At 39.2% G+C, this 57671-nt stretch carries 51 protein-coding genes (1 of these 51 running past the window's edge); 23 read left to right on the top strand and 28 right to left on the bottom strand.

Annotated elements, in window-relative coordinates; all coding sequences use genetic code 11:
* The 15 genes from IRT38_RS11015 to IRT38_RS10945 all read right to left on the bottom strand — a co-directional run.
* Nucleotides 1-268, bottom strand: the 5' portion of a protein-coding gene (locus IRT38_RS11015; protein ID WP_194597709.1) for an iron-containing alcohol dehydrogenase. It extends 905 nt beyond the left edge of the window; the window shows 268 of its 1173 coding nt (coding positions 1-268); its start codon is at nucleotides 266-268; its stop codon lies off the left edge, out of view.
* Nucleotides 269-443: 175 nt separating this feature from the next.
* The gene (locus tag IRT38_RS11010) at nucleotides 444-1697 is read right to left on the bottom strand and encodes an OprD family outer membrane porin (RefSeq protein WP_194597708.1); all 1254 of its coding nucleotides are present in this window, start codon (nucleotides 1695-1697) and stop codon (nucleotides 444-446) included.
* Nucleotides 1698-1749: 52 nt separating this feature from the next.
* On the bottom strand, nucleotides 1750-3114 hold the full coding sequence (locus IRT38_RS11005; RefSeq protein WP_099948643.1) for an aromatic acid/H+ symport family MFS transporter: 1365 nt from the start codon (nucleotides 3112-3114) through the stop codon (nucleotides 1750-1752).
* Nucleotides 3115-3303: 189 nt separating this feature from the next.
* Complete coding sequence (gene pcaD, locus IRT38_RS11000) at nucleotides 3304-4077, bottom strand: 3-oxoadipate enol-lactonase (RefSeq protein ID WP_194597707.1); 774 nt, start codon at nucleotides 4075-4077, stop codon at nucleotides 3304-3306.
* Entirely contained in the window at nucleotides 4077-5303 is a 1227-nt protein-coding gene (gene pcaF, locus IRT38_RS10995) for a 3-oxoadipyl-CoA thiolase (RefSeq protein WP_194597706.1), read from the bottom strand. The genes pcaD and pcaF overlap by 1 nt, the downstream gene beginning before the upstream one ends.
* Nucleotides 5304-5714: 411 nt before the next feature.
* Complete coding sequence (locus IRT38_RS10990; protein WP_194597705.1) at nucleotides 5715-6368, bottom strand: 3-oxoacid CoA-transferase subunit B; 654 nt, start codon at nucleotides 6366-6368, stop codon at nucleotides 5715-5717.
* An 11-nt stretch (nucleotides 6369-6379) separates the two neighbouring features.
* Nucleotides 6380-7066, bottom strand: coding sequence for a 3-oxoacid CoA-transferase subunit A (locus IRT38_RS10985; protein ID WP_194597704.1), 687 nt, complete (start codon nucleotides 7064-7066; stop codon nucleotides 6380-6382).
* Between the two features lie 18 nt (nucleotides 7067-7084).
* A complete protein-coding gene (gene benE, locus IRT38_RS10980) occupies nucleotides 7085-8317 on the bottom strand; it encodes a benzoate/H(+) symporter BenE (RefSeq protein ID WP_194597703.1) in 1233 nt (410 codons plus the stop codon).
* A gap of 39 nt (nucleotides 8318-8356) precedes the next feature.
* Nucleotides 8357-9142 (bottom strand): 1,6-dihydroxycyclohexa-2,4-diene-1-carboxylate dehydrogenase, encoded by a 786-nt coding sequence (locus tag IRT38_RS10975; RefSeq protein ID WP_194597702.1) that lies wholly within the window; start codon nucleotides 9140-9142, stop codon nucleotides 8357-8359.
* Between the two features lie 17 nt (nucleotides 9143-9159).
* Nucleotides 9160-10176, bottom strand: a complete 1017-nt coding sequence (gene benC / locus IRT38_RS10970) for a benzoate 1,2-dioxygenase electron transfer component BenC (protein ID WP_151690827.1) — start codon at nucleotides 10174-10176, stop codon at nucleotides 9160-9162.
* A 70-nt stretch (nucleotides 10177-10246) separates the two neighbouring features.
* Nucleotides 10247-10747, bottom strand: a complete 501-nt coding sequence (gene benB, locus IRT38_RS10965; protein WP_099948650.1) for a benzoate 1,2-dioxygenase small subunit — start codon at nucleotides 10745-10747, stop codon at nucleotides 10247-10249.
* An 11-nt stretch (nucleotides 10748-10758) separates the two neighbouring features.
* The gene (gene benA / locus IRT38_RS10960; protein WP_004911181.1) at nucleotides 10759-12135 is read right to left on the bottom strand and encodes a benzoate 1,2-dioxygenase large subunit; all 1377 of its coding nucleotides are present in this window, start codon (nucleotides 12133-12135) and stop codon (nucleotides 10759-10761) included.
* Nucleotides 12136-12217: 82 nt separating this feature from the next.
* Entirely contained in the window at nucleotides 12218-13138 is a 921-nt protein-coding gene (catA, locus tag IRT38_RS10955) for a catechol 1,2-dioxygenase (protein WP_194597701.1), read from the bottom strand.
* A 143-nt stretch (nucleotides 13139-13281) separates the two neighbouring features.
* Nucleotides 13282-13572: a muconolactone Delta-isomerase gene (gene catC, locus IRT38_RS10950; protein WP_004911173.1), complete on the bottom strand. Its 291-nt coding sequence runs from the start codon at nucleotides 13570-13572 to the stop codon at nucleotides 13282-13284.
* Between the two features lie 12 nt (nucleotides 13573-13584).
* A complete protein-coding gene (locus IRT38_RS10945) occupies nucleotides 13585-14700 on the bottom strand; it encodes a muconate/chloromuconate family cycloisomerase (RefSeq protein WP_194597700.1) in 1116 nt (371 codons plus the stop codon).
* A gap of 111 nt (nucleotides 14701-14811) precedes the next feature.
* On the opposite strand from IRT38_RS10945, the gene IRT38_RS10940 reads away from it, so the two are divergent.
* The 4 genes from IRT38_RS10940 (at nucleotide 14812) to IRT38_RS10925 (ending at nucleotide 20139) form a co-directional block, all read left to right on the top strand.
* Entirely contained in the window at nucleotides 14812-15744 is a 933-nt protein-coding gene (locus IRT38_RS10940; RefSeq protein ID WP_004954319.1) for a LysR family transcriptional regulator, read from the top strand.
* A gap of 195 nt (nucleotides 15745-15939) precedes the next feature.
* Nucleotides 15940-17013 carry an amidohydrolase family protein gene (locus tag IRT38_RS10935; RefSeq protein WP_194597699.1) on the top strand — a complete coding sequence of 358 codons (1074 nt, stop codon included), beginning with the start codon at nucleotides 15940-15942 and terminating at the stop codon, nucleotides 17011-17013.
* 261 nt (nucleotides 17014-17274) lie between these two features.
* Nucleotides 17275-19470 (top strand): OsmC domain/YcaO domain-containing protein, encoded by a 2196-nt coding sequence (locus IRT38_RS10930; protein ID WP_194597698.1) that lies wholly within the window; start codon nucleotides 17275-17277, stop codon nucleotides 19468-19470.
* Between the two features lie 222 nt (nucleotides 19471-19692).
* Nucleotides 19693-20139, top strand: coding sequence for a DUF6670 family protein (locus IRT38_RS10925; RefSeq protein ID WP_227592163.1), 447 nt, complete (start codon nucleotides 19693-19695; stop codon nucleotides 20137-20139).
* A 112-nt stretch (nucleotides 20140-20251) separates the two neighbouring features.
* Here the strand turns inward: IRT38_RS10925 and IRT38_RS10920 are convergent, their stop codons facing one another.
* The gene (locus IRT38_RS10920; RefSeq protein ID WP_194597697.1) at nucleotides 20252-23725 is read right to left on the bottom strand and encodes an indolepyruvate ferredoxin oxidoreductase family protein; all 3474 of its coding nucleotides are present in this window, start codon (nucleotides 23723-23725) and stop codon (nucleotides 20252-20254) included.
* Nucleotides 23726-23924: 199 nt separating this feature from the next.
* Here IRT38_RS10920 and IRT38_RS10915 point away from each other — a divergent pair, with 199 nt between their 5' ends.
* Nucleotides 23925-24881, top strand: a complete 957-nt coding sequence (locus tag IRT38_RS10915; RefSeq protein ID WP_194597715.1) for a LysR family transcriptional regulator — start codon at nucleotides 23925-23927, stop codon at nucleotides 24879-24881.
* A gap of 99 nt (nucleotides 24882-24980) precedes the next feature.
* On the opposite strand, the gene IRT38_RS10910 is transcribed toward IRT38_RS10915, so the two are convergent.
* The 5 genes from IRT38_RS10910 to IRT38_RS10890 are packed head-to-tail and all read right to left on the bottom strand — an operon-like array spanning nucleotide 24981 to nucleotide 31494.
* On the bottom strand, nucleotides 24981-25883 hold the full coding sequence (locus tag IRT38_RS10910) for a hydroxymethylglutaryl-CoA lyase (protein WP_194597696.1): 903 nt from the start codon (nucleotides 25881-25883) through the stop codon (nucleotides 24981-24983).
* Nucleotides 25880-27871: an acetyl/propionyl/methylcrotonyl-CoA carboxylase subunit alpha gene (locus IRT38_RS10905; protein ID WP_194597695.1), complete on the bottom strand. Its 1992-nt coding sequence runs from the start codon at nucleotides 27869-27871 to the stop codon at nucleotides 25880-25882. The genes IRT38_RS10910 and IRT38_RS10905 overlap by 4 nt, the downstream gene beginning before the upstream one ends.
* An 11-nt stretch (nucleotides 27872-27882) precedes the next feature.
* Nucleotides 27883-28686 carry an enoyl-CoA hydratase/isomerase family protein gene (locus IRT38_RS10900; RefSeq protein ID WP_194597694.1) on the bottom strand — a complete coding sequence of 268 codons (804 nt, stop codon included), beginning with the start codon at nucleotides 28684-28686 and terminating at the stop codon, nucleotides 27883-27885.
* Between the two features lie 9 nt (nucleotides 28687-28695).
* The gene (locus IRT38_RS10895; RefSeq protein WP_194597693.1) at nucleotides 28696-30297 is read right to left on the bottom strand and encodes a carboxyl transferase domain-containing protein; all 1602 of its coding nucleotides are present in this window, start codon (nucleotides 30295-30297) and stop codon (nucleotides 28696-28698) included.
* 24 nt (nucleotides 30298-30321) lie between these two features.
* Complete coding sequence (locus IRT38_RS10890; protein ID WP_087540099.1) at nucleotides 30322-31494, bottom strand: isovaleryl-CoA dehydrogenase; 1173 nt, start codon at nucleotides 31492-31494, stop codon at nucleotides 30322-30324.
* Between the two features lie 145 nt (nucleotides 31495-31639).
* On the opposite strand from IRT38_RS10890, the gene IRT38_RS10885 reads away from it, so the two are divergent.
* The 9 genes from IRT38_RS10885 (at nucleotide 31640) to IRT38_RS10845 (ending at nucleotide 42353) form a co-directional block, all read left to right on the top strand.
* Nucleotides 31640-32257, top strand: coding sequence for a TetR/AcrR family transcriptional regulator (locus tag IRT38_RS10885; RefSeq protein ID WP_004911136.1), 618 nt, complete (start codon nucleotides 31640-31642; stop codon nucleotides 32255-32257).
* A 108-nt stretch (nucleotides 32258-32365) separates the two neighbouring features.
* A complete protein-coding gene (locus IRT38_RS10880) occupies nucleotides 32366-34060 on the top strand; it encodes an AMP-binding protein (RefSeq protein WP_194597692.1) in 1695 nt (564 codons plus the stop codon).
* A gap of 64 nt (nucleotides 34061-34124) precedes the next feature.
* Entirely contained in the window at nucleotides 34125-34826 is a 702-nt protein-coding gene (locus IRT38_RS10875) for a class I SAM-dependent methyltransferase (protein WP_194597691.1), read from the top strand.
* 283 nt (nucleotides 34827-35109) lie between these two features.
* Nucleotides 35110-36396, top strand: a complete 1287-nt coding sequence (locus IRT38_RS10870) for a DcaP family trimeric outer membrane transporter (RefSeq protein WP_194597690.1) — start codon at nucleotides 35110-35112, stop codon at nucleotides 36394-36396.
* Between the two features lie 95 nt (nucleotides 36397-36491).
* Nucleotides 36492-37847 carry an MFS transporter gene (locus IRT38_RS10865; RefSeq protein WP_194597689.1) on the top strand — a complete coding sequence of 452 codons (1356 nt, stop codon included), beginning with the start codon at nucleotides 36492-36494 and terminating at the stop codon, nucleotides 37845-37847.
* A 432-nt stretch (nucleotides 37848-38279) separates the two neighbouring features.
* On the top strand, nucleotides 38280-39044 hold the full coding sequence (locus tag IRT38_RS10860; protein WP_150025927.1) for an SDR family oxidoreductase: 765 nt from the start codon (nucleotides 38280-38282) through the stop codon (nucleotides 39042-39044).
* Between the two features lie 91 nt (nucleotides 39045-39135).
* On the top strand, nucleotides 39136-40047 hold the full coding sequence (locus tag IRT38_RS10855; RefSeq protein WP_194597688.1) for an SDR family NAD(P)-dependent oxidoreductase: 912 nt from the start codon (nucleotides 39136-39138) through the stop codon (nucleotides 40045-40047).
* Between the two features lie 2 nt (nucleotides 40048-40049).
* On the top strand, nucleotides 40050-40520 hold the full coding sequence (locus IRT38_RS10850; RefSeq protein WP_227592162.1) for a MaoC family dehydratase: 471 nt from the start codon (nucleotides 40050-40052) through the stop codon (nucleotides 40518-40520).
* Nucleotides 40521-40529: 9 nt separating this feature from the next.
* Nucleotides 40530-42353 (top strand): acyl-CoA dehydrogenase, encoded by a 1824-nt coding sequence (locus IRT38_RS10845; RefSeq protein WP_194597687.1) that lies wholly within the window; start codon nucleotides 40530-40532, stop codon nucleotides 42351-42353.
* 86 nt (nucleotides 42354-42439) lie between these two features.
* Here IRT38_RS10845 and IRT38_RS10840 read toward each other — a convergent pair whose 3' ends face one another.
* From IRT38_RS10840 to IRT38_RS10820, 5 genes are all read right to left on the bottom strand, one after another.
* On the bottom strand, nucleotides 42440-43612 hold the full coding sequence (locus tag IRT38_RS10840) for a thiolase family protein (RefSeq protein WP_194597686.1): 1173 nt from the start codon (nucleotides 43610-43612) through the stop codon (nucleotides 42440-42442).
* 76 nt (nucleotides 43613-43688) lie between these two features.
* Nucleotides 43689-44336: a CoA transferase subunit B gene (locus IRT38_RS10835; RefSeq protein WP_194597685.1), complete on the bottom strand. Its 648-nt coding sequence runs from the start codon at nucleotides 44334-44336 to the stop codon at nucleotides 43689-43691.
* 1 nt (nucleotide 44337) lies between these two features.
* Nucleotides 44338-45042: a CoA transferase subunit A gene (locus tag IRT38_RS10830; protein ID WP_039048228.1), complete on the bottom strand. Its 705-nt coding sequence runs from the start codon at nucleotides 45040-45042 to the stop codon at nucleotides 44338-44340.
* A 230-nt stretch (nucleotides 45043-45272) separates the two neighbouring features.
* Entirely contained in the window at nucleotides 45273-46154 is an 882-nt protein-coding gene (locus tag IRT38_RS10825; RefSeq protein ID WP_194597684.1) for a LysR family transcriptional regulator, read from the bottom strand.
* A 175-nt stretch (nucleotides 46155-46329) separates the two neighbouring features.
* The gene (locus tag IRT38_RS10820; protein ID WP_004911109.1) at nucleotides 46330-46761 is read right to left on the bottom strand and encodes an SRPBCC family protein; all 432 of its coding nucleotides are present in this window, start codon (nucleotides 46759-46761) and stop codon (nucleotides 46330-46332) included.
* A 218-nt stretch (nucleotides 46762-46979) separates the two neighbouring features.
* Between IRT38_RS10820 and IRT38_RS10815 the strand changes: the two genes are divergently transcribed.
* The 5 genes from IRT38_RS10815 (at nucleotide 46980) to IRT38_RS10795 (ending at nucleotide 53105) form a co-directional block, all read left to right on the top strand.
* Nucleotides 46980-49184 carry a TonB-dependent siderophore receptor gene (locus IRT38_RS10815; protein ID WP_194597683.1) on the top strand — a complete coding sequence of 735 codons (2205 nt, stop codon included), beginning with the start codon at nucleotides 46980-46982 and terminating at the stop codon, nucleotides 49182-49184.
* Nucleotides 49185-49572: 388 nt separating this feature from the next.
* On the top strand, nucleotides 49573-50568 hold the full coding sequence (locus IRT38_RS10810) for a DUF1852 domain-containing protein (RefSeq protein ID WP_194597682.1): 996 nt from the start codon (nucleotides 49573-49575) through the stop codon (nucleotides 50566-50568).
* Nucleotides 50569-50591: 23 nt separating this feature from the next.
* A complete protein-coding gene (locus IRT38_RS10805; RefSeq protein ID WP_194597681.1) occupies nucleotides 50592-51620 on the top strand; it encodes a methionine synthase in 1029 nt (342 codons plus the stop codon).
* A gap of 151 nt (nucleotides 51621-51771) precedes the next feature.
* Nucleotides 51772-52266, top strand: a complete 495-nt coding sequence (locus IRT38_RS10800; protein WP_194597713.1) for a flavin reductase — start codon at nucleotides 51772-51774, stop codon at nucleotides 52264-52266.
* Between the two features lie 41 nt (nucleotides 52267-52307).
* Nucleotides 52308-53105 (top strand): sulfite exporter TauE/SafE family protein, encoded by a 798-nt coding sequence (locus tag IRT38_RS10795; RefSeq protein ID WP_194597680.1) that lies wholly within the window; start codon nucleotides 52308-52310, stop codon nucleotides 53103-53105.
* 59 nt (nucleotides 53106-53164) lie between these two features.
* Here the strand turns inward: IRT38_RS10795 and IRT38_RS10790 are convergent, their stop codons facing one another.
* The gene (locus IRT38_RS10790; protein WP_194597679.1) at nucleotides 53165-53863 is read right to left on the bottom strand and encodes a DUF1826 domain-containing protein; all 699 of its coding nucleotides are present in this window, start codon (nucleotides 53861-53863) and stop codon (nucleotides 53165-53167) included.
* 276 nt (nucleotides 53864-54139) lie between these two features.
* Here IRT38_RS10790 and IRT38_RS10785 point away from each other — a divergent pair, with 276 nt between their 5' ends.
* Complete coding sequence (locus tag IRT38_RS10785; protein ID WP_194597678.1) at nucleotides 54140-55471, top strand: type II toxin-antitoxin system HipA family toxin; 1332 nt, start codon at nucleotides 54140-54142, stop codon at nucleotides 55469-55471.
* On the top strand, nucleotides 55468-55776 hold the full coding sequence (locus IRT38_RS10780; protein ID WP_004954417.1) for a helix-turn-helix domain-containing protein: 309 nt from the start codon (nucleotides 55468-55470) through the stop codon (nucleotides 55774-55776). The genes IRT38_RS10785 and IRT38_RS10780 overlap by 4 nt, the downstream gene beginning before the upstream one ends.
* A gap of 78 nt (nucleotides 55777-55854) precedes the next feature.
* Here the strand turns inward: IRT38_RS10780 and IRT38_RS10775 are convergent, their stop codons facing one another.
* Entirely contained in the window at nucleotides 55855-56097 is a 243-nt protein-coding gene (locus IRT38_RS10775) for a VF530 family DNA-binding protein (protein WP_020899562.1), read from the bottom strand.
* Between the two features lie 422 nt (nucleotides 56098-56519).
* On the opposite strand from IRT38_RS10775, the gene IRT38_RS10770 reads away from it, so the two are divergent.
* Together IRT38_RS10770 and IRT38_RS10765 are read left to right on the top strand one after the other, a co-directional pair.
* Complete coding sequence (locus IRT38_RS10770) at nucleotides 56520-56777, top strand: hypothetical protein (protein ID WP_194597677.1); 258 nt, start codon at nucleotides 56520-56522, stop codon at nucleotides 56775-56777.
* 72 nt (nucleotides 56778-56849) lie between these two features.
* Nucleotides 56850-57575 (top strand): hypothetical protein, encoded by a 726-nt coding sequence (locus IRT38_RS10765; RefSeq protein ID WP_194597676.1) that lies wholly within the window; start codon nucleotides 56850-56852, stop codon nucleotides 57573-57575.
* Nucleotides 57576-57671: the final 96 nt, after the last annotated feature.

Here is a 57671-nt window from a genome sequence, read left to right as displayed (position 1 = left end):
CTTTAACACCGTTGTGAACATTAATATCTGTTGGGTTAGGCTCTGCACCTGGAAAGATGTGGCTATCTACACCAGCTTCTTTCAAATATCCTGAAATAGTATCTGCTACACCAAATTTAAATAGACCTTCGTCTGTAACGATTAATGCTTTTTTTGCACCGAGATTTTGTGCTTTCGTTCCAATCTCTTTTGCACAGCCTGGACCAAAGAGAGAAACGCAAGGGATATAAAAACCGTTTGTTTTATCTGCAATATTTTTAAAAGCCATGGAGTGATTCCTTCTTCCATTTTCCATTGTTTGTTATTCAGGTGAGTTACACCTTGAACTTAGTATGGAGTGCTTAAAAAAATTTCCTACCTACCAAATACCTACCAAAATATTGTTTAAAAATAAAAGGGATACGCTACATAAAGTTGAGTATCCCTATACAAAGTTTAAGTCTTTAGAATTTATGAGTGTAGTTTACAAACATGCGATCCTCACCAAAATCATTTCCATGCTTCACATCATAATCAATTCGAATATATTGCAATGCCAAACCTTTGAGATAGGGCTGTTGAAAAGCATAGTTCAAGATAATATTAGACTCACTTTCATGATTTTTTTTACCATCAGCCGTTTCGAAATCCTCACCATAAACATATTTTACGGCTGCATTAAAACCAGGGATATAATCTTTAAAATTATAACCATAGATAAAATGATATGATTTTTCATCTTTTTTAAAGAAACCTGTAGCATTCCAATTAATAAAATATGTTTCAGGAAGAAAACCATCTGGTAATGGGTAGGCAGATTCACCAATAATTTGCTGATAGCCTAAACCAAAAGTATGATTATTTATTTTCAATGTTTCTAATAAACCAATATTTTGTGCATCAATATTAAAATTATTTCCATCTTCTTGAGCATTAAAATATTTAAATTTAGAATTAAGCACATAATTTTTACCTTTCAAATTATGCTCTAAACCCAAATAATGTTTATTGTATAAATCCTCCATGTTGCCATAATAATATTCTCCCTTTAAATCAGGGGAGAACTGATAGCGTAAATCAATATAATTTAAGCCATCCGAGTATTCTGTCTTTCCATTTGAAGTAAAAGAGAATTTACGAAAATCTTCTTCATTACGAGGGGATACTTTTTCAACATGACCTATTTCTGCGTAAAGTTGATCAGTTAATTGTGACTTAAGGTTTGCACCCCAATAAGATGTTAAGAGCTGACGACTGGTATCTATGGCAGTAACAGGTAAGTCTAACCAAAGCTCACCAACACTCAACAAGGTTCGGTTATAACCCAATTTTAATGTGGCGCCGTGTTTTAAATAATCGGAAGCTTGTGATTGAGTCACTTTATCAAATGGTAATACTGTATCAGCCACATGTTTATCTGAACTTAATCTAACAGCATATTGAACGGAAGCATCGACACCGATTGTCAAAGGTTTTTCGGCAATACTTAATGGTGTCTCAAGCATTCGTGAGTTATAAAACAAAGAGGCAGCTTGAGACCAACTTCCAGTATCCTTCAGTGCTTCATTCTCAAAATTACGATTGATGTAGGCATTTTTTAAGGTAAATTTCCATTCTTCTTTAGCGCTTACATTATCAGCCCAAAGTGAAGTTGAAACTAATCCACCTATGAGTGAAATTGAGGACAAAATAAGCTTATCACATTTAAATGTATGCATTTTTTAATTTCCATTTTGAGTTGAGTTGCGCCAATCCTCGGCGCAACATTACTTATTGCTGGTTGACTGAAGCTTGTGTTTGAAGAGTTGATTTTGAACTTTCAGGTACATTGACCGCGACTTTTAGATTGACGAGGAAGATCGCAAATGCAGCAATCACACCTGGAATTGCAATTGCTAAGAAGTTCATTTGATGAGGTAGTTCAAAAGTGAGCAATGCACCTGTAAGTACAGGTCCGATAATTGCACCTATACGACCGATACCTGATGCCCAGCCCATACCTGTTGAGCGAACAGTAGTTGGATAAAATTGTGCGACGAAAGTATATAGAAGAATTTGTGAACCAATCGTTGCTGCACCTGCTAGAGCAATTAAGCTATAGAGAACAATTTGAGGACTGTTGAATCCCAATAGTATTAAGGCAGCAGCTCCGATTACAAACATTGAGGTAATGACTGGTTTTAAATGGAATCGATCTGCTAAAGCACCGCCTCCAATTGCACCAACCATACCGCCAATGTTCAATGCAAATAAGAACAGCATACTTGCGCCTAAAGAATATCCTGCTTGCAACATCAATTTAGGTAACCAACTTCCCAATGCGTACACCATTAATAGGCACATAAAGAAAGCGATCCAAAACATGAATGTACTAAATGCACGACCATCTTGGAAAAGGGCTTTTACTGGTGCTTCATGATGAATATTTTCATTGAAAACCAATTGAGTATTTTGATGAATGTCTCGTGTAGGTAGCAGCTTATTGATGATCTGTTTAGCTTGTTCTTCCTTTCCAGATTTGATCAGAAATGCCAATGACTCAGGTAGGAATTTCCAAATGATAGGCAACATTAACAATGGAATCCCTGCAATCAGGAACATGATTTGCCATCCCATATCTTTGACTAACCAAGCACCTAATAATGCTGAAGTCATACCACCAATAGCATAGCCACTAAACATAATTGCGACTAAAGTACTTCGAATTTTTTTAGGTGCATATTCCGTCATTAATGCAACAACGTTTGGCATTACACCGCCTATACCTAATCCTGCTATGAATCTTAAAATTGCAAATTCAACGGGATTGGTTGCAAAAGCCCCTAGAAATGTAAAACCACTAAACAAGGTGACACAGATCATGATGGTTTTCTTTCTTCCTAAACGATCTGATAATGTGCCGAATATCATTGCACCAAACATCATTCCAAATAGGGCAGCACTTGCTAATAATCCTGCTTGAACAGCAGTTAATGACCATTGCTGCATTAATAATGGTAATGCGACACCGTAAATAACTAGATCATAGCCGTCGAAAATAATAATTAGTAAGCACCAAACTAAAACCTTCCAATGAAATAAACTAAATTTGGCATTATCAATTGTTTCATTGATATTTACTTTTTCCATATACATCCTTCACCTCCAATTTGTGAAGCTTTGTTTTATTAGTGTTTAAACTATTTTGTTATGGAGATTCAGTCAAAAACCAAATTGATATATCTTTATGTCTTTAAGGTATTGAATTTATTATTTTCTATCTAAATTCTAGAAGACAAAAAGCAGAGTATTTTTATACTCTGCTTTTTTATAACAATAGGTATATTAAATAAATTGATTTATATGCTGATTAAACTCAACAGGTGCTTCAACGTTTGAAATATGTGAAGCATTAATTTCAACCAACTGAGCCTTTGGTATGTGCTGCAACATCCATTCAGCATCTGTAACTGTGGTCACAGGATCATGAATTCCTGCAATAATTAAAACAGGTATCGTGATTTGTTTTAGTTCATCACGAAGATCCGCTTTAGCCAAAGCCTCACAACAATTGGCATAGCCCAGTACACTGCCAGCACTTAAGTCGTTACATAGGTGGTTGACAACTGAAGGATGACTTTGGATAAAGGGATCGGTAAACCAACGAGATGCTGCGGTTGCAGCAATTGGTTCTAAACCTTGCTTTCGTACCAGTTCGGCACGATCTTGCCATGCTTGTTCCTGTCCAATCTTCGCTGCGGTATTGGCAATAATCACATGACTAAAACGCGATGGATAATGAATCGCTAACCATTGTCCAGTTAGACCGCCCATTGAAATTCCACAAAAGGCGGCTTTTTCAATCTTCAAATGATCAAGTAAAGCAATCACATCTTCACCTAACTGTTGCAAAGTGTAAGGACCAGTTGGAGTAGAAGATGAACCATGACCACGAGTGTCATAACAAATCACAAAAAAACGATCTTTAAAAAAATTAAACTGCTGTTGCCACATCCCAAAATTCGTACCTAGGGAGTTGGAGAACACCAGAGCAGGGGCATTTGCATCACCAAAGGTCTGATAATGAATCATGACATCTGCGGATTGGAACATCGGCATTACTGTTCTCCTGTATCTAGATCAACACGCTGAATAATCAAAGCAATACCTTGACCCACACCGATACACATCGAACACAAAGCATATTGTCCCTTGATCTGTTCAAGTTGGTTCAGCGCGGTGGTCACTAATCTCGCACCCGATGCACCCAGTGGATGACCTAAAGCGATCGCACCACCATTTGGATTGATACGCGCATCATCATCTGCCAAACCTAAATCACGAGTCACCGCTAGAGCTTGAGCTGCAAAGGCTTCGTTTAACTCAATCACATCCATTTGTTCTAATGTCAGATTGGCTTGTTTCAGTAACTTTTTGATTGCAGGCGCAGGGGCAAAGCCCATAATGCGGGGTTCAACACCCACCGTAGTGGCTGCAATGATTTTGGCACGAGGCTTAAGTTGGTATTGAGCAACCGCATCATCTGAGGCAATCAATAGTGCTGCTGCACCATCGTTAATACCTGAAGCGTTACCCGCAGTCACTGTGCCATCTGCTTTCACCACACCTTTGAGTTTCGTCAATGCTTCAATGGTGGTGGATGCACGTGGGTGTTCATCGGTATCAATCACGACCGCATCACCTTTACGTTGTGGGATCGTGACTGGAACGATTTCTTGTTTAAAAAAGCCTTTGGCTTGCGCTGCTGCAGTCCGTTGTTGGCTGTTTAGGGCAAACTGGTCTTGATCGATCCGATTAATCTTAAATTGTTCTGCGACGTTTTCCGCAGTTTGTGGCATGGTGTCTACACCATACATTTCTTTCAGTTTTGGATTGATAAAACGCCAACCCATTGTGGTGTCTTCAATCTTTTGACTACGACCAAAAGCACTGTCCGATTTACCCATCACATAGGGTGCACGGCTCATGCTCTCGACACCACCTGCAATAATGAGATTTGCTTCACCTGCTTTAATCGCACGTGCAGCCATGGCAATCGCATCTAAAGATGAACCACATAAACGGTTCACTGTGGTTGCAGGGACTTGATAAGGCAAGCCAGCCAATAATGCGGACATACGCCCCACATTACGGTTATCTTCACCTGCTTGATTGGCACAGCCATAGATCACATCATCCACCTGTTGCCAATCGACCGTTGGATTACGTTGCATTAAGGCTTGAATCGGAACTGCACCAAGGTCATCAGCACGTACAGGGGCTAAACCACCTGCATAACGTCCAAAGGGGGTACGAATGGCATCAATGATGTATGCATTTTTCATAGTCTTATACTTCCATATTTCAATCTGTTGGGACCACTGCCACAAATTACGGGTTCAGTCATACTTCCTTTGCGTAGGCGATGCCTCACTTTTGACAGGGCAAAAGTGACAAAACCCATTGTTGAACAGAGGAGACTTCCTTGCCTCCCTGTCCAACGGGCGACATCCATGTCGCCTGTCACGATAGTTAACTACGGGAAAAAATCTAAATATAAGTGAGTAAAAAACTGCATTTAAATCATTCCAATCAGTATTTCGCGGTGGCGACATGGATGTCGCCTCGTTACTAAGCACAACACGGATGTTGTGTCTGAGTAACAAAGGATTTTTGTTACTTTTTATCCTTAAAAAGTAAGATGCCGCCTATACAAAAAGCTTTTGCTTTAACCCGTAATTAGTTGCTGGTAAACATTAACCCTGTGTCGCATCAATCAACTGAGCACCCGTCAACACCTGTAGTTCCTCAAAACTCAGACCATCCACTTTCTCAATCACTTTTAAACCTTCTGTGGTCACATCAATCACACACAGATCGGTATAGATACGATCAACACATTTCAGACCCGTTGCAGGATAAGAAAGCTCCTCAACAATCTTCGGTTCACCTTGCTTGGTGACATGATCGGTAGTGATAAACACTTTCTTTGCACCTACAGCCAAATCCATTGCACCACCCACAGCAGGAATCGCATCGGCTGCACCTGTATGCCAATTGGCAAGATCACCGTTGGCTGCGACTTGAAATGCACCCAGTACCGCGATATCTAAATGACCCCCACGCATCATGGCAAAGGAATCACCATGATGGAAAAAGCATCCCCCTGTGAGCATGGTCACATATTCTTTGCCTGCATTAATCAGCTCAGGATCTTCTTCACCTTTGGCTGGTGGTGGGCCAAATGCCAATAAACCATTTTCAGAATGCAGAAAAACATCTTTATCCGCAGGTAAGTAATTTGAAATCTTAGTGGGTAAGCCAATACCTAAATTGACATAGGCACCATCAGGAATATCTTGTGCAACACGTTCTGCAATTTGGTCACGGCTGAGTTTTTGATAGCTCATTGTTATTCTCCTTATTGCGCAGCGACAGGTGATATTGCTTTAACAGCAACCACATGCTGGACAAAAATCCCTGGGGTAATAATGTGTTCAGGATCAAGCTGACCGAGTTCTACTACTTCAGAAACTTGAGCGATGGTGACATCTGCAGCCATGGCCATGATCGGTCCAAAGTTACGTGCCGATTTATTAAAAACTAAATTGCCCCAACGATCACCTTTGTGAGCTTTGATTAAGGCAAAGTCAGCTTTAATGGGATATTCAAGAACGTAGTTTTTGCCATCGATATGACGAGTTTCTTTGCCTTCTGCCAATATTGTTCCGAAGCCAGTCGGTGTAAATACCGCCCCTAAACCCATCCCAGCAGCTTGGATACGGCAAGCGAGATTGCCTTGTGGGACGAGTTCTAATTCGATTTTGCCTGCATGGTAGAGTTCATCGAACACCCATGAATCAGACTGACGAGGGAAGGAACAGATGATTTTACGGACTGCACCTGTTTTTAGGAGTTTGGCAAGACCATAATCGCCATTGCCTGCATTGTTATTGACGATGACAAGGTCTTTAACCCCGAGTTCAATCAGAGCATCGATGAGTTCAGCAGGTTGTCCTGCGGTTCCAAAACCACCAATCATGATGGTTGAGCCATCTTGGATTTGGGAGAGTGCTTCAACCAGTGAAGCTTGTGATTTGTCGATCATAATAAATTCATCCTACAATCAAGTCTTGCTGATCTGTTTTTCAGAAGATGACTGGGTCATCACAGTATTTGGGTGGGTGTGAGGATTTAAAAGAATCTGGGCAATAACACCGATACAGATGCCCCAAAAAACTGAGCTAAGTCCAAGAAAGTGCATTCCTGAAACCGTTGCAAGAAATGTGATTAATGCTGCATCGCGCTGATGATCATCTTTCATCGCAATCATGACATTTGTCCCAATCGCCCCAAGCAGAGCTAATCCTGCTAAAGCTGCGATGAGTTCTTTGGGAAGAAGGCTGAAGAGCATGACAATACTGCCAGCAAATAAGCCACCTAAAATATAGAAAATACCGTTCGCAATACCTGCGATATAACGCTTCTCTTTGAGTTCATGAGCATCTTTACCCATACATAGAGCAGCAGTAATTGCAGCAAGTACAATCGTAATTCCACCTACACATGCGACTGCGAGTGAAGCGATGCTTGATGCTGTAATAATCGGTTTAGCAGGGGTGTCATAGCCACTCAGTTTCATAATTGCCATACCTGGCAAAAACTGTCCTGTCAGACTCACAAGAATTAAAGGTAAAGCCAAGTTTAATGTAGAGTGCCAAGTCCATTCTGGATAAATAAAATGAGGAATGGCAAAACTAAACTGCATTTCAACAGGATTCATTTTTCCTAAAACTAAGCTGAGTGAAACACCACACAACAAAACCCACAGCATGGTATAACGAGGTGAATATCGTTTTGCTAATAAATAACAAAGCAACATGCTGAAAACGATCAAAGGCATGGAATCCGTTGCTACAAATAATCCGAGCCCAAATTGAAATAAAATCCCTGCCATCATGCCTGCTGCGATTCCTTGAGGAATCCATTTCAGCAATTTGTCAAAATATCCTGTCGCTCCAACTATAAAAATGACAATCGCTGAAGTGATATAAGCTGCAACAACTTCATTCAAAGAGATATTTGGAAATAGTGAAACCAATAATGCCGTACCAGGAGCTGACCATGCTGTGATGACAGGGGTTTTATAACGAATTGAAAGATAGATTCCAGCAACAGCAGCACCAATTGATATGCCCCAAATCCATGAAATCATCATTTCTGTTGAGATATTGGCTTTTTGTGCTGCTTGGAAAAAGATAATAAGCGGGCCAGAATATGAGATCAGAACCGCTAAAAACCCTGCAATAGTTGCTGAAATAGACCAATCATTTTTTAAACTCGTCAACAGGTTAGTCATAGCGCCTCCTTGCAAGATTTCCTGCTGTTTAGATCAGAATTAACCCTGATCACCACCACCAACTGCAATTACACTGCCAGTCATATAAGACGACTCTTCAGATGCTAGAAAAAGAATGGCATTTACCTGTTCATCGATAGTTCCATATCGTCCCATCAGACTTCTTTCTTTGGTTTGATCTACAACCTGTTGCATCCAAACTTTTTCATCTTCGCTAAGTGGAGCTGAATTACGAGGTACTTTACGTGGTGGAGCGTCTGTTCCACCCGTAGCAATCGCATTCACTCTGATGCCATTTTTGGCATGCTCAAAAGCCAACGATGCGGTAAGTGCATTTACACCACCTTTAGCTGCCGAATATGGAATGCGATTGATACCACGGGTAGCGATAGACGATACGTTGACGATGACCCCATATTGATGCTTCAACATTTCAGGTAGAACTGCACGACAACACCATAAAGTTGGAAACAGAGAACGATTGATTTCCTTGATAATTTGCTCTTCGCTAAATTCATCAAAGGGTTTCATCCAGATCGCACCGCCAACATTATTGATGAGTACATCTACTCGGCCAAACTCCTGAATCGCTTTGTCTACAACAGCTTGGGCACCATCATAGCGCTCTAAATCAGCTTGTACTGTGATTGCATGACCACCTGTGCTACGGATTTCTGAAGCAACTTCATCGACCAACTCTGAACGATCGGCTAAAACCACATATCCATTTTCAGCGGCTACCCGAATTGCAACGCTACGTCCAATCCCTTGAGCAGCACCCGTTACGATGACGATTTTGTTCTTAAATCTATCTTGAAATATCATGCTGATCTCCGATTTGATTAATTTGCAGAAAATTTTTCAAATAAGAAATTGGCAGGTTTAATTCCTTCTTGATCTAACCAACTACGAACAGCTTCAACCATTGGTACTGGACCACAAAGGTATACGTCAACATCACCATTGTTAAGCCAATCATTTTCAATATGACCTGTTACATAGCCTTTGCGCTCATGTTGACTTTCAGGATGTGCAACAACCGTTCGATATTCAAACCAAGCATACTTACTTTGCAATTCATCTAACTTTTCTATTGCGACAAGATCAAAGTCATTTGTCACACCGAAAACTAAACGAATAGGGTGATCTGAACCCTTTTCTTCAAGTACTTGAAGCATTGACATAAAAGGGGCAATACCAGTTCCACCTGCGAGCATCAAAACGGGTCTAGTGACATGACGTAAGTAGAAGCTTCCAAATGGACCTGTGAAGTGCATTTTGTCACCAGCTTTTGCGTTCTTACTCAAAAATTCGCTCATTTGACCATTTGGGACGTTACGCACCACAAAACCCGTTAAACGATTGCCTGGTTTTGAACTAAATGAATATGAACGTGTTTCAGATGTTCCTGGAATACCAACATTTACATATTGACCAGCTAAGAAGTGAATTTCAGGTTGACCATCATCTAGTTGAATATCAAATGTAATTGTTGAGTCAGATAGGTTTTCGACACGTGATAAAGTGCCTTGAAAGCTATGAATTTCTGTCTTACAAACATCAGATGATGCTTGAATTTGGAAAACTGCATCCGAAGTAGGACGACACTGGCAAGCAAGTATGTAGCCTTGTTCAGCTTCTTCAGGTGTTAAAGCATCTTCGATATAAGTTTCTTCTGGCATGTTATAACTACCAGATTCACAGAATGCACGACACGTACCACATGCACCATCTCGGCAATCCAAAGGGATATTGATCTTCTGACGATAGGCTGCGTCAGATAAAGTTTCACCTTGTGTAACTGTAATAAAACGGGTCACACCATCTTCAAATTGAAGTGCTACATTATGGTTAGACATGGCAATCATCCTATTTAAAAATTTTGATCTCGCTTACCCAACCAAAATTCCATTTGGCTGGGCTTACTGGTTAGAGATGATAGATATCAATCACTTGATTGATATAATCGTTCTTTAACACCACATATTTGCTCATGATTTTTGGTTGTTCGTTAGAAAAATCGATCACATAACGAGACATACCGAAATAGCTGTAGTTGGTTTTGTAGCGAAAACTCAATGTGTTCCAATTAAACCGAACGGTGACTTTGTCTCCATCACGTTCGAGCACCTCAATATTGCTAATATTGTGGCTGGTCCTTGTATCTGGCATCGTTGCTGATGAACGTTCTGTTTTGATACGAAATACACGATCTTCTAAACCTTGACGGTTTGGGTAATAAATCAGTGATATTTCAGACTGTGGATCTTCCGTTAACTGATCGTCGTCATCCCATGCAGGCATCCAAAAAGAAGCCTCTGGTGAATAACAACTTAACCATTCATCCCATTGTTCATCGTCTAGAAAACGTGCTTCACGATAAAGAAACTGAGCAATATTTTCTAAAGTTGCTTGAGTTGTTGTGTTCATTTGGCATCTTCCTAAATTTGGCTTTCAGCTAACTTTTTCTCAGTTGCGATAGCATTCTTCATCGACTTTAACCAATACTGATGTTGAGCTAGATATAAGCCTTCATCTTCAGTTTTGATGCCACTTAATTTAGGTTTTAAACCAATTTCATTTGCTGCATCATCGGGTCCATGTATCCAATGTTTTGAACCACGGCACATATCATTCCATTCCAGCTCTAAGCCTGCATAACCTGCTTGGCATGCGCGGAACTCTTCCAAATCATCAGGTGTCGCCATTCCAGAAGCATTAAAGAAATCTTCATATTGACGAATACGACGAGCACGCGCTTCAGGCTCTTCACCAACTGGTGCGATACAGTAAATGGTCACTTCGGTCTTATTGACGCTCAGTGGGCGAAGCACACGAATCTGTGATCCGAACTGATCCATCAAATAAACATTTGGGTAAAGACATAAATTTCGCGAACGCTCAATCATCCATTTAGACATTGCAGCACCAAATTTCTCGGTGTATTCATCTGCTTTTGGATAGTTTGGACGATCTTCTGGATTTGCCCACTGAGTCCACAACAACATATGACCATGTTCGAAACCATATGATCCACCGCCTTGTTTACCCCAAGAACCAGCGCTCATTGCACGGATGTTGTCTCCAGCTTCAGTTTCTTTACGATGTTGTGTAGTAGCTGCATAGTTCCAATGCACAGCAGATACGTGATAACCATCAGCACCATTTTCAGCAGTGAGCTTCCAGTTACCCTCATAGGTATAGGTTGAAGAGCCGCGTAATACTTCTAAACCTTGTTCTGACTGACCAACGATCATGTCAATAATCTTGGTTGTTTCCCCAAGAAACTCTTCTAGAGATGGAACATCAGGATTCAAACTACCGAATAAGAAACCTTTATAACTTTCAAACTTCGCAACTTTCTTTAAATCGTGTGAGCCATCTTGGTTAAAACAGTCAGAATAACCCGCATCGGTAGGATCTTTAACTTTGAGCAATTTACCTGAGTTGTTAAATGTCCAACCATGGAAAGGGCATGTATAAGTCGCTTTATTGCCACGTTTATGGCGACAGAGTTGTGCACCACGATGTGAACAAGCATTAATCATGGCATTTAATTCGCCATTTCGATTACGAGCAATAATGATTGGTTGACGACCAATATAAGTCGTATAAAAGTCATTATTTTTTGGAATTTGGCTTTCGTGAGCTAGATAGACCCAATTACCTTCAAAAATATATTTCATTTCAAGATCAAACATCGCTTGATCTGTAAATACTGAACGATGAAGTTTGTATTCACCTGTTTCTTCATTATCAACTAGCAATTCATCAATGCGATCAAGATGCGTCGTGTTGATTACTGGAATTTTTGGCATGTCCGTTCTCCGACTTTCCTAAGGAGGAAGCCCCGAGTTATTTGATTAAATCTCAATAACTCGGTTCCTAAATTATGCTTGCTTATGCAGATGCACGACGACGATCAACTTCAGTAGAAGGCGCAGAAGCCACTTCTTTGACTAATTCGATATTGAAAGTGATGTGTTTGAATGGTTTATCTAAACCACGACGTTGAATCTCAGCCTCATCAGTGACATCGACAGCCGTCGCTACAAGACCATCACGCGTTGCAAAAGCAAAGTCATCCCACAGGTATTTGTCGCCTTCGATATTGAACTGTGTGGTTAACTTACGGAAACCTGGTGCAGAAACAAAATAATGAACATGCGAAGGGCGGTTACCATGACGACCTAACTTATTCAGAACAAACTGAGTCGTTCCTTCAGGTGGGCAACCATAACCTACAGGCATGGTGGTCAAAGCTACATATTTACCGTTCAAATCAGAAAGAATGGTGCGACGTAGATTGAAATCAGATTGAGACTTATCAAAGAAAGAATAGTTCCCCAAACTATTCGCATGCCACATTTCAACTTTGGCACCTTCGATGATATTGCCGTCTGTATCCGTCACTGTACCTTCGATAATTAAAGTATCGATTTTGTCTGATTCAGAACCATCATCCATACGCGCAAAACCTACAGACTCAGGTGCACCCGCAACATACAGTGGACCTTCAATCGTACGTGGCGTGCCACCAGAAACACCTGCTTTGGCATCGGCTTCATCAGCACGCAAATCTAAATAATGCTCTAGACCTAAGCCCGCAGCGAGTAAACCCAATTCATTGGCTTGACCTGCATCTGTAAAATACTCTAGACCTTTCCACACTTCTGAAGCTTGGATATCCAAATCCTCAATTGCTTGGAATAAATCTCCCAATAAACGTACCACGATGCTTTGAACACGTTGATCGACTGCACCTGTAGCAGTATCAACATTCATTTTTTTCACTAATGCATCAATATCCTGACGATTCATATGATTTCTCCTTAACTATGCATCTCGCGTAGGTGGTGGGGAAACGGAGAGTCATTCAATCCGTTATGCCGTACCACTGTCCTTATCTCTACGACACTCTGAGCAAATGATGACGCTGCTGAGTGACGATGGGGTGTTGTGAATTAACGATCATCCTCACGGATCGAAGAGGGATGACGATTCAATGCCATCACTTCAATGTCCATGTAGGGGTACAAGGGCAAGCCCTGTAAAATGTTGTGTAGCTCTTCGTTGCTTTCGACATCAAAAATACTGATGTTTGAATACTGTCCTGTAATCCGCCAAATATGACGCCACTTACCTTGACGCTGTAGATCTTGCGAATAAGCTTTCTCAACCGCTTTAATCTGATTGGCTTGTTCAGCAGGCATCTCCACAGGAAGATGCACATCCATACGAACCTGAAATAACATGTGCTTTCTCCCTTAAGCCTTACGACGCAACTGCTCGATTTTGTCTTCGTCAATATCGATGCCTAGACCTGCAGTATTTGGCACCACCAATTCAAAATTTTCATAACGCAATGGTGTTTTTAAAATGTCTTGAGTCAGTAAGAGAGGACCAAATAGCTCTGTACCAAAGGCAAGGCTGTCAAAAGTACTAAAGGCATGCGCCGAAGCGATGCTGCCGATCGGACCTTCCAACATAGTGCCGCCATACAGATCAATTCCTGCCAACTTAGCGATTTTGGCCACTTCACAAGCCTCAATCAGACCACCTGATTGTTCGACTTTCACAGCAAAAACATCTGCCACATGCTGTTTCGCTAAACGATAAGCACTGTCAGGACCTGTCAAAGCTTCATCTGCCATGATAGCCACATCAAAACGCTGCGTTAGGCGAGCCAACACTTGAGTTTGTTCAATCGCACAAGGCTGTTCGATCAAATCAATGCCGCCATCCTGCAACTGTTGAATACCTTGGATACATTCCAATTCTGACCAAGCACGATTTACATCAACACGAATACTGATTTCAGGTCCTAAAGCTTTTTTGATGGCAATCACATGATCAACATCATGTTGCACAGGATTGGAACCGATTTTTAACTTGAAAATATTGTGGCGTTTGAGCTCAATCATTTTCTTTGCTTCAGCGATGTCTTTTTCAGTATCACCCGAAGCCAAAGTCCAAAGCACAGGGAGACGATCACGTAGACGACCACCCAATACTTCGCTTAGTGGCAAATTGAGTTGTTTCGCTTGAATATCCAAGAGCGCAGTTTGAATGGCGCATTTTGCAAAGCGATTGCCATTGATAGTTTTACGAATCAATTTGAGTGTTTGAGCCACATTTATTGAAGATTTGATCGACAATAAGAGCGGGGCAAAATAAGTATCGATATTTGCTTTGACACTTTCAGGGCTTTCTTCACCATAATTAAGTCCACCAATCGTGGTCGCTTCACCCCAACCCACAAGACCATCCGTTGTTGTGATTTTGACCAATACCAAGGTTTGGGTTTGCATGGTCGTCACAGATAGCTTATGTGGACGTATCGTTGGGATATCGACTAATATGGTTTCGATTGTTTTGTACATTTCACACCATCACTGGTTCTTTATGCTCTTCCTATACCTTAAAAGAATGATTAAACTGTGTCTAAGACTGAATATGTATTTTTTTATACCTATTAGGTATGGAGATAAGGAATGGAACTCAGATACTTACGTTATTTTGTCGCAGTGGTGGAAGAGCAAAGCTTTACCAAAGCAGCAGAACGGCTGTTCATCGCACAGCCACCTTTAAGTCGGCAAATTCAAAACCTTGAAAATGAACTAGGTGTGCAGCTTTTTGAACGAGGAAGTAGACCACTTCAAACCACAACCGCAGGTCAATTTTTGTACCAGCATGCCTTAAAACTTTTGTCTAATGCGGAAGAAGTTAAGAGTATGACGAAGCGGATTGGTTTGATTGAGCGAACCTTAACCATTGGTTTTGTAGGCTCATTATTATTTGGTTTATTACCTAGAATTATTTATCTCTACCGCCAACAACACCCACATTTAAATATTCAGTTGATAGAACTCAGTACCACTGAGCAACTTCAAGCACTCAAAGAAGGGCGAATAGATGTTGGTTTTGGTCGGTTGAGAATCAGCGATCCTGCTGTAAAAAGAGTACTTTTGCGCAAAGAAAGACTAGTTGTTGCAGCCCATTCGAGTCATCCAATTGCTCAACGCGTCGAGGGAGTGCATTTAGCAGATTTGGTTGATGAAAAATTATTTGTTTATCCAAATACACCAAAACCTAATTTTTCAAGCCAACTTTTAAATATTTTTGCTGAGCATAGTTTGGTGCCGAAAAATGTCCGTGAATTACGAGAAATTCAATTGGCTTTAGGTTTGGTGGCTGCTGGAGAAGGCTTATGTGTAATTCCTGCTAGTGCCGATACCATTCGATTCCCACATTTACTTTATATTCCAATCCTAGATAGTGGTGCAGTCAGTCCGATTTTTATTACAGCAAGAGCCATGGATAACAGTGAAGATATCCAGTCTTTATACGATACGATTTATCAGGTTTATGATTTAGAAGGGATAGAATACAAGAGAACGACTTTTCAATGGGGGCAAACAGAATAGTCACATATTTAAAGATACTGACTTGTGGTAAGTGTCTTTATTTGAGTTATAAATAATGAATCTATTTCATATGGATAGATTCATATAAATCATTTGGTAGTGATCAAACGATCTAGTAACTTCAAAATAATTATAAATATGTAGGTCACTTCAAGTTAAATAAAACTTGAGAAAAGGATTTCAGAGATTATAAAAATGAACCAATTAAACTTCCCAATTCTTGATGCCCATATTCATCAGTGGAATCCATACACTACGCCACACTCAGCAGCGATATTGGTCAAAGCATTTGGTAAATATCCTAAATTGATGGACAAAATTGTACGCTTTGTTAAACCTAAAGACTTAATCGAAACTTTAGGCATCACTCAATATGCTTTATCACCATATCTACCTTTTGATTATCGAGTTGATAGTGCAGGATGTTCGATTGATAGTGTTATTCATGTTGAGGCGAATTGGCATCACCAAAAAAACTTTGGTTTGGCTGAGGAAACAAAATGGATTCATCATTTACCCTTTAATCAGCAACAACTAAAACTTGCGGGTATCGTGGCTACAGCAGATCCAAGAAATAAAAGATTTTTGGATATTCTCAAAGCTCATCAAGATGCCAGTCCGCATTTTTGTGGTATTCGTAAAATGGCAGCATGGCATCCAGATGATGGTATTCATCGCTGGTGTGATCAGCCACATTTATACACCCAGAAAAAATTCCTGAAGGGCTTTGAGCATCTAGCAAAGATGAATTTGTCATTCGATGCTTGGGGATATTCCACTCAAATTAAAGAAATCAAATCACTCGCACAACATTTCCCTGATACAAAGATCATGGTAGATCATCTCGCAACACCAGTCGGATTATTTGGAAAAGTCGGAAGAAGAACGGGGCGAACACCAGCTGAGCGTGAGCTTATATTTGCAAAATGGAAAGAGGATATTTCAGAACTCGCTGAACAAAAAAATGTTTATACCAAAATTTCAGGATTAATGATGCCAGTACTGGGACATCAATTTTATAAACAACAAATAACGGCGAATGTACTGCAAATACAAGATTTACTTTCACCACTCATTGAACATGCGATTCAGAGTTTTGGTACCCAACGCATTGTATTTGCATCCAACTTTCCAATGGATAAACCCAACACCACCTTAAAAGATCTCATTCGAGCGTATATTGAAATGACAGCAGCACTAGGTGAAGAGGCGCAGCGAGCAATTTTTAGAAGTAATGCGGAAACCTTTTATCAAATAAATAAACATTAGTTGTCATTGGAATTTGAATGCATTTGTTTTGACCAAATCCAATAAATAATTTGCAAAGTTCAATAAAATTACTCAATTTCAGCGCATAATTCTGTAAAATTAGCCGTCCTTATTAGCATTCCTGATTTAAAAGTGATTTTAAATGAAGTAATGCTAATTAATCCTTTCTAAGTCAGTCTCTTATCTTCGATTTGGCTTATTTATTCATTTTTAAACTTATATTTCTCGCAATAGAACTATAAGCATATTTTAGGTGCCAGCATGGAAATCAAGGTAAATTACCTCGACAACCTTCGACAAGAAGCCAAATTCGATGACTTCACAGTAATTGCAGATCAACCAATCCGATACAAAGGGGATGGTTCTGCACCTGGTCCATTTGACTATTTCTTGGCATCATCAGCACTTTGTGCAGCATATTTTGTGAAAGTCTATTGCGCTGCACGTGATATCCCAACGGACAACATTCGATTATCTCAAAACAATATTGTTGATCCAGAAAACCGTTATAAACAAATTTTTAAAATTCAGGTTGAACTTCCAGCTGATATTTCTGAAAAGGATCGTCAGGGGATTTTACGTTCAATTGACCGTTGTACCGTAAAGAAAGTCATTCAAACGGGTCCTGAATTTGTCATCGAAGAAGTGGAAAGTATCGATGCAGATGCTCAAGCTTTATTGATGCCAAATCTTGCATCTGAAAGTACTACTTATATTCAAGGTAAAGATTTACCTTTAGAAGAAACCATTGCCAATATGTCAGCGATCTTGGCTGGTTTAGGCATGAAAATTGAAATTGCATCATGGCGTAATATCGTACCGAATGTTTGGTCACTGCATATTCGTGATGCACAGTCGCCTATGTGTTTTACCAATGGTAAAGGCTCAACCAAAGAAAGCGCATTAGCATCTGCATTAGGCGAGTTTATTGAGCGTCTTAATTGTAATTTCTTCTATAACGATCAATTTTGGGGCGAAGAAATTGCAAACGCAGAGTTTGTGCATTACCCAGATGAGAAATGGTTTAAACCAGGACCAAATGGTGAGCTACCAAAAGAAATCTTAGACGAATACTGTCTTGAGATTTACGATCCTGAAAAAGAGTTACTCGGTACGCATTTATACGATACTAACTCTGGGAATATTGAACGTGGTATTTGTTCACTGCCTTTTGTACGCCAATCTGATGGCGAAACAGTTTACTTCCCATCAAACTTGATCGAAAACTTGTATCTCAGTAATGGTATGAGTGCAGGGAATACATTAGAAGAAGCTCAAGTTCAGTGCTTATCTGAAATTTTCGAACGTGCAGTAAAACGTGAAATTATCGAAGGTGAAATTGCACTACCTGATGTTCCTGAAGAAGTTTTGGCTAAGTATCCAAGTATTGTTGCAGGTATCCAAGGCTTAGAAGAACAAGGTTTTCCAGTATTGGTTAAAGACGCCTCTCTGGGCGGTCAATTCCCTGTGATGTGTGTCACTTTGATGAACCCACGCACAGGTGGTGTGTTTGCTTCATTTGGTGCGCATCCAAGTTTTGAAGTCGCTTTAGAGCGTAGTTTGACTGAGTTATTGCAGGGTCGTAGTTTTGAAGGTCTCAATGACTTACCTCAGCCAACCTTCCAAAGTGAAGCCGTGACTGAACCGAATAATTTTGTGGAACACTTTATTGATTCAAGTGGTTTGGTATCTTGGCGTTTCTTCAGCTCAAAATCTGATTATGATTTTGTAGAATGGGATTTCACCAATGAGGGTGAAAACTCGAATGCAGATGAGGCTGCTGAATTATTTGGCATTCTTGAAGAAATGGGCAAAGAAGTCTACATGGCTGTCTATGAACATTTAGGTGCTACAGCTTGTCGTATCCTCGTGCCAGATTATTCTGAGATTTATTTAGTTGAAGATTTGATTTGGGACAATACCAATAAAGCATTGGCATTCCGTGAAGATATTCTAAATATTCATCGTTTAGATGACGTACGTCTTGAAGCACTGGTTGAACGTTTAGAAGAATGCGAACTTGATGACTATACTGAAATCACAACCTTAATCGGCATAGAGTTTGATGACAATACGGTTTGGGGACAATTGACACTACTGGAATTAAAACTTCTTATTTATATTGCTCTGAAGCAATTTGCAGAAGCTAAAGATTTAGTTGAGCAATTCCTCCAATACAACACCAACACTGTAGAACGTGGTTTGTTCTATCAATGTATGAACGTCGTGCTAGAAGTTATTCTTGATGACGAGATGGAGTTGGAAGATTACGAAAAGAACTTCCGTCGTATGTTTGGTGATGAACGTATGGACGCAGTTATTGGTTCAGTAGAAGGTAGTGTTCGCTTTTATGGTTTAACGCCTACTAGTATGAAACTAGAAGGTTTGGACCGTCATTTACGTTTGATTGAAAGCTACAAAAAATTGCATGCAGCTCGTGCAAAAGCTGTAAGTTAAGCCTCAAAGCTTTTGATCTAAGAAAGGTGTATGTCAATCATGCACCTTTTTTCATGATTTAAACCAAAACTTTTGAATTACGATTTTATAATTAAAAAAGATTCATCTTATTAAAAATCAATTTGATCGAACTGACATAATCTTTGGTAATTAAAAGTCAAATTTAACAACTTATTCTGCATTATATTGACTATAAAGCTAAATATAAAAGTGAGTCCTACGATGAATTTTTCTTTGGTAAAAAACACTGAAAAATTAGTGACAAAACCTGCAATCACATCGTTGATTCATTCAATTTTCCCACTACTTGACAGTTCTGCATCGCAAGACGGCAAAGCATTTCCTAAAGGCTACGCATTAAAACCTTATCATCAAGCCAAACATATTGCTTGGACTCATTATGGGGTGATGATTCCTGAACTACCAGCACCTCATCAATTCTTTTCAATTATGTCAGTTATCGGCACACCCGGTGCATTGGCATTTCATACCGATCATGTATTCAAAGATTCACCTCGAAATAATGCAACTGCGGTTATGGGAACAGCTGCTACTTATCCTGATCAATTCAAAGGTTATTCAATTACTAAAGAATGTCAGTTATATGAAGATGGATCGCATATTCAGCTATTCAAAGAGTGTAATGGGCTACACACCTATAGAACATAGAGAAAAACAAAATAAAATTTGATGAAATAAAAGAAAGATGATCAGTTCATATCAGATTTTAAATAAAAAAGGCTGAACATTAAAATGCCAGCCCTACAAGTTGAATAAAATTTTAGGATTTATTGAGTGTTGTTGTAAGCTCATCCCAACGCTGTATCGCACTGTTCATCGCTTGCGCTTTCACATGCCCAAAACCTCGCACCTCAGCAGGAAGTTTGGCAATTTCCTCCGCAACGACCAGATTGTATTTTTCAGGTGATTCAATTAAAGCCTCGACAAAGCTGATATAACGGTCACGCCACGCTTGTTCGTGCTGACGTTCTGTTTGACGAGCAAACGGGTCTAGGAAAGTTTCACGTAGCCATTGTAAACGTGCCAATAGCATCAAAGGGAACCGGATCCAATATCCAAAAGCACGTTTACGAATATTTTGATGTGCGCCCAGTACAGGTGGAGCTAGGTGATAGGTTAGACGTAAGCCTTCTCCAAACTGCGAGGCTATAGACTGTTTGAATTTTTTAGCTGTAAGTAAACGTGCAACTTCATACTCATCTTTATAAGCCATCACTCGATAAAGTTGAGTTGCAATCGTTCCAGCTAATGATTCAGGTAATTTTTCCGCAGCGCTATCTACTAAGTTTTTATACTTCAAGGCGTAAGCTTCATTCCAATATTCACGCAGACGAGTAGTACGATCTTCAATTAATTCCGACATGGTCTGGGGCTTATTAAGTTTTGGCATCGCTGCGACTAAACGAGGAATTAAACTAGGATCGCTACTCAGATGACAACCGATGCGGAAAGCCTCGATATTCTTATCAACCGCCGTACCATTTAATTGAATTGCTTTTTCTATACTTCCTCTTAGTAGCGGTATTTTTCCTGATTGCCAAGCCATACCTAAAAGAATCTGGTTGGTATAGATCGAATCTCCGAGTACTTGAGTGGCAATCCGAGCTGCTGGTAATGTAACTAGTTTTCCGTGATGTACACGTCCTTTCAAACGAGTAATTAAGTCTGTAATCGGAGCATACCAATCCCGAGATTCAATAAAACTTAACGTTGGAGAGGCATCTTCATTCACGATCACCACTGCTTCATCTCTTAGGCGTGATAACGCAGCTTTGCTACTTGCTACGATTGCATCAGCGCCGATTAAAATATCACATTGACCAGCAGGAATTTTTGTTGCTGAAATTTGCTCGTCGTCTGAAGCAAGTTGTACATAGGAATATACTGTTCCACCTTTCTGTGCTAATCCTGCCATATCCATAACACGTGTTGCTTTACCTTCAAGATGCGCAGCCATTCCTAACAATGCACCTAAAGTAACCACACCTGTACCACCAACACCACCCACCATGATTCGGCTCGGTGTATTTTCCAAGCTAGGAATGATTGGTTTTTCTGGCCAGCCAGCAGGAAATCCTTCAAATTTTTCAGGGCGTTTCATATCACGTGTATGTACAGTGACAAAACTTGGGCAAAAACCTTCGACGCAAGTAAAGTCTTTATTACAGGTACTCTGGTTAATTTGACGCTTAGTACCTAATTCTGTTTCTACAGGTTCGACTGATAAACAGTTCGATTGTTTTGAACAATCACCACAACCTTCACAAATATCAGTATTAATAAATAAACGTTCAGCAGGGTCAGGGTAGGCATTACGATTACGACGACGACGTTTTTCGCTAGCACAAGTTTGAACATAAATTAGGGCTGTTACTCCCGAAATATCACGTAATTGACGTTGGATTGCATCTAATTCATTACGGTGATGAATTTCTACATCAGGTGCTATACCTTCTTCGGCATGTATCAGCTCAGGTTCATCAGTCACGATAACCTGTTTTTTTATCCCTTCAGCGGCTAACTGACGCGTTAGTTGAGCAACACTCAAATGTCCATCCACATGTTGTCCGCCCGTCATTGCAACAGCATCGTTGTAGAGGATTTTGTAAGTAATATTAATTTTTGCAGCGATGGCTTGGCGAATAGCAAGATAGCCCGAATGGAAATAAGTTCCATCACCTAGATTAGCGAAAATGTGTTTTTCATTAGTAAAATGCGATGCACCAGCCCAACTCACACCTTCACCACCCATTTGTGAATAGGTTTCTGTACCACGATCAAGTGAAACTGCAATGTAATGACATCCAATGCCACCTAATGCACGACTACCTTCGGGTAATTTAGTTGAAGTATTGTGAGGACATCCGCTACAGAAAAATGGCTTGCGATCAGCAATATCTAAAATACGTTGAGATTCTTGTTCAGCTGTTTGTAATAAACCAACTCGGTTTTGAATTTGTTCTTTTATACGTACTGGAATATCCAAGGCGAGAAAACGTGCTGCCAACATTTTTGCAATTGGTTCAGGCTGAAACTCGTAATATCCAATTAAGGGAGCTTCCTCAGTAGATGTACTCCATTCGCCCTTACCATCACAAGCTTTACCAATAATATGAGGACGTTGATGGTCAGGAAGTGAATACAACTCATCTTTAATTTGGGATTCAAGAATCGGGCGTTTTTCTTCAACAACGATCAGCTCTTTTAAACCTTCTGCAAACTCATGTAATCCTTGTGGTTCCAAAGGCCAAATAAGACCAACTTGATAAACTTTTAAGCCAATTTGTTCAGCAATATCATTATCAATCCCTAATATACGCAAAGCTTCAATCGTATCGAGATAACCTTTGCCACTCGCAACGATGCCGATACGGGCATTTTCACATGACCAAGTGACTTTATTGAGTTGGTTAGCACGTGCATATGCTAAAACAGCAGGTAAGCGATATTTGTAAAGTCGTTCTTCTTGTTGGATACCATGATCTGGCCAGCGAATATTAACGCCATCATCTGGAAATTTAACTTCTTTTGGTATGACTGGAATGACACGGTCTTCATCAACATGTACAGATGCTGATGTTTCTACAATTTCACTCACGAGTTTCATGGAAGTCCATACACCAGCAAATCGTGACATTGCGACTGCATGAATACCAAAATCAAGAATATGTTGTACTGAGGTTGGATAAAAAATAGGAATGCCGCAACCCATCATCACGTGTTCAGACTGGTGCGGAACAGTAGAAGACTTACAAGAATGATCATCACCAAATAGAGCAACAACACCACCGTGTTCGGCTGTACCTGCGAGGTTAGCATGACGAAGCACATCACCTGAGCGATCTACACCTGGACCTTTGCCATACCACCAAGAAGTAACACCATCAAATTTACCTTGACCTGCTAAATTAGCTTGTTGGGTACCCCAAATCGCGGTAGCAGCTAAATCTTCATTAACACCAGGTTGAAAGACCACATCATGATCTTTCAAAATTCCTTCAATTTGCCAAAGAAAATTATCATAGTTACCAACAGGTGATCCGCGATAACCTGAAATAAACCCAGCAGTATGGTAACCATTTTTACTATCACGGCGGGTTTGAGCGAGTGGTAAACGCACCAAAGCTTGAATACCTGTCATATAAGCCGTGCCGTTATCGTTTATGTATTTATCATCAAGGGATACATCTTTAGTCGGTATCTTTTTAGGTGTAAATGTCGTAGCGATATTCATTTATGTCTCCTTTGTATTATGTAGTTCGAGCTACTTTCTTTTCTCAACATCCGAGTTGACTTTTGGAGTTATAGACATACAACGATCAAATCATGCGCTGAACCGTCAAAAAATACGCATGGATGTATATACATATTTACCATTGTGGTTGATCTAAACTGGTGCAACAATGCGTAATTTAGGAAAAGATATTTACGTTATGCGCAAAAATCTCGATGGTGGACTGTTGCATGCAATGCATGCTTTCCTGAAAGTGATTGACAGTGGAAGTTTTACAGCAGCTGCTGAACAGATGGATTTGACCACAGCTCAGGTATCACGTCTGATCAGCGAGCTAGAGTCACGGCTTGGTGTTAAACTGATGCAACGCTCTACACGGCAGCATGCATTGACAGATATTGGTGCGCTTTATGCTGAGCGTTGTCGACAAGTGCTATCGATCATAGATGAAGCAGAGTCTGAAGCGACAGGAACGGCAACAAAGCCAAAAGGACGGTTGCGTATTTTGAGTATGGCAAGCTTTGGGCATTATTATATATCGCCTGTAATGGCTAAATTCTGCCAAAGTTATCCAGATTTGACGGTTGAATATCGAACTTCGCAGAACACACCAGATCTTTTAGGTAAGGGAATTGATGTTAGCTTATATTTAACTGAATCACTGACTGACTCCAGATTCGTATCGCGTCGTATCGGCACCATATTTTCAGTGTTGTGTGCATCTCCTGCATATTTAGAAAAGCATGGCATACCAAACTCACCAGAAGATTTGTACAACCATGCATGTCTACGTTTGGTCAATCCATCTATCACACCCGAATGGCATTTAATTAATGAAAAGGGTGGTTTTCATGAGATCAGTACGAGCGGTCAAATTGTGGCTGATACTCCTGAGTTATTATTAGATGTCGTACAACAAGATATGGGAATCGCATTATTACCGATATTTTCAGTGATTGAAGCTGTTCGGGCAGGTCGATTGTGTCATGTGTTGCCCGATTGGCGTTCACCTGATATCGGTGTTTATACCTTATTACCGTCAAGAGATTATATTGATGCAAAAACTCGTGCTTGGTTGGATTGGGTAGAACAATATATTTCACCGAAAATTAAATCAGATACTTCTTATTTTTATCAATTAACACATACTGAATGATCCGAACTTAAATCAGTAATAAGTGAGTGAACAAAAAAACATGAATGCTCCTTCAAATTTATTTTTAGTGGAGCATTTTCAATGATCGCTGAGATTTATTTATGCACATGACTGTTGAAGATAAGTATTTGCATAATTTGATAAGTTTTTTCGGTTCAATGTTTGATTGATATTTTGACTAGCCAACATCAGTTTTTCTAGATTAATGCCTGTTTCATATCCAATGTGAGACAGTAAATAATATAAATCCTCTGTTGCAACATTCCCTGATGAACCTTTGGCATAAGGACAACCACCCAGTCCAGCAAGCGAAGAATCAAAGACTCGAATACCTTGCTGTAAAGATTGATAGATATTCGCGATTGCCATGCCATAGGTATTATGAAAATGTCCAGCCAAAATCTTGCTATCCAATTCTGCTAAGCATGCTTGCCAAACTTTTTGCACTCGATCTGGTGTTGCTGTCCCAATGGTTTCACCCAATGAAATCTCATAACATCCCATGTCATGCAGCCGTTTGACGACATTCACGACTTGTTTTGGATCAATTGCACCTTCGTAAGGACAGTCCACCATACAAGAGACATAACCACGTACGCGAACATTATTTGCTTGCGCGGCTTGGAAAATTTCAGAGAATCGTTCTAAGCTTTCATCGATCGAGCAGTTGATATTCTTTCGAGTAAAGCTCTCAGAAGCTGCGGTAAAGACCGCAACCTCTTTACATCCAACTGCTAGGGCAGCTTCAAAGCCTTTAAGATTTGGCGTGAGCAAGCTCAAATTTAAATCATTGCGTTGTGGCAACAATTTAAATAACTCATCGCTCTGCGCCATTTGTGGTACCCATTTGGCTGATACACATGAACCCACTTCAATTGACTTTAAACCTGCATCAATTAAATCATTGATAAAACTAAATCGCTGCTCAATGCTTAAAGCTTGTTTCTCGTTTTGCAAACCATCACGAGGCCCAACTTCTACAATCTTTACATAGTCACTCATGCAACTTCCTCCTCAGCAGCTTGGAAGTCCACAAGCTCATCACCAGCTTTGACTTGATCTCCCACTTGGAAATAGGCATCCAAAATCACACCATCTTTTGGAGCACGAATGGTATATTCCATTTTCATCGCTTCAAGTGTTAAAAGCACATCATCTTTCTTCACGGTGTGATTTGCGCCTACAAGTAATTGTGTCACCACGCCTGGCATTGGGGCTTTGAGATGTCCTTGCTCAGATTGACCATCAGTTTGATTATAATCCTGACGTAAGTAGCTAAACTTATAACTTTGTCCAGCGTTGAACAGGGTAATACCTTGCGCACCTCGATTAAAGGCAAGTTTTTGCTGGATTCCACCAATTTGAATATTTGCACTGTGCTGATCAGTCAATTGACCTGTGATGTGATACTGCTGACCATTAAATTCTGCATTAAACCCTTGTTCAGCAGCAGAAAACTTAATTTGAATATTTTGATTTAAATAGTTCAATTTAATGCTGTGCTGATAAGACACATTACTACGCCATAAGGGTTGTGCTAGCCAAAGTTGTTTTTGAGTTGATTGGTTGTTTTGCATTTGGCTTAGAAATTCAATAAATGCAGTCGCAACAACAAACTCAGGTTTTATATTCGCTGGGCTAAACAAGAACTGCTCTTCACGTTGGATTAGATTGGTATCCAACTTTGCTTGTTTGAATGAATCACAACGTACAATCTTTTCCAAAAAAGCAATGTTATTGCCTAAACCATCGACATGGAATTGACTGAGCGCGTGTTGCATTTGAATCAAAGCAGCTTCACGGTTTTTACCCCATACGATCAATTTGGCAATCATTGGGTCATAGAAAGTGGTAATTTCATCACCTTCAACAATGCCACTATCTACACGAACATATTGGTTTTGCGTTGGATAGCGTAGATATTCAATTTTACCAATCGCAGGTAAAAAACCTTTTTCTGGTTCTTCGGCATAAATACGTGCTTCGAGCGCATGCCCATGAATTTGTAATTCATGTTGGAGTTTTGGTAATGGCTCACCATACGCAACTCGTAATTGCCACTCTACTAAATCTTCTCCAGTAATCATTTCAGTCACAGGATGTTCGACCTGTAAGCGTGTGTTCATTTCCATGAAATACGCCGTACCGTCTTGTTCAACAATAAATTCAACCGTACCCGCACCAACATAATCCACAGCTCGAGCAGCATCAATTGCAGCCTGACGCATTGCATCGAGCTTTTCGCTTGGCATTTGCGGAGCAGGGGCTTCCTCTAGTACTTTTTGATGACGACGTTGAACAGAACAATCCCGTTCAAATAAATGTACATAGTTGCCATGTGTGTCGCCAAATACTTGTACTTCGATATGACGTGGTTGAATCACATAACGTTCAATCAGTACGTCATCATTACCAAAACTCGATTTGGCTTCACGCTTACACGACGCAAGAGAATGTAGGAAATCTTCGCTACGTTCCACTAGACTCATGCCTTTACCGCCACCGCCAGCACTTGCTTTAATCAATACAGGATAGCCAATCCGATCTGCTTGTTGTTTTAAAAATTCAGCATCTTGATTTGTTCCGTGATAGCCCGGTGTTAGAGGTACACCTGCTTTTTCCATCAACGCTTTAGAGGTTGCTTTCAAGCCCATTGCTAAAATGGCATCGACTGGAGGACCAATGAAGCAAATATTATGCTGCTGGCAAGCTAAAGCAAATTGATCGTTTTCCGAAAGAAAACCATAACCAGGATGAATCGCTTGGCTTCCTGTATCAATCGCCGCTTGAATAATACGATCAACTTGTAAATAACTTTGTGTTGCAGGAGATTGACCAATATAAATCGCTTCATCAGCAAGTTTAACGTGTTGTGCATGTGCATCTGCATCTGAGTAAACCGCAACCGTCGCAATACCTAATTTTTTGGCGGTACGAATCACACGGCAAGCGATCTCACCACGGTTCGCAATTAAAATCTTTTCAAACATGTTGATCATCCTTAATTGTTGTTATTAGAATTTGAAGTCCACGCAGGGGCTTGCTTACTTAAAAAAGCAGTTAAACCTTCTTTTGCCTCACTGCCTTGACGAACTTGTGCTATGTGTTGAGCAGTTTGTCGAAGTAATTCATCATTCATACTTTGATTGCTGACCATTTGAATCAGTTGCTTAGATGCTGCTTGGGCATGTGGTCCACCCAGCAATAAAGCATCAACAATCTCTTGAACTTTTTTATCTAAATCTTCTACATCCGCAATTTCATGTGCCAAGCCGATTTGTTTCGCTTCGTGCGCTGAGATACGTTCAGCAGTTAAAAAATAGCGTGAAGCTTGTCTAGCGCCAATCGCACGAATCACATATGGACTAATCGTAGAAGGAGCAAGACCTAGTCGAACTTCAGAGGTTGCAAACTTTGCATCGGTACTGGCGATGCAAATATCACATGCTGATGCCAAACCAATACCACCACCAAAAGCAATGCCATGAACACGTGCAATCGTCGGCTGTTTTAAGGTTGCGAGTGCTTCAAGCATCTGTGCGAGTTTTAAAGCATCGGCTTCATTTTCTTCTGTAGAAGCTTGACCCGCTTGTTTCATCCAATTCAGATCTGCACCTGCTGAAAAGCTTTTACCACGACCTGCTAAAACTACAACTCGAATATCGTCACGGGTAGCAATTTGCTTAAAGCAAGTATGCAATTCTTCAATCACCGTTGTATTGAAAGCATTGTGTAGCTCAGGGCGATTTAGCCACACATATGCCACCTGATCATGCTGTTCCAGTTGTAAAAATTGATAGCTCATAAACACCTCTTACATGCGGAACACGCCAAATTTAGTCGGTTGAATCGGTGCATTTAAAGCTGCAGCAAGACTTAATCCTAGTACTTGACGCGTTTGCGCTGGATCAATCACACCGTCATCCCACAAACGGGCAGAAGCATAATAAGGATGACCTTGACGTTCATACTGATCACGAATAGGTTGTTTAAATTCATCTTCTTCTTGTGCTGACCATGCTGCACCTTTTTGCTCGATCTGATCACGCTTCAAAGTTGAAAGTACGCTGGCTGCTTGCTCACCGCCCATTACAGAAATACGTGAGTTTGGCCAAGTCCATAAGAAACGAGGAGAATAAGCACGTCCACACATACCGTAGTTACCTGCACCAAAAGAACCGCCAATGATGAGTGTAAGTTTTGGTACATTTGCAGTTGCAACCGCCATCACCAGTTTGGCACCGTGCTTGGCAATACCTTCATTTTCGTATTGGCGACCCACCATAAAGCCTGTGATATTTTGAATAAATAACAACGGAATATTGCGTTGGGTACATAACTCAATAAAGTGTGCGCCTTTTTGAGCTGACTCAGAAAATAGAATACCATTATTGGCAATAATTCCGACTGGCATCCCATAAAGTGATGCAAACCCTGTGATCAAGGTTGAACCAAAACGAGCTTTAAATTCATCAAAACGAGAACCATCGACGATACGTGCAATCACTTCTCGTACATCAAATGGCTTGCGCGCATCGGTTGGGACTACACCATACAACTCTTTCGCATCAAACAATGGTTCATCAATCTGTTTATTGAGTTCATTTGGTTTTTTATTCAAATTGGCAACGATATTACGTGCAATCGCAATCGCATGTTCATCATTTTCAGCGAGGTGATCGGCAACACCTGAAAGACGCGTATGTACATCACCACCACCAAGATCTTCGCTACTTACAACTTCACCTGTTGCAGCTTTAACCAAAGGAGGACCACCTAAGAAAATAGTCCCTTGATTACGCACGATGATGGTTTCATCTGACATCGCAGGAACATAAGCACCACCAGCGGTACAGCTACCCATCACGACCGCAATTTGGGCTATACCTTGGCTCGACATACGTGCTTGATTGTAGAAGATACGTCCGAAGTGATCACGATCAGGGAATACCTGATCCTGCATAGGTAAATACGCACCACCTGAATCTACAAGATAAATACAAGGTAAGTGATTTTGTTCTGCAATTTCTTGAGCACGTAAATGCTTTTTAACCGTAAGTGGATAATAGGTACCACCTTTAACCGTTGCATCATTGGCAACGATCATGCATGTCACACCATTAACCTGTCCAATACCCGCAATCACACCCGCAGCAGGAATATCATCCTCATAAACTTTATACGCAGCAAGTTGTCCGATTTCTAAAAAAGCTGTGCCAACGTCAATCAATTGATCTATACGTTCACGTGGAAGCAATTTTCCACGTGCTAAATGCTTTTGACGTGCGTTTTCTCCGCCACCTAATGCAATATTTTGGGCAACTTGTGTTAAATCATTGACCAAAGTCTGCATAGCTCGTTGGTTTGTTTTGAAGTCTTCACTTCGCACATTAATTTTGCTTTGTAATTGATTCATATGATGCATCCTGATTTATCGTTATTATTTGGTTTCATTAAACAATTCACGTCCGATCAACATACGACGAATTTCAGATGTGCCTGCACCAATTTCATAAAGTTTTGCATCACGCCATAAACGCCCCGTAGGGAATTCATTGATATAGCCATTGCCACCTAAAGTTTGAATCGCTTCACCCGCCATCCATGTCGCTTTTTCTGCTGCATATAAAATGGCACTGGCTGCATCTTTACGTAAGCTACGGTCATGATCTGCTTTATCACACGCTGTACCAACGGCATATACAAGCGCTTTACAAGCCAGCCAAGTTGAATACATATCAGCAAGTTTGCCTTGCATTAATTGGAACTCACCTAAAGCTTGTCCAAATTGTTCACGTTGATGTAAATACGGAATCACGACATCCATGCAGGCATCCATAATGCCAAGTGGACCTGCGCTAAGGACTGCACGCTCATAGTCCAAGCCACTCATCAGGACTTTAGCGCCGTTACCGACACCACCCAACACGTTTTCAACAGGTACTTCTACATTGTCAAAAAACAATGGATAGGTATTTGAGCCACGCATACCAAGTTTGTCTAAGTGATGACCATGACTAAAACCTTTCATGTCCTTTTCAATTAAAAAAGCGGTCATGCCTTTTGCGCCTGCATGTGGATCAGTTTTTGCGTATACCACTAGGACATCAGCATCGCCGCCATTGGTAATCCACATCTTGGAACCATTTAAAACGAAATGATCATCTTTTTGTTCAGCACGTAATTTCATACTGACCACATCAGAACCCGCATTCGGTTCAGACATCGCAAGGGCACCGACGTATTCACCAGAGATTAATTTAGGCAGATATTTCTGCTTTTGTTGCTCATTACCGTTGCGATTAATTTGGTTAATACATAGGTTTGAGTGTGCGCCGTATGAAAGTGCAATTGCTGCAGAAGCACGCGAAATTTCTTGCATAACAATAATATGAGCAAGATAACCAAGGTTGGTGCCGCCGTATTCTTCAGAAACCGTTAGGCCTAATAAGCCCATATCACCGAACTTTTTCCATAGATGGCTCGGAAATTTATTGTCTTGATCTACTTGCTGAGCAATTGGTGCAATTTCTTTTGCACAAAATGCGGCAACTGAATCTTGAAGGGCAATCAATGTTTCATCCAGACCAAAATTCAAGCTACGTAGGTTCATTGTGTTCATCCTATTGGTTATATTTGTTGTTCCATAAGCATTCTTGTTTGTGCTTAAGAAGTACCATACAATGAATTTTTAAAAAAGTGAATAGATATTCATAAAATGATTTACAATTCACTTTATTTGTTAGAGAATAAATTTCATGAGTTATAAACGATCATCTTTAATGCAAGAACGGATGGAACAAAATCGTAAGTCGATTTTGAGTTCAGCCAGAAAATTGATTTCAGAAGGAGGGTTTAAAGACGCACAGATACAAACAATTGCTGAGCAAGCAGGTGTTTCAAGTGGGTTGGTTTATCGCTACTTTGACAATAAAAGTCAGGTACTTATTGAAGTTCTGTCAGAAGCGATCAATACCGAACTTTTAGTGATTGATGCGATTACGGAAAGTGATCTAACGGCGGAACAAAAGTTACATAAAGCGGTAACAACCTTTGTAAAAAGGGCACTAAACAGCCCTCAGCTTGCATATTCACTCATGTTTGAACCTGTTGATTCATTGGTAGAGCATGAGCGTTTTCGTGTTAAGCAGTTGATTAAACAAAGTATTATTAAAATACTCGCAGATGGAAATGCAAGTGGCGAGTTTGTGTTAGAGGATTTAAATACCACCGCACTTTGTGTGGTTGGCGCGATGACTTTTGTAGTCGTAGAACCTCTAGACCCAGCTCAAAACACAAAGTTTGATCAGCAACACAAAGACTATTTTTCAAAGCAGATTGCTGATTTTTGTGTGGATGCCGTGAGGAAAAAATAGGCATAAACAACAATAAAAATCAAAACAAGGCAGTTTGAAGAATAGTTGCAGTAATAACAATGAGATGAAATCAGAACAGAATTAGAAAGAATCAAGGAGAATGATTCAATGCAACAACAACGGTTAAGCTATGCCTCTGGACCAAGTGCACAACCCTTATTGGGGATGACGATTGGAGAAAAATTTGATCAAGCTTGTCAGCAATATGCTGATCAAGAAGCGATTGTAAGTTCACATCAGAACAGACGGTTGACCTATAAACAACTACAATATGAAGTGAATGCTTTTGCCTGTAGTTTGCTCAAACTCGGTTTAAAGAAAGGCGATCGACTAGGCATATGGTCACCGAACTGCGTGGAATGGACGATCACTCAATTTGCTGCTTTTAAAGCAGGGATTATCCTAGTGAACTTAAATCCTGCCTACAAAAGCCATGAGTTAGAGTATGTATTGAATAAAGTTTCCTGCAAAGGATTGATCATCGCCTCACAATTCAAAACGACTGATTATCAAGAGCTTTTGACACGAATTGCACCAGAAATTGTTTTCTGTACAGACAAAATTATTCATTCAGAACGTCTGCCTTTCTTAAAGTTTGTGATCAAAATTGATGAAAAACAGCATACAGGTATTCATCGTTTCAGTGATTTAGTCGTTCCTCCAACTCAAGAACAACTCGATCAATTACAATTGGCTACGCAGCAATTGCAATTTGATGAAACCATTAATATTCAATTTACGTCAGGAACGACTGGTAATCCGAAAGGCACAATGCTCACCCATCATAACATTCTGAATAATGGTTATTTTGTAGGAGAGGGTATTCGTTTAACGCCACAAGATAAAGTATGCATCTCTGTGCCTTTATTCCACTGTTTCGGTATGGTCATGGGAAATCTAGCTTGTATCACACATGGTTCTACTATGGTGTATCCATCAGCTGTATTTAATCCATTAGAAACACTAAAGACAATTCACAACGAACGTTGTACGGCAGCATACGGCGTACCAACCATGTTCATCGCCACTTTAGAGCATGAACAATTTAATGAATTTGACCTATCTAGTTTACGTACAGGGATCATGGCGGGAAGCCCATGCCCACGTGAAATTATGCAGCGTGTGATTGATCGTATGCATATGTCAGAAATCACGATTTGTTATGGCATGACTGAGACTTCGCCAGTCAGCTTACAAAGCTCCGTGAGTGACACCATTGATAAACGCGTCAGTACGGTTGGGCATGTTCATCCACATGTCGAAATCAAAATCGTCGATCCTGAAGGGCAACTCGTACCACAAGGAACCTTAGGCGAGCTATGCGTCAGAGGTTACTCGGTAATGGCAGGCTATTGGGGTGAAGAAGAAAAAACCCGTGAAGTAATTGATGCCGCAGGTTGGATGCATACGGGTGACATTGCGGAGATGGATGCTGAAGGCTTTGTCAAAATCAAAGGTCGCATCAAAGATGTCGTCATTCGAGGTGGAGAAAATCTCTTTCCTAAAGAAATCGAAGACTTCTTATATACCCATCCTGCGATCTGTGATGTGCAAGTGATTGGTCTACCTGATACGCGTTACGGTGAAGAACTATGTGCTTGTATTATTTTGCATGAACATCATCAGACCGATGAAGACAATATTCGTAGTTTCTGTAAGGAACACATTTCACATAATAAAGTGCCACGTTACGTAAAATTCTTTAATGAATTTCCTATGACTGCATCAGGCAAAGCGCAGAAGTTTAAGTTACAGGAAATTATGCGTGCTGAACTGAATTTAACTGGAAACGTATTTGACTAAATGATGTTTTACATCGCAAAGAAAAAACAGCATTTTAAAGTCATAAGGAAAAGGATCACAGTGAATGGCAAAAGATTTTAATAGTCCAAAGATCGTTGAAGAATATGATCAGCATATCCGTAAGTTAATTCCTGGATATGAAATCATTCATCAACAAGTGGATGCCATTTTACAGTCTGTACTTCAACCAACTGCACACATACTTATTGTTGGATGTGGAACAGGTTATGAGTTGCAATATCTGCTAAATAGACATCCTGATTGGAAATTTACTGCCCTTGATCCTTCCTTAGCTATGCTTGAAAAAGCAGAAATACGTGTCAAACAAATGGGGAAGTCTGCACAGGTACAATTTGTACATGGTGATCACTTTGCTTTAACTGAAAGTGCTGCTTTTGATGCTGCACTTTCTATTTTAGTCGCGCACTTTATAGCAGATGAACAAAAAACTGACTTCTACAGCAGTATTCATCGTTGTTTGAAAAATAGTGGACTGTTATTGACCTATGATTTGATGCCTTGCAGCAATCCTCAGCATCTACAAGCTTTACGTTATTTATGTATGGCTCAAGGTTTAACTGAATTGCAATGCCAAAAAATGTTAGATCGCATGGAAAATGACTTTTTCACTATTTCATTCAGTGAATATCAGCAACGACTTCAAGGCATTGGTTTTGAAGACGTGCACTCATATAGTCAAATCTTAATGTATCAGGGTTTGATTGCGAAAAAGGTAGAAATTGCCGAGTTTGCTCAAGCCTCATAACCCAAGGGACTCATTCATAATGGAATAAATGATTAGAAGAATAATTTAGCTTTTATTTTTACCAAACGTTCAATTAACAGTGACTTTTATAGTTATTGTGAGGTTCTTTTTGTCTAAATAAAGCGTTAAACAAAACAATGAGAGGAGGTAAAACCAAATAAAATCATATCATTAGGTTTTAAAACAAGAAATGCGATGCAGTCATCAAGTACTGCAAAGGATACAACGCAAACAAAAAATGAACTTGAAAAGTAAAGTTCATGAAACAAGGAAATTGATTTTAATGAAAAGATTCATCTTAACGGTTCAACAAAGTGTTTTAGCGCTATCTGTACTGACTGCCATGTCTGGAAGTTATGCAGGCTCAGAAAATGCAGAAATAGAACAACTTCGTCAAGAAGTAAAAGAGTTGCGTGCAATTCTGCAAAATTATGTACAGCAAACTCCGCCTGCTCAGCCCACTACTCAGGTCATGGTTGCACAGACATCTGAACCTGTTCAAACAACAACGCCGAAATTATCACTCACCAAATCTGGTGCAGAGGTTAATTTATATGGTTATTTGCGTGCGGATGCATCTTATCAAGCAAAAGGTGCATCTACGATGTACAACAACATTAGCGGTGTATCATTAGAAGGGACAGCTGAAGAAGCGCAACAAAAAGATCGTTTGCATAGCACTGCAAGTGTTTCTCGGATTGGTCTAAATTTTAAAACACCTACTGCTATTGGCGATGTCGGTGGAAAATTAGAAATGGACTTCTTTGGTAGTGCATCACGCGATCAATTCCGTATCCGTCATGCCTATTTAACCTTTGATAAATGGTTATTAGGTCAGACATGGTCTACATTTATCGCACCTGAATATTATCCAGAAACAATTGATGCTGCGACCTATGTAGGTGGAGCATTACAACGCTCACCATTGGTTCGTTATAGTGACAATATTACAGCAAATACCAGCTTTGCTTTAGCAGTAGAAGATCCTAAATATACAGCAAGCTCTGATCCTGATAATGAAATGCGTTTACCTGCCTTTGTTGGACGTGTAAATCATAAGTTTGCCAATGGCTCTATGCTTTCAGGACGTAGTTTTGTCGCTGAAAAGAAAACTAGTCAAGATGAAGAATGGGCTTGGGGTGTCGGCATCGGTGGAAAATATCAGTTAACACCAAAAACTTTTCTCAAAGCAGACTATAACCATATCAAAGGCGACGGACGCTTCCTGATGTGGACCAATAGCAGTTATGCAATTGATGATCAAAAACATATTCAAAGCAATGAGTTTGATTCAATTTCAACAGGGATTACTCATCAATTTAACTCTCAGTTTCGTTCAACATTGGGTTATGGCTATATGAAAGCCAAAGACAACAATGCATTTGCACGAATCAATAAAGACAACACAACTCAAAATAAAGAACTATGGCAAGGCTGGATCAATGGCATGTACAACCCTTACAAGCCAATTACCTTAGGGATGGAATATGTCTACGGTGAACGTGAAACCTTTGATGGTCGCACAGGGACGGATAACCGCATCAACATGATGGCGAGTTATGACTTTTAATACCAATAAAGCCTTGAATAATAATATTTTTCTTTAAGGTGCATTATGTCGTTTTAAATAATGATTAGGAATTTATCTCATTGAGGAGATGCAGAATGACAACATCTACGGTTAATGTAAATGCAGTAATTGATCAAGCAAAATTTACACCCTTTCACTGGAGTATTTTACTTTGGTGCTTATTGATTATTATTTTTGATGGTTATGATCTCGTCATTTATGGCGTTGTTCTACCTTTACTTATGCAGGAGTGGTCTCTCACTTCTGTACAAGCAGGCATGCTCGCCAGTACGGCTTTGTGCGGGATGATGTTTGGAGCCATGTTATTCGGTGCTTTGGCAGATAAAATAGGACGTAAAAATGTAATTTTAATCTGTGTGACCTTCTTTAGTGGTTTTACTTTTTTAGGTGCGTTTGCATCTAATCCTTTTGAATTTGGTATTTTACGGTTTTTAGCAGGTTTAGGGATAGGCGGGGTTATGCCAAATCTCGTCGCACTCACATCAGAGTACGCACCTAAACGTATTCGCAGTACCTTAGTTGGCACGATGTTTAGTGGTTATGCGATCGGTGGAATTTTATCTGCGCTCATCGGAAGTTATTCAGTTGAGAGTCAAGGTTGGCAAATCATGTTCTTGATTGCTGGTATTCCTTTGCTTTTATTACCTGTTATTTGGAAATTCCTACCTGAATCTTTAACCTTTTTGGTTAAAACTGATCAAGCACATAGCATCATTCAAAAAATTTCACCTGAACAAAGCATCAGTATTAATACGCGTTTAGTGTTAAATGAAGATAATGTTCCAACAGGTAGTTCTGTAAAAGGCTTATTTCAACAAGGACGTGCATTTAATACGCTTATGTTTTGGGTATTGTTCTTTATGTGCTTATTAATGGTTTACGCACTAAGCAGTTGGTTACCTAAACTAATGCTTGCAGCAGGTTATTCACTCGGCAAGAGTATCTTATTCTTGTTTGCTTTGAATGTTGGTGCAATGATTGGTTCAATTGGTGGTGGTATCCTCTCAGACAAATTCCATTTGAAACCTGTGATCATGGGAATGCTGATGGCAGGTGTAGTGGCACTGATCGGCTTAGGATTTAACTCTCCAGCTTATGTTTTATATGGTTTAGTAACTGTTGCTGGCGCAGCGACGATTGGTACTTCAATCCTTCTTTATAGCTATGTTGCGCAATACTATCCATTAAGTGTTCGCTCGACTGGAATTGGTTGTGCTTCTGGTGTAGGTCGAATTGGTGCGATTGTCGGTCCGATTTTGACAGGCTTGCTATTAACCTTGAACTTACCGCATACCATGAATTTTGTGATGATTTCTGTCCCTGCAATGTTAGCAATTTGCGCGATATTGAGTTTGAAACGTCATAAATTTGATGAAGAACAGCAATTGGAAGAGGTTAAAACCAATTTAACTGAATCTGGTAATGCTTAGTGGTTTTTTGATAATTATTCTGAGAAAATCAAAGGCACATCTACGTATAAGATGTGCCTTTTTAGTTTGTGAAGCACATCTATTTTACAACCCCTTTGCTATTGATGAAATTATCATTTAATCAAAGAGCTGTTCAGCGAGCAAAAGCCCAACTTAAATTATGAGATTTCATTAAGGAAATATATTATTTGATAGCTTTTTTTGAGAACAATTTATCAAATGGAGATTTTAAACATAGTATCACTATTAATTGAATGCATAATTGAATATTAAAATAATTCATTTCATTCATGATACCAAGTTAGGTATGTTCAGGACATCACATAAATAGAGTCATGAGAAGCATAAATTTTAACTTCGGACGTGCAGCAAGGAATATTGAAAACAGGGCAAGATTCTATTTAAGGAACAATACAAAAGGAAATTCTATATATGGCAACAAACTTATTTGATTTAACAGGAAAAATAGCATTAGTTACAGGTGCAAGTCGTGGTATTGGCGAGGAGATCGCTAAACTTTTGGCTGAACAAGGTGCACATGTGATTGTATCTAGTCGTAAAATTGAAGATTGTCAAAGAGTTGCTGATGAAATTATAGCAGCCAATGGAAAAGCGGAAGCTGCTGCGTGTCATGTAGGAAAATTGGAAGATATTGCAGAAATTTTTGAACATATCCGTAAGCAACATGGTCGCTTAGATATTTTAGTCAACAATGCAGCGGCCAATCCTTATTTTGGACATATCCTGGATACTGATATTGGCGCTTATAACAAAACGGTTGAAGTCAACATTCGTGGATATTTCTTTATGTCCGTTGAAGCTGGCAAACTAATGAAAGAACACGGTGGTGGTGCCATTGTAAATACAGCATCCGTAAATGCGCTACAACCCGGAGACCAGCAAGGAATTTATTCCATTACCAAAGCCGCAGTTGTGAATATGACCAAAGCATTTGCCAAAGAATGCGGTCCTTTTGGTATCCGGGTAAATGCTTTATTGCCAGGCCTGACTAAGACCAAATTTGCATCCGCACTATTTGCAAATGAAGAGATTTATCAGCAATGGATGAGTTCAATTCCTTTACGTCGTCATGCTGAACCACGCGAAATGGCAGGAACAGTACTTTATCTCGTATCTGATGCTGCGAGTTATACCAATGGTGAATGTATTGTGGTTGATGGTGGTTTAACCATTTAAAAATATAAAAAGTAGTTCCTTCCTATTAATAAATTAAGAGGAACTGGATATTAAACGGCAGTTAAAACAGAACTTTTTTAGGACATAGATCATGACAGTTAATTTAAACAATCGAGTGGCGATCGTTACTGGAGCAGGTGCAGGTTTAGGACGAGAACATGCATTGTTATTGGCCCGTTTGGGTGCAAAAGTTGTTGTGAATGATCTTGGCAGTGACGTAAACGGACAGGGCGGATCAACTATGGCTGCTCAAAAAGTCGTAGATGAAATTATTGCTGCAGGCGGTGAAGCAATCGCAAATAGTGCCTCAGTCACGAATATTGAACAAGTCCAACAGATGGTTGAGGAAACAATTGCTCGCTGGGGCCGTGTCGATATTTTGGTGAATAATGCTGGAATTCTTCGGGATAAAACGTTTAGCAAAATGTCATTAGAAGATTTTCGTACTGTGATTGATGTACATCTTATGGGCGCCGTAAATTGCACTAAAGCTGTATGGGAGATCATGCGTGAGCAGAAATATGGTCGTATTGTTATGACAACCTCATCTTCTGGTTTATATGGCAATTTTGGACAATCAAACTATAGTGCTGCCAAAATGGCATTGGTGGGCTTGATGCAGACCCTTGCGTTGGAAGGCGAGAAATATAATGTTCGAGTGAACTGCCTAGCACCAACAGCCGCAACACGAATGCTTGAAGGCTTATTACCCGAAGAAGCACTTAAAGCACTGGCACCAAGTGCAGTCAGTCCTGCAATTGCCGCTTTGGTGAGCGAAGACGCACCGACCCGTATGATACTTTGTGCAGGTGCTGGAAGCTTTGAGGCAGCACATATTACGCTTACACAAGGCATTCACTTAGGTACAGATGAGCAGGTTCCTCATGTATTAGCACAACGTTTAGCGGATGTTGCAGACCGTACAGATGAATTTGTTCCTGTGAGAGGCGCTGCTCAAGGTGATCTTGAGTTGAAAAAGGCTTCATTAACAACAGGAGAATAATTTTGACATCATCTGCACAAAATATACTGAGTATTGAACAGCTTTTGGAATTGCAAGGTCAAGCTTTAGGTAACTCGGACTGGATTGCAATAGAGCAATCTATGATCAATACGTTCGCTGATGTAACTCTAGACCGTCAATTTATACATGTTGATGAAGAAGCTGCTCGCCAAACACCGTTTGGTGGCACAATTGCACATGGTTTTTTGACACTCTCTTTACTCTCTGTCATGGCAGCTCAGGTACTACCTACTATCAAAGGGCAGCAGTCTGCCGTGAATTATGGTCTCAATAGTGTTCGATTTATCAGTCCTGTTCATAGTGGTAAACGTGTGCGTGGACATTTCCACTTAAAAAAAGTTTCTGAAAAGAATCAGAGAAGTTACCAATTAACGATGGAAGTTAGTGTTGAAATTGAAAATGAAGCCAAGCCAGCACTTGTTGCCGAATGGCTTACGCTTGTGAACATATAGGGGAACCTCATGAGTAATGAATTTGTTCTCTCTCGTAAAGATGTAGATTTCTTACTGTTCGACTGGCTAAAAATCGAGGAACTTAGTCAACGCGAACCTTTTAATGGTCAAGATCGTTTTGAATATACCTCTGTTTTAAACGTTTACGAGGCCTTGGCAACAGATCTATTTGCTCCTCATAATAAAAAAAATGACAGTCATGAACCTGTTTTTGATGGTGAACGTGTAACAGTTAATCCCGAGGTTGGAATCGCACTCAAAGCCTTTGCAGAAGCAGGTTTGATGAGCGCAGCTTTCCCATCTGAATGGAATGGTATGAATTTACCGAATACTGTTGAGCGCGCAGGAATGGCCTATTTGCTTGGAGCCAACTCAGGTACAGCAGGTTACGCATTTTTGACTATTGGGAATGCCAATTTATTAATGGCACATGGAGATCCAGAAAAAGTTAAACCCTATGTCAGTGCGATGATAGAAGGAAAATGTTTCGGAACCATGTGCCTATCCGAACCACAAGCGGGGTCGAGTCTTGCGGATATTCGTACACGGGCGATCAAAACAAATGATGGGCGATATCGCTTGTTCGGAAACAAAATGTGGATTTCAGGCGGTGAGCATGATATCTCGGACAACATTGTTCATTTAGTTTTAGCCAAAATCCCTGATGAAAATGGTCAATTGCCTCCAGGCGTTCAAGGTATTTCACTGTTTACCGTACCCCGTAAGTTACTCGATGAACAGGGGCAACCAAATGAACGCAATGATATTGCTTTGGCTGGGATTAACCACAAAATGGGCTATCGAGGCACCGTCAACTGTGTGTTAAATTTTGGAGAGGGGCGCTTTACTCCAGAAGGAGAAGCGGGTGCCATTGGTGAGTTGGTGGGCGAAGCTGGTAAAGGACTGGCTTATATGTTCCATATGATGAACGAAGCGCGTATCTCTGTTGGACTTGGTGCAGCAGCATTGGGATACACCGGATATTTGCATGCTTTAGATTATGCAAAGACCCGATTGCAAGGTCGTTCTCGCGGCGAACGTAATCCAAGTTCACCACAAATCCCGATTATTCAACATGCTGATGTTCGCCGTATGTTGTTGGCGCAAAAATCGTATGTCTCAGGTGCATTAGCACTCTGCTTATATGCCGCCAGACTAACAGATGACATCCATTCACTTGAAGATCAAGAACAGCGTGATCAAGCCAATCAACTTCTCGACCTATTAACTCCAGTAGTGAAAAGTTGGTCTTCGGAGTGGGGGCTTGTAGCAAATGATTTAGCCATACAAGTTCATGGCGGTTATGGTTATACCCGTGAATACAATGTTGAACAATTTTATCGTGATAATCGTCTCAACCCGATTCATGAGGGAACATTTGGTATTCAGGCACTAGACTTATTAGGACGTAAAACACGCCTTAATCACGGTAAAGCGATGAAACTGTTAGATGAAAAAATCTTGGAGACAATCGCTCAGGCCAAAGCGGAACCTACTTTAAGAAATCATGCCGATCATTTAACTGAAAAGTGGCAACTCATCCAGAACGTCACAGAAAAGCTACATGCCTTAACTGATGTAGAGCTCCAACTGGCAAATGCAGCGCATTATCTAGAAGCCTTTGGACATCTGATCGTGGGATGGTTGTGGCTTGATCAGGCAGTCGTTATTCATAAGCGCTTACCAGATGCAACAGATCCAGATTTTCTGCACGGAAAACTTGCAGCTTGCGACTATTTCTTTGGTTGGGAAATGCCAAAAATTATCAGTTGGTTATCCGTACTTGATCCTGTCGAGACGACGCCATTTAAAATGCCAATAGAATGGTTCTAGTAAGAACCTTTTTTTGCATTTTCTAATCTGTTAGCTGCTTAGATAAAAAAGCACCTCGATTGAGGTGCTTCGCTGATTTTTATAGTTTAAATTTCGATGGCCACAGCTGTTGCTTCACCACCACCAATACATAATGCAGCGACGCCTTTCTTCTTGCCTAGACGTTTTAATGCATAGATCAATGAAAGAATAATACGTGAACCTGTCGCACCAATCGGATGACCTAAAGCACATGCGCCACCGTGAATATTGACTTTAGCTTCATCAATACCTAACTCATGAATCGGAGCCATAGCCACCATCGCGAAAGCTTCATTGATTTCCCATGCATCGACATCCTCAACTGACCAGCCAGCACGATCAAGTACTTTTTGAATCGCACTAATTGGAGCAATCGTAAACTCACTTGGATGTTGCGAATGACTTGAAGTAGCTACAATCTTAGCCAAGACATTTAAATCATTTGCTTGTGCATAATCTTCTGTAGAAAGTACTAAAGCCGCAGCACCATCCGAAATCGAACTCGAATTGGCTGCCGTAATCGTACCGTCTTTGCTAAAAGCAGGGCGTAGTGTCGGAATTTTATCAAGATTTGCTTTCAGAGGTTGCTCATCTTGGTCAATCACCTCAACACCTTTACGTGTTTTAACTTCTACAGCGACGATTTCATCTTTGAAATATCCTTCTGTAATCGCTGTTTGAGCTTTTTGGAGTGAAGAAATCGCAAAGTTATCCATTTGCTCACGGGTGAAGCCCTTGGTATTTGCCATATCCTGAGCAAATGAACCCATTAAACGACCCGTTTCAGCATCTTCTAAACCATCCAAGAACATATGATCTTTGATTTCACCATGTCCCATACGATAGCCACCACGTGCTTTAGGTAAGATATATGGTGCATTGGTCATTGATTCCATACCGCCCGCAACCACAATATTTGCACTACCAGCTTTCAAAGTATCTGATGCCATCAATACTGCTTTCATCGCAGAACCACATAGTTTATTGATGGTCACTGCGCCAACATGATCTGGAACACCCGCTTTACGCATTGCTTGACGCGCAGGGCCTTGACCAATGCCTGCACTCAATACACAACCAAAAATCACTTCATTGACTTGCTCTGGTGCAATACCAGCACGCTGGATAGACTCACGGATTACAGCAGCACCTAATTCTGGAGCAGTTAAACTAGAAAGGCTACCTTGAAAACCGCCCATCGCGGTACGACTACCTGACACAATAACAATAGAACTCATTTTTATATCTCTTTAAATGTATGTTGTCATATAACTGCTCCAGTTCAACAGACTAGAGCAGAATATCTCATCTCATTTATGCCACTAAAGATTTATCAAAAATTAGTGGCACACCTGTTACTGCTCGAATTTGTTCCAGCGTCACATCTTTTGCGAGTTCAATCAGTTCAACACCTTCAGACGTAATATCCATGACACCTAAATCCGTTATCACACGATGGACAACGGCTTGACCTGTCAGTGGTAAACTACAGTTTTTCACAATCTTCGGTGTACAATCTTTCGCACAGTGTTCCATGAGAACCACAACTTTTTGAACACCTGCAACCAAGTCCATCGCACCGCCCATGCCTTTGACTTTCTTACCTGGAATCATCCAATTGGCTAAGTCACCTTGTTCAGAAACTTCCATAGCGCCTAAAATCGCAATATTGACATGACCGCCACGGATCATTGCGAAAGATTCTGAACTTGAGAAAAATGCCGCACCTGCACGTGCAGTAATCGTTTGCTTACCAGCATTGATCAAATCTGCATCTAAGGTTTCTTCAGTAGGAAATGCGCCGATACCAAGCAGCCCATTTTCAGACTGCAACCATACATTCATGTTTTTTGGAATATAGTTAGCAACAAGTGTAGGTAGACCAATACCCAAGTTCACATAGAAGCCATCTTCGAGTTCTTGTGCAGCACGCTGTGCCATTTCATTACGTGACCAAGCCATTTTAAACTGCCTCCATGCTTAAAGTTTTTTGTTCGATACGTTTTTCGGGTGATGCATTTAAAATAATGCGATTCACATAAATCCCTGGTAAATGGATTTCATCTGGATCTAATTCACCAATCTCAACGATTTGTTCCACTTCAGCAATGGTGATTTTCCCAGCCATTGCACATTCAGGATTAAAGTTCTGAGCCGTCTTACGGAATATTAAATTTCCAGCTTTATCTGCCTTGTAAGCTTTAATAAGAGAAACATCAGCAGTAAGCGATTCTTCTAAAATGTATTTTTTACCATGAAAATTACGTTCTTCTTTGCCTTCAGCAATCAGAGTTCCTACACCAGTTTTCGTATAAAAAGCTGGAATACCAGCACCACCAGCGCGTAATTTTTCAGCTAATGTTCCTTGTGGAGTTAATTCAACTTCAAGCTCGCCATTTAGATATTGACGTTCAAATTCTTTATTTTCACCCACATAAGATGAGATCATTTTTTTGATCTGTTTGGTATGCAATAAAATACCTAGGCCAAAATCATCAACACCTGCATTATTTGAAATACAAGTCAGACCTGTTACACCACTTTCTTTAACCGCCACAATGAGCTGCTCAGGAATTCCACATAACCCAAAACCGCCCACGGCAAGGGTTTGGTTATTAGCAACCACATCTTTGATTGCTGCCTCAGCACTGGCATATACCTTATTCATTCTATTATTGTCCTATCGTCCCTTAGTGATTTAGTTTTAGCATTAGGACTAGGTAGATAGAAGTTGATTTTTCTCAAGGATTAATGAGTTTAATTAATAAATTGATTTATTTGGACAGATTTTAATCTAAAAAAACAATAGACTTAAGATTATAAATTATTGAAATTATTAATAATAAATATATTAATTTACAAATGAAAAATATAAGACCAATTGCAATAATGAGTTATTTAAAATTTATACCTTATCAACGACTCAATAAATTGTGCCGAAATATGTGATATTTCAAAATTCTTTTTATAGATGATACCAACCGTTTTGTGGATGGTTCCATCTTCCAGTTCGAGTAATACATTCTCTGTTAAGTCTATATGCTTGGCAAAATGACGAGGAATCGCGCTCACCCCAATACCATGTGCAACAAAACTTGATAATGAAGAAATCTGATGACACTCTATTTTCAAATCCAAAGTCATATTGTTGCGTAAACAATTTTGCTCAACTAGGTGACGAACAATTGATGGCTTTTGTAGGGTAATAAAAGGATTAGCAAACAATTGTTGCCATGTAATACGTGCTTTATCTGCTAAGGGATGATTTTTAGGAAGCAAGGCGAGAAAGTCTTCATCAAACAAAGGCACAAACTCTAAGCCTTCGGTCAGTTCTGGTTCAAAACAAATGCCTAACTCAAAGATACCATCTTGAACTTTTTCAATAATGGTTTCATTTGGAATATCATGGATCGAAAAATTAAGGTTTGGATGCTCAGATAAAAAAGAATGAATCACATCAGGCAAGATCGCATGGGTAAAAAAGGGCATCGAGGCGATACTAAGTGTGCCGCGATTTAATTTAAAGCGTTGTTTAACGTCATTTTCCATTTCATCCCAATTTGCCAATAGTTTTTTTGCGTAGGGAATGAGAGATTTACCTTCTTGAGTCAGTTCAACACGACGTGTATTTCGATTAAACAACTTACCGCCGAGTTCATCTTCTAAACTTTTTATACTTAGACTTAAAGCAGACTGACTTAAGTGCAGTTCCAGCGAAGCATTGGCATAATTTAAAGTACGCGCAAGTGCTAAAAATGCCTTTAGCTGCTTAAGAGTCATCGCTTTTCCTAAGTAAATTATTGAATAGATCTAATTTATCTTAAAAATGAACTGAATGTTATTTTAGAAATTAATTTTCAAAGAAAAGTTGATCTATACAGTAAATAAAAACTCCCACAATCATAGATTATGGGAGTTAAGATTCAAATTAGAGAATACGAAATTTCTCTAAAACTTATACTTTTAGTTTTTTAAGTCCACGGCTCACACCATTTTGTAATGCCAATTTGATAATTGGTCCAATAAAAGGCACACGCCCCTTAAAGCTAATCGTATAGTCCAAACGACTACGATTATTTCCCAAATCAGTAAACTTCATTACGCCGCGATGCGCTTTAATTGGTGCAATACCACTGGTAATCGCGTATTCAATCAATTCATTTTCTCTATAGACTAAATTTGTTTCAACAAATGAAGGTGTGAGTGGTATAGATAACTTACGCGCTGAACCAACCCCATTACGTGCATCTTGACCATCACTCAAACGAGTCACTTTTGCTGGAGCGAAGAGCTTATTCAAATTTTCATGTTCGCTGAGGATCGCAAATACCTTTTCGACAGGGGCATTGAATTCTTGAGTGATGTTGATTTGTTGCATTTTTAGCATAGCAATTCCTTTCTTTTTTAATTTGACATGATGAATTGTCATTTTCAAATACTAACACGGTTTGGCTGAACTGGTCATTTTGTTTGTCGGATTATCGGAGTAGCTAAAAATTCAGATATATGTAAGCAAAGGCGCTTGTTCAAGCATCAAAAATTGTGAATACTCAGCCTCGAAAATTCAGGTTATACCATTATCTTTTTTGGGGTTAGGCAACTACTGTGAAAACTTATCCATTTTCATTTTCTCGTTTACAAAAAGCGCTTCTAACCGTTGGTTCATTTTCGTGTATGGGACTAAGTTCAGTCGTCGCAAATGCAGAAGATGAAAACACTGTTTCGCAACTTCCAACAATCACTTTAGCCGCACAATCCATTCAAAGTGCGTACTACCAACCTCAAATCAATTTATCGGGTTTTAATCAACAAACCGTTGCTAAAATTCCTGCTTCAGTGAGCACGATTACTGCCGAACGCATTGCTGATCAGCATGCAAAAACACTGGCTGACGTTGTGAAAAATGATGCTTCTGTAGGGGATGGTTATGCGCCTATTGGCTATTACTCAAACTTTATTATGCGTGGTTTCGCGCTCAATCTAGGTTCAAGTTATCTACTCAATGGCAACTTACTTAGAGGCGAACAAAATGTTGCGTTAGAAAATAAAGAGCAAGTCGAGATCTTAAAGGGTATCAGCGCAATCCAAAGTGGTATGTCTACGCCAGGTGGAATAGTTAACTACGTGGCTAAACGTCCAAAGGATATTCGTTCAGTTACATTAGAAACAGATAGTCAGGGTGGTTATCGTATCGCAACAGATATTGGCGATATCGTGGGTGAAAATCAACAATTTGGCTATCGAATCAATTTAGCTCACGAAGAGATTCATCCATATGTAGAGCATACCAATGGGAAGCGACTTTTTGGTTCAGTTGCTTTGGACTGGAAGATTTCTGATGATTCAAAACTTGAGTTTGATATTGAATCACAACGCCAACGTCAGCGCTCGGTACCAGGCTATCAATTATTAGATGGAAAAATTGTACCGACTAATGTGGAATGGGATCGTTTACTGGGTTATCAAAGTTGGAGTAAACCCGTTACTAATGAAAGTCTGAATACGAGTTTAAAATATACGCATCGTCTCAATGATGATTGGACAGCAAACTTATCCGCTTCGCAAAGCCGTGTAGTCGTTGATGACTATTCAGCATTCCCGTGGGGTTGTTATAGTGAGATTTGTGAATTTACAGGTTTAGGCAATACCTTTGATCAAAAAGGTAACTACGATATTTATGATTTCCGTAGTCCAGATGATAGTTATTTAACAAATCAATTTAAAACAGGATTAAACGGCAAGTTCGCAACAGGGACATGGCAGCATAGCTTAAATGTCGAGTTATCTCATACCTATAAACGACGTGCTCAATATGATGCAATCAATCAACTCGTTGGTACGGGCAACATCTATAACAATACTGTGGACTATAAGCCTACAGATGTAGCTCTAGGCAATCGCTATAAGTCCCTTGATAGTCAGCAAACCGCATTAAATCTACTAGACCAAATCCGTTTCAATGACGCATGGTCAGTTCATATGGGTGGAAAAATCCTTTCTTTAGATGAGAAAGCTTATGATGCGGCAGCGAATAAGATTCGTGATACAGATTTAAACCGATTCTTGCCACAATTTGCAGTGATGTACCAACCTTGGGAAAATACGCAAGTTTACACATCATTTAGCAAAGGTCTAAGTGATGGCGGACAAGCGCCGTGGTATGCCTTCGGTAATGAAGAAAAAGGGATTGTCGGTAATGCATTTGAAACACTTGCTCCAATCAAATCCACCCAATATGAACTGGGATTGAAGCATCAATTACAATCTATGTTGTTTACAGCAGCAATATTTGATCTAGAACAAGATCATCAATATACGAATGCTGACAACTATTACTTAACTGATGGTAAACAACATAACTTAGGTTTAGAACTTGGTTTGCAAGGACGTTTGACACAGAATTTAGATATGGTCTCGACTTTGGCGCTGACTCGTTCACGCTTAAAAAAGATCGATGTCGCTGAATATCAAGGCCATCAAACTCAGAATGTTCCTAAAGTACGCTTTGCAACTTACTTATCGTATCAATTGCCACAAGTAGAAGGCTTAAGATTACTGGCTGGTACACAATACAGTTCAAGTAAATATGCCAATAAAATAGGCAGCGTGAAAGTTCCAAGCTACACAGTTTTTAATGCTGGTGCAGCTTATAACTTTAAAGCTAATGGCTATGAAAACACGTTAAGATTCAATGTTGATAATTTATTTAATAAAAAAAATTGGAGAGATGCGGGAAGCTTCTTTGGGGATGATTATTTGTTCCTAGGCGCTCCACGCACTGCACAATTCTCTTGGTCGGTGAATTTCTAAATCCAATTCACTGATATGAATAAAGACGATCTGACTTAAAAATTGGATCGTCTTTTTTACGGGATTCTGTTATTCGATTAATAAAATTCAAGTTTTTATATCGTTGTAAACAAAAAATAGAAACGAAACATTGTATGTCATCATCTAAAGAATAATTCCAAATTACAAACACGCCCTTATAGCAATAATTCAATCAAAATCCTGATAGTTTTTCAGCTCATGGTGAAGTTCATTCAGGTTAGAGCACTGAAACCCATAAAAACAATAAATAATGAATTTTATTCATCTTTTGGTTAGATTAAATCATTTTTACTCATGTGAACATTCATGTATAAATTATTTCATACAGAAATTCAGGTTTTATCTTAGAGATTAGGGTAGTAGTACAATGAGTAAAAAATTTACATGTTCTATTAAAAGTATTCGTTTTGATGAAAACTATCATCCTTCAGAAAGCACACGTCTTACAACTAACTTTGCAAATTTAGCAAGAGGTGAGAGCCGTCAAGAAAATCTACGTAAAACCTTACAAATGATCAATAATCGTTTCAATGACTTAGCACATTGGGATAATCCAAAAGCGGATCGTTATTCAGTTGAAATCGATATTATTTCAGCAAATATGGATATCGAAGGTAATGGTCATGCATTTCCAGTTATTGAAATGTTAAAAACAACAATTGTTGATCATCAGACAAATAAGCGTATTGATGGCATGGTAGGTAATAGTTTTTCATCTTATGTGCGTGATTATGATTTTAGTGTCTTATTATTAGAACACAGTAAAAATCAAGCAAAATTTAGTGCGCCAGATAACTTTGGTGTATTACACGGCAAGCTTTTTAAACACCTAATCAACTCAGCTGCATACAAAGCGAATTTTGATAAAGCACCTGTGATATGCCTAAGTGTGTCGAGCTCAAAAACATATTATCAAACTGCAAATGTACATCCTGTATTGGGCGTCGAATATCAACAAGATGAATATTCTCTAACTGATGAATACTTCAAGAAAATGGGGTTAAAAGTACGTTATTTCATGCCTGCTAACAGTGTAGCGCCATTAGCTTTTTATTTTTCAGGTGATTTGCTAAGTGATTACAGCAACCTAGAACTCATTAGTGCAATCAGCACAATGGAAACATTCCAAAAGATTTACCGACCTGAAATTTATAATGCTAACTCTGTAGCGGGCAAATACTATCAACCAAGTTTGAAATACCAAGATTACTCTTTAACGCAAATCGTATACGACCGTGAAGAGCGTAGTCAGTTAGCTGTAAAACAAGGCAAATTCACTGAAGAGCAATTTATCAAACCATATCGAGAGATTCTCGAACAGTGGGCTGAGAACTACACCGAACAAAATTATGCTGCTGTGTAAACCGATATAGAAGATTACTGATTATGAAAAGATTATTACCGACATCAACAGCTGGCAGCTTACCAAAACCTTCTTGGTTAGCTGAACCTGAAAAGCTTTGGTCGCCATGGAAACTCCAAGATGAACAACTTTATGAGGCTAAGCAAGATGCTTTAAGACTGTCACTGCACGAGCAATTACACTCGGGCATTGATATCGTAAGTGATGGTGAACAAACTCGCCAACATTTCGTCACAACATTTATTGAACATTTAGATGGTGTTGATTTCCAGAAGCGTGAAACGGTTCGAATTCGAAATCGTTACGATGCAAGTGTTCCATCCGTTGTGGGTGCTGTCAGTCGTCAAAAACCCGTATTCGTTGAAGATGCTAAATTTTTACGTCAACAAACCAATCAACCGATCAAATGGGCATTGCCAGGTCCTATGACCATGATTGATACATTATATGACGGACATTATAAAAGCCGTGAAAAACTAGCATGGGAATTCGCAAAAATTTTAAATCAGGAAGCGAGAGAACTCGAAGCAGCTGGTGTTGATATTATCCAGTTTGATGAACCTGCATTTAATGTATTTTTTGATGAGGTCAATGATTGGGGTGTGGCAACTTTAGAAAGAGCGCTAGAAGGTCTGAAATGTGAAACAGCCGTACATATTTGCTATGGCTACGGTATTAAAGCCAATACAGATTGGAAAAAGACATTAGGTTCAGAATGGCGTCAATATGAAGAAGCCTTTCCTAAGCTTCAACAATCTAAAATTGATATCGTTTCGCTAGAATGCCAAAACTCTCGTGTACCAATGGATCTAATTGAACTAATTCGCGGTAAAAAAGTGATGGTAGGCGCGATCGATGTTGCTACTAATAATATCGAAACACCTGAAGAAGTTGCCGATACCTTAAGAAAAGCTTTGCAATTTGTTGATGCTGACAAACTTTATCCATCAACCAATTGTGGTATGGCGCCTTTATCTCGTGAAGTAGCACGCGGCAAGCTGAATGCCTTAAGTGCAGGTGCAGAAATTATCCGAAAAGAGCTCGCCGTTTAGTATTTAGCAATTAGGAAATATCGAATGGGCTACTTATTAATCTAGTTAGCAGCCCATTCGGTTTGAAATGATTTAGATGTGCAAATGTGACGCAAGTGTGTGTTAGGTCTTAATCTAAAGAAAAGCTACAGTTCAATTTAGGAATCAGATGATGATTGAAGCAAATGACTTTAGAAATGCGATGTCTTTACTGACAAGTGCAGTGAATGTGGTGACTACAGCGGGAGCATCTGGTCGTCATGGATTTACCGCATCTGCTGTATGTAGCGTTACGGATACACCTCCGACATTATTGGTGTGTATGAATACAGCATCTAGGTCACATGCACATTTTATTGAAAATGAAACTTTAACTGTGAATGTTCTAGGCGCGCAACATCAGCATATTTCTAATGTGTTTTCTTCTAAGTTGACGTCTGAAGAGCGGTTTAAACATGGAACTTGGACTAAATTAAAAACAGGTGCACCTGTTCTAGAGGATGCTCTTGTCAGTTTTGATTGTCAGATTGAACAAATTCAGGAAGTTGGAACACATACCATTTTTATTTGTCGTATCGTTGCTATCCAACAAAGTCAGCATGATCAGGGGTTAGTCTACTTTAACCGTGCTTATCATCAAGTTGGGCAGATTGCAGAAATTGCCTGAGCCAACTGTCTATTCATCCCTTTATTTTAAGAAAATATCTCGTGGAATTAATCATTTTTTTAGCCATCGGGGCTTTAGCTGGTTTCGCTGCTGGACTCTTTGGTGTCGGTGGTGGGCTCATTATCGTTCCACTTTTATACATCGTATTCACTCAAATGGGATACCAACCAGATGTCATCATGCATATGGCTTTGGGAACCTCATTGGCAACAATCATTGTGACTTCTATTAGTTCATTGATCGCCCACAATAAAAACAGCGCCGTGATTTGGCCTGTATTTAAAAATCTAACACCAGGACTAATCCTTGGTTCATTTTTAGGAGCTGGTGTTGCGGGATTACTTTCTGGTGCAAATTTACAATTGATCATCGGGATATTTGTGATCTGGGTTGCTTACAAAATGTTCTTTGGGGCGAAAAATGTAATCGATCAGGGTAAGGTATTACCATCAAAAACTCGACAAATATTTGCAGGTACAGGCATCGGAGTTGCTTCAGCAATTTTTGGTATTGGGGGAGGGAGTTTAACCGTTCCTTATCTAAATCATTATGGTGTAGTCATGCAAAAAGCCGTCGGAACCTCGGCAGCATGTGGCTTACCAATTGCCATCGCAGGTGCTTTAGGATTTATATTTTTTGGTATGAAACAGCATATAAATGTGCCTAACACTATTGGTTTTGTACATATCTATGCATTTTTAGGTATTAGCATTATGAGTTTTATGACGGCTAAGCTTGGAGCTAAAACAGCACATATTTTATCGCCAATCGTACTTAAAAAATGCTTTGCTTTAATGTTATTGATCGTTGGATGCTTCTTTCTTTACAAAGGCATGTGATAAAAATCTTCTCCGTATAGCTCACTTTTCTGTGAGCTTTTAAAATCTTTTTCTAGTCTTTAACAAATCAACAGCAATCTATATTCTCCATCTATCTCTATCGGTGCTCTATGCACACAGGGTAAAACTTGTTGTGTTGGATGGTCGACTGCCAAACGCCATAGATGACCTAAACCTAAATTAACAGGTTTACTCTCAGGTTTTGCTCGGTAGTGCAAATCAAAGAAATATTCTTCTAAAAAATTCTCAAATTCAGCTTCTGGTCCATCATGTAGATTTTTTAGTTTTTCTCTAATTTCAGGAATTAAAATCTTTTGCTCAACTTGATCGTTTGGCAGAATCTCACTTGCCGCACCGTGATAGGTACATAAAAAAGTATCTGTTGGAATAGGCGAGCGATCAACATGAAATGAATAAACATCTGTCGAAATAAAATCTAACTCATCATCACGTTCGTAATTTTGAATTAAGTTAAGCGTAGGTGATGCGCCAAGCTCTGTTAATTGCTGAATATCCGCAATTATGATTTCTCTTGCTAAACGACCATATTCAGAAAGTTGTAAAGCCAATAAATCATCAACTGAAATCTCAGTGATATTTTCCTTTAGCTGAAGTTTTTTGACGATTTCTTGAAAATCCCCATTAAGATTTCTATACCAACAAATCGCATTTCTATCTCCTTGAAAATTAGAACTGATAAGTTCGGAGAAACTAGAAACCACGCTAATTTGCTTGTGATTAGAAAATGCATTCTTCATAAAAAGAAGTTTATCAAAAAGAAAATATGTTTAATGATACACAGTTCGATCACGTTAACAACGATAGATGGAATAGTATTTTTCAAACATTTATCTTTTCATACCTTATAACAATGAAATAAAGGGTTTTAAATAGACACTGAGAAAGTTATTTTCCACAGATCGTTATGAGCAAATTTATGCTCAAAAACTTACATAAAAATAATTATGCGCAAATATATTCACAAAAATAAAAAAATAGAGTATTTTTGAGAAAATAATTGCTCATTTACATCAATGAAAAAATTAACAATACAGGCGTTACTTGATCAAAGTTGGTTTGATATTGCTGAACTAACATTATTAGAACCTAAACTAGGCTCAGCAAGTGCCAGTGAATTAGCTTACGATTTAGAATACGCAATCCACAATTTGGACAAGCGAGATGAGCATGCCTGTAGTTTGTCGCTACCTATACAAATACTAATAAAACATGAATCTAGTTCATGGTTTGGTTTTTTAGATGATATTGTTCCATCAGGTGCTGCACGCCGTTATTGGGTGAATTTTCTAGGTCTACAAAGACTAACGCATGCTGAGCAAGATAGTATTTTATTAGAAAAAGGTGGCATCGCACCCGTAGGCAATTTGAGAATAAAAGAAGCTCTTCCACCAATCAATCCTGAATCAACTCTGCATTTACGTTATTTTAGTCAAAGTGATGTTGCTGACCGAAATGTAGATTTTCTTGAATATGCACAGCAAATGGGTGCAATTAGTGGTGGTGCAACAGGAGCGGGTGGTGAAGCTCCTAAATTATTGATTCGTGCTACAAAAGATCAAAATATTTGGATTGATACTTATCAACAAAACTTTGATCAACCTGATCAACACTATCTAGTTAAATTCCCTAGAAATAATCGTAGTGAGATCGACTGTAATATTCTCAGAGCAGAATACTATTACTATCAAGAGCTAAAAGAGTTGGGTTTCAACACCATTGAAACTACAGAAATGAAGCTGATCGAAGGTGAAAAATATCCATCATTATGGCTACCAAGATTTGATGTTGAATGGCACAACCAAAAATGGCATCGTCATGGGCTTGAATCTGTCTATTCCGTATTAAATAAAGCTTCGGGTAGCCATCTCAATCACTTTGAAGTGATTGAAAATCTATGCAATTTACTGATATCTATTGATTCAGAGTTTGATTCAGAACAATTCGTTTGTGAGTGGTTACAGCGAGATTTACTCAATATTATTTTTGGTAATTCTGATAATCATGGGCGAAATACTTCATTTCTAAAACAATCTGGAAAAATTTCGCTTGCTCCAATTTATGATTTTGCTCCAATGAAAGCTGATCCAGAAGTTGTCACAAGATCAACAACTTGGGGAAGTCCTTATGAGGAAGGAGGAGAATATCAATGGGAGCAAATTACACAAAAGCTTGCACATTTATGCGATCCGAATTTGTCTCTAACTACATTGAAATCTTTAGCAAGTCATCTTGTTGGGCTAAAACAAAGATTAATAGATAAAGGTGTACCAAAACAAATTATGGAGATGGCAGCGCTTTCATTTGACTATGTTGAAGCTAAATTAGAAAGATGGGAACTATTATGAATACAAAAAATCAGACTCAAGATCGTCAACAAGTTCTTATTGATCTATATATGCAGTACTTATTGAATGAAATTACATTGGGGCAATTATTGGCGTATTTGCGAAAAAATATTCTTGGTATGTCTCAGGAACAATATGCAAATTTAGTCGGTGTAAGTCGTAGGACGTTAACTGATATTGAACAAGATAAAGGAAAACTTACTCAATCTGTTTTAGACAAGGTATTTAAACCACTTGGATTGAAAGCAGGGCTTGTACCGACTCATGAGCACATTGTGAGAAAGATCATTAAACCATCAGAATGAGATCAATGGCTATGAACATATAGCTTCCTGATAAAAGATATTAAGAATCGGCTAATTAAAATGCTGAGGCTAGGGTTTTCATAGCTGAGATTTTTGTTTGGCTTTTTGGCGTAAGACATACAAATATAAGCTTTCTACTTTTTCACGTGCCCATGGTGTGGTACGCAAGAATCGTAATGATGATTTAACACTTGGATCTATGCAAAAACATCTAATTTCAATTTTACGACTTAAGCCTTCAAAGCCACCGTAGTAATCCAATAATTCATCCAAAATGTCAGCAAGTTTTTTGCCGTGTAGAGGGTCATTGGAGGCGTTCATAATAGAGCAACAATATTTTGGAAGACCATCATTATAACCTAGGCTAGTTAAAAATGAGAGGGTTGGAATTTGAACGTAATTAAAACAGAAATCACTTAAGTTATTGAATAGTGGTGAAGGAATGTACGTCACGCGACATATAAGTTGTCATTTCTGCAATCTAAAAATCAATAGCTTAAAGCTTTTAATGACAAAGAATGTCAGTAGTCAACGACACATAAGTTGTCATTTTTATACTCAATGTATTCATTCACTTGAAGCAAATGTTTCAAAAATAAATTAAGCCCTTATTTATTTTTCAAAACTATTTTTATCAATAAAGATTTCTTATTTAATTCACTATTTTTATAGGACATTCGGCTATATTAGTTATTATGTTATTCGTCAGCCTAACCAAATTTAATCAAAATAAGGTTTTAGATATGAAAATTAACAGCTTAGAGGATGAAAGTGATATAGCTACTGCAGCAGCTAAGGTACTTTGTGAAAGTTTTATTGAGAATGCACGTACCAATACAGTACTTTATGTGGAGAATGATGCTATATGGAGCAAAGCTCCTAATAGCACTCCCGTCTTAATTAAAAAATTGTCTGGACGCAACCCTGATTTGGCCCAAAAAATTGCTATACGAGGAACTTATAAAATTAAAAAACGGAACATTAGCACTTCGAATAAATAGTTGGTACTAAGTAGAGCTCTGCAAGTCTAGTTTATTTTATAATCATATGAATTTAGAAAATGGTGAGATTATATGCTCTATGAAGAACTAGCAAAAATACAATTTTCAAAGCAACTATACATCAGTGGTATGAGAGCCTTAAATATCAATGACTATGAATTTTTAACAGGTGATTGGCATGTAAAAGAGACATGGCATCCCGACTCCGAATTAAATTCCTTTCATATCATGGGAAAAGGTAAAATTGCTTTATTCGATACAAATATATACTTAGGTGAAGAGGGAGTCTTTGAAGCTAGTGAAATCTTACAGACAATGGGAGTTCCAATTTTTTCACCGAAAGTCTATGCTGCCACACATGCTAGAGCAATTGCTGATAAAATTATTGCAGAAGCATTTTTGGCTATAGAACTAAATGGCAGTAAACTATTTAGATATATTTCATTACATGATTTTGATGACTATATGCCAGAAGATACCGATAAACTACGTGTCTATGAACTACTTGAGAAAGCCATAAAGCTTTTACCACAAGAAGAATCCAATCATGTAAAAGAATGGTTATATCAAGCAAAATGTAAATTTGAAAACTTAACTCTTGAACAAAAGAAAATTAGAAATGCATGGTTAATTGCGCAATCGAATGCTCGACAAGCATTTCCAGAAGAAGTAGTCAATGCTTGTAGAAAAAATTCTAATTCAAGATTAAGAAGAATACTAAATGGTGAAACAACTATTGAAGAAGAAGAGATAGATCTCTTAAATAAATGGCAGGAATTAAATAGTACTAAAGAATAAATCTTAATCTTATATGATTTTAAAAAATTCTAATTTGGTGTGATCCACTATTGTATGAATTTTTCTTAAATTTTTATAAAATAAGTTATGGTAGAT

The sequence above is a fragment of the Acinetobacter sp. SK-43 genome (assembly GCF_015351505.1).
Lineage (GTDB): Bacteria > Pseudomonadota > Gammaproteobacteria > Pseudomonadales > Moraxellaceae > Acinetobacter > Acinetobacter junii.
This window is presented reverse-complemented; position numbering and strand designations above follow the sequence as displayed.

Coding starts and splice junctions, on each gene's coding strand:
- IRT38_RS10975 (WP_194597702.1), bottom strand. CDS start 9,142: ATGATATTTCAAGATAGATTTAAGAACAAAATCGTCATCGTAACGGGT.
- IRT38_RS10800 (WP_194597713.1), top strand. CDS start 51,772: ATGATTGAAGCAAATGACTTTAGAAATGCGATGTCTTTACTGACAAGT.
- IRT38_RS10915 (WP_194597715.1), top strand. CDS start 23,925: ATGCGCAAAAATCTCGATGGTGGACTGTTGCATGCAATGCATGCTTTC.
- IRT38_RS10860 (WP_150025927.1), top strand. CDS start 38,280: ATGGCAACAAACTTATTTGATTTAACAGGAAAAATAGCATTAGTTACA.
- IRT38_RS10910 (WP_194597696.1), bottom strand. CDS start 25,883: ATGAGTGACTATGTAAAGATTGTAGAAGTTGGGCCTCGTGATGGTTTG.
- IRT38_RS10925 (WP_227592163.1), top strand. CDS start 19,693: ATGAATTTTTCTTTGGTAAAAAACACTGAAAAATTAGTGACAAAACCT.
- IRT38_RS10825 (WP_194597684.1), bottom strand. CDS start 46,154: ATGACTCTTAAGCAGCTAAAGGCATTTTTAGCACTTGCGCGTACTTTA.
- IRT38_RS10900 (WP_194597694.1), bottom strand. CDS start 28,686: ATGAGCTATCAATTTTTACAACTGGAACAGCATGATCAGGTGGCATAT.
- pcaD (WP_194597707.1), bottom strand. CDS start 4,077: ATGCCGATGTTCCAATCCGCAGATGTCATGATTCATTATCAGACCTTT.
- IRT38_RS10780 (WP_004954417.1), top strand. CDS start 55,468: ATGAATACAAAAAATCAGACTCAAGATCGTCAACAAGTTCTTATTGAT.
- IRT38_RS10805 (WP_194597681.1), top strand. CDS start 50,592: ATGAAAAGATTATTACCGACATCAACAGCTGGCAGCTTACCAAAACCT.
- IRT38_RS10875 (WP_194597691.1), top strand. CDS start 34,125: ATGGCAAAAGATTTTAATAGTCCAAAGATCGTTGAAGAATATGATCAG.
- IRT38_RS10935 (WP_194597699.1), top strand. CDS start 15,940: ATGAACCAATTAAACTTCCCAATTCTTGATGCCCATATTCATCAGTGG.
- IRT38_RS10770 (WP_194597677.1), top strand. CDS start 56,520: ATGAAAATTAACAGCTTAGAGGATGAAAGTGATATAGCTACTGCAGCA.
- IRT38_RS10840 (WP_194597686.1), bottom strand. CDS start 43,612: ATGAGTTCTATTGTTATTGTGTCAGGTAGTCGTACCGCGATGGGCGGT.
- catC (WP_004911173.1), bottom strand. CDS start 13,572: ATGTTATTTCAGGTTCGTATGGATGTGCATCTTCCTGTGGAGATGCCT.
- IRT38_RS10930 (WP_194597698.1), top strand. CDS start 17,275: ATGGAAATCAAGGTAAATTACCTCGACAACCTTCGACAAGAAGCCAAA.
- IRT38_RS10990 (WP_194597705.1), bottom strand. CDS start 6,368: ATGAGCTATCAAAAACTCAGCCGTGACCAAATTGCAGAACGTGTTGCA.
- benA (WP_004911181.1), bottom strand. CDS start 12,135: ATGCCAAAAATTCCAGTAATCAACACGACGCATCTTGATCGCATTGAT.
- IRT38_RS10845 (WP_194597687.1), top strand. CDS start 40,530: ATGAGTAATGAATTTGTTCTCTCTCGTAAAGATGTAGATTTCTTACTG.
- IRT38_RS10895 (WP_194597693.1), bottom strand. CDS start 30,297: ATGAATCAATTACAAAGCAAAATTAATGTGCGAAGTGAAGACTTCAAA.
- IRT38_RS11005 (WP_099948643.1), bottom strand. CDS start 3,114: ATGTATATGGAAAAAGTAAATATCAATGAAACAATTGATAATGCCAAA.
- IRT38_RS10905 (WP_194597695.1), bottom strand. CDS start 27,871: ATGTTTGAAAAGATTTTAATTGCGAACCGTGGTGAGATCGCTTGCCGT.
- benB (WP_099948650.1), bottom strand. CDS start 10,747: ATGAACACAACAACTCAAGCAACTTTAGAAAATATTGCTCAGTTTCTT.
- IRT38_RS10865 (WP_194597689.1), top strand. CDS start 36,492: ATGACAACATCTACGGTTAATGTAAATGCAGTAATTGATCAAGCAAAA.
- benC (WP_151690827.1), bottom strand. CDS start 10,176: ATGTCTAACCATAATGTAGCACTTCAATTTGAAGATGGTGTGACCCGT.
- IRT38_RS10920 (WP_194597697.1), bottom strand. CDS start 23,725: ATGAATATCGCTACGACATTTACACCTAAAAAGATACCGACTAAAGAT.
- IRT38_RS10810 (WP_194597682.1), top strand. CDS start 49,573: ATGAGTAAAAAATTTACATGTTCTATTAAAAGTATTCGTTTTGATGAA.
- catA (WP_194597701.1), bottom strand. CDS start 13,138: ATGAATCGTCAGGATATTGATGCATTAGTGAAAAAAATGAATGTTGAT.
- pcaF (WP_194597706.1), bottom strand. CDS start 5,303: ATGAAAAATGCATACATCATTGATGCCATTCGTACCCCCTTTGGACGT.
- IRT38_RS10790 (WP_194597679.1), bottom strand. CDS start 53,863: ATGAAGAATGCATTTTCTAATCACAAGCAAATTAGCGTGGTTTCTAGT.
- IRT38_RS10870 (WP_194597690.1), top strand. CDS start 35,110: ATGAAAAGATTCATCTTAACGGTTCAACAAAGTGTTTTAGCGCTATCT.
- IRT38_RS10940 (WP_004954319.1), top strand. CDS start 14,812: ATGGAACTCAGATACTTACGTTATTTTGTCGCAGTGGTGGAAGAGCAA.
- IRT38_RS10775 (WP_020899562.1), bottom strand. CDS start 56,097: ATGAACGCCTCCAATGACCCTCTACACGGCAAAAAACTTGCTGACATT.
- benE (WP_194597703.1), bottom strand. CDS start 8,317: ATGACTAACCTGTTGACGAGTTTAAAAAATGATTGGTCTATTTCAGCA.
- IRT38_RS10985 (WP_194597704.1), bottom strand. CDS start 7,066: ATGATCGACAAATCACAAGCTTCACTGGTTGAAGCACTCTCCCAAATC.
- IRT38_RS11010 (WP_194597708.1), bottom strand. CDS start 1,697: ATGCATACATTTAAATGTGATAAGCTTATTTTGTCCTCAATTTCACTC.
- IRT38_RS10765 (WP_194597676.1), top strand. CDS start 56,850: ATGCTCTATGAAGAACTAGCAAAAATACAATTTTCAAAGCAACTATAC.
- IRT38_RS10885 (WP_004911136.1), top strand. CDS start 31,640: ATGAGTTATAAACGATCATCTTTAATGCAAGAACGGATGGAACAAAAT.
- IRT38_RS10830 (WP_039048228.1), bottom strand. CDS start 45,042: ATGAATAAGGTATATGCCAGTGCTGAGGCAGCAATCAAAGATGTGGTT.
- IRT38_RS10835 (WP_194597685.1), bottom strand. CDS start 44,336: ATGGCTTGGTCACGTAATGAAATGGCACAGCGTGCTGCACAAGAACTC.
- IRT38_RS10945 (WP_194597700.1), bottom strand. CDS start 14,700: ATGTACAAAACAATCGAAACCATATTAGTCGATATCCCAACGATACGT.
- IRT38_RS10855 (WP_194597688.1), top strand. CDS start 39,136: ATGACAGTTAATTTAAACAATCGAGTGGCGATCGTTACTGGAGCAGGT.
- IRT38_RS10820 (WP_004911109.1), bottom strand. CDS start 46,761: ATGCTAAAAATGCAACAAATCAACATCACTCAAGAATTCAATGCCCCT.
- IRT38_RS10785 (WP_194597678.1), top strand. CDS start 54,140: ATGAAAAAATTAACAATACAGGCGTTACTTGATCAAAGTTGGTTTGAT.
- IRT38_RS10880 (WP_194597692.1), top strand. CDS start 32,366: ATGCAACAACAACGGTTAAGCTATGCCTCTGGACCAAGTGCACAACCC.
- IRT38_RS10890 (WP_087540099.1), bottom strand. CDS start 31,494: ATGAACCTACGTAGCTTGAATTTTGGTCTGGATGAAACATTGATTGCC.